Origin of the sequence: Aliterella atlantica CENA595, assembly GCF_000952155.1 — a bacterium.
GTDB classification, from domain to species: Bacteria; Cyanobacteriota; Cyanobacteriia; order Cyanobacteriales; family Chroococcidiopsidaceae; genus Aliterella; species Aliterella atlantica.
In genome coordinates this window covers 57,672-104,038 of record NZ_JYON01000020.1, presented here as the reverse complement: position 1 = coordinate 104,038, position 46,367 = coordinate 57,672, and the positions used below count along the sequence as shown (strand labels likewise).

18 protein-coding genes and 1 pseudogene (1 of these 19 only partly in view) are annotated in these 46,367 nt (G+C 40.2%); 3 read left to right on the top strand and 16 right to left on the bottom strand.

Features of this window, described 5'->3' with window-relative positions:
- Nucleotides 1-124: 124 nt before the first annotated feature.
- A pseudogene (locus tag UH38_RS17260) lies at nt 125-1,138 on the bottom strand (GTP-binding protein); the annotation flags it as partial.
- A gap of 162 nt (nt 1,139-1,300) precedes the next feature.
- Between UH38_RS17260 and UH38_RS25940 the strand changes: the two are divergent.
- Nucleotides 1,301-2,542, top strand: a complete 1,242-nt coding sequence (locus UH38_RS25940; RefSeq protein ID WP_082065417.1) for a GFA family protein — start codon at nt 1,301-1,303, stop codon at nt 2,540-2,542.
- 104 nt (nt 2,543-2,646) lie between these two features.
- Nucleotides 2,647-3,279 carry a GNAT family N-acetyltransferase gene (locus tag UH38_RS17250; protein ID WP_072044942.1) on the top strand — a complete coding sequence of 211 codons (633 nt, stop codon included), beginning with the start codon at nt 2,647-2,649 and terminating at the stop codon, nt 3,277-3,279.
- Between the two features lie 6 nt (nt 3,280-3,285).
- Here UH38_RS17250 and UH38_RS17245 read toward each other — a convergent pair whose 3' ends face one another.
- Entirely contained in the window at nt 3,286-3,927 is a 642-nt protein-coding gene (locus UH38_RS17245; protein WP_045055918.1) for a TetR/AcrR family transcriptional regulator, read from the bottom strand.
- Between the two features lie 104 nt (nt 3,928-4,031).
- Between UH38_RS17245 and UH38_RS17240 the strand changes: the two genes are divergently transcribed.
- Complete coding sequence (locus UH38_RS17240; RefSeq protein WP_045055917.1) at nt 4,032-5,021, top strand: Rieske 2Fe-2S domain-containing protein; 990 nt, start codon at nt 4,032-4,034, stop codon at nt 5,019-5,021.
- Between the two features lie 56 nt (nt 5,022-5,077).
- On the opposite strand, the gene UH38_RS17235 is transcribed toward UH38_RS17240, so the two are convergent.
- The 14 genes from UH38_RS17235 to UH38_RS17170 all read right to left on the bottom strand — a co-directional run.
- Nucleotides 5,078-5,845 (bottom strand): thioesterase II family protein, encoded by a 768-nt coding sequence (locus tag UH38_RS17235; protein ID WP_045055916.1) that lies wholly within the window; start codon nt 5,843-5,845, stop codon nt 5,078-5,080.
- 163 nt (nt 5,846-6,008) lie between these two features.
- A complete protein-coding gene (locus UH38_RS17230; RefSeq protein ID WP_045055926.1) occupies nt 6,009-6,224 on the bottom strand; it encodes an MbtH family protein in 216 nt (71 codons plus the stop codon).
- Nucleotides 6,225-6,322: 98 nt separating this feature from the next.
- Nucleotides 6,323-7,774, bottom strand: coding sequence for an aspartate aminotransferase family protein (locus UH38_RS17225; protein WP_144405709.1), 1,452 nt, complete (start codon nt 7,772-7,774; stop codon nt 6,323-6,325).
- Between the two features lie 82 nt (nt 7,775-7,856).
- Nucleotides 7,857-12,221, bottom strand: coding sequence for a non-ribosomal peptide synthetase family protein (locus UH38_RS17220; RefSeq protein ID WP_045055915.1), 4,365 nt, complete (start codon nt 12,219-12,221; stop codon nt 7,857-7,859).
- A 13-nt stretch (nt 12,222-12,234) separates the two neighbouring features.
- Nucleotides 12,235-17,895 carry a non-ribosomal peptide synthetase gene (locus UH38_RS17215; protein ID WP_045055914.1) on the bottom strand — a complete coding sequence of 1,887 codons (5,661 nt, stop codon included), beginning with the start codon at nt 17,893-17,895 and terminating at the stop codon, nt 12,235-12,237.
- The gene (locus UH38_RS17210) at nt 17,895-21,140 is read right to left on the bottom strand and encodes a non-ribosomal peptide synthetase (protein WP_045055913.1); all 3,246 of its coding nucleotides are present in this window, start codon (nt 21,138-21,140) and stop codon (nt 17,895-17,897) included. Before UH38_RS17210 ends, UH38_RS17215 begins: the two co-directional genes overlap by 1 nt.
- Before the next feature lie 27 nt (nt 21,141-21,167).
- Nucleotides 21,168-22,208: a TauD/TfdA family dioxygenase gene (locus tag UH38_RS17205; RefSeq protein WP_045055912.1), complete on the bottom strand. Its 1,041-nt coding sequence runs from the start codon at nt 22,206-22,208 to the stop codon at nt 21,168-21,170.
- Nucleotides 22,209-22,240: 32 nt separating this feature from the next.
- A complete protein-coding gene (locus tag UH38_RS27705; RefSeq protein ID WP_052672433.1) occupies nt 22,241-34,861 on the bottom strand; it encodes a non-ribosomal peptide synthetase in 12,621 nt (4,206 codons plus the stop codon).
- Nucleotides 34,862-34,899: 38 nt separating this feature from the next.
- Nucleotides 34,900-35,967 (bottom strand): HAD-IIIC family phosphatase, encoded by a 1,068-nt coding sequence (locus UH38_RS17195; protein WP_045055911.1) that lies wholly within the window; start codon nt 35,965-35,967, stop codon nt 34,900-34,902.
- Nucleotides 35,968-36,020: 53 nt separating this feature from the next.
- A complete protein-coding gene (locus UH38_RS17190) occupies nt 36,021-37,202 on the bottom strand; it encodes an acyl-CoA dehydrogenase family protein (RefSeq protein ID WP_045055910.1) in 1,182 nt (393 codons plus the stop codon).
- Nucleotides 37,203-37,222: 20 nt separating this feature from the next.
- Complete coding sequence (locus tag UH38_RS17185) at nt 37,223-37,471, bottom strand: acyl carrier protein (RefSeq protein WP_045055923.1); 249 nt, start codon at nt 37,469-37,471, stop codon at nt 37,223-37,225.
- A gap of 7 nt (nt 37,472-37,478) precedes the next feature.
- A complete protein-coding gene (locus UH38_RS17180; RefSeq protein WP_045055909.1) occupies nt 37,479-38,333 on the bottom strand; it encodes a 3-hydroxyacyl-CoA dehydrogenase family protein in 855 nt (284 codons plus the stop codon).
- Nucleotides 38,334-38,366: 33 nt separating this feature from the next.
- Nucleotides 38,367-42,602, bottom strand: coding sequence for a type I polyketide synthase (locus tag UH38_RS17175; RefSeq protein ID WP_082065421.1), 4,236 nt, complete (start codon nt 42,600-42,602; stop codon nt 38,367-38,369).
- Between the two features lie 7 nt (nt 42,603-42,609).
- Nucleotides 42,610-46,367, bottom strand: partial view of a type I polyketide synthase gene (locus UH38_RS17170; protein WP_045055908.1) — the 3' portion only. The gene runs 868 nt beyond the window's last position; the window shows 3,758 of its 4,626 coding nt (coding positions 869-4,626); the start codon falls outside the window, past its right edge; the stop codon is at nt 42,610-42,612.

Genomic DNA, 46,367 nt, shown 5'->3' with positions numbered 1-46,367 from the left:
TATTATCCGCAATATCGCTATTAATCTTGCTCGTCAGGGTGGTTATAATTCTTTGACCAAGGCGGAACGCTTTCTTGCCCATGACATTGACAAACTATTTTTACTTATAGAATGAATTATCCCTGATGCGATCGCCTGGTTTTAATGTCCCTGAATATATGCGCGTATAAGTCAATTGTCCGAACTTCTCATCAGAAAGCTTAAAAGCTAGTGCTACTAAAGGATCTGTAGGATTGGCATAGACATTGACTTGCTCTTGAGTTGTCACATCAAAAGCTTTGACTATTTCGCGATCGCAAGGAGAAGGAAGGTAAGCTGCTACTGCATCCAATAAAGGCTGAATACCCTTATTTTTGAAGGCTGAACCGAGCAATACAGGCGTAAGTTCTAAGCTTAAGGTAGCTTGGCGAATCGTTGCCCAAATAAGCTCTTTAGGCACTTCTACGCCTGCAATTAGCATTTCTGTCATCTGGGTAGAAAACAGCGACAGGCGATCGAGCATTTTTTCTCGTGCTTCTAATGCTATTGCTTGCAGATATGTAGGAATTGAGCGAATTACTCGTTCTTCCCCTTTTTCACCTGCAAAGTAGTTAGCATTCATCTCAACTAGATCGACGATTCCCTCAAACTTATCTTCACTACCAATAGGATATTGAAGCAGTAGAGGGTTCAAGTTCAACTTATCCTGCAAAGCTTGTACGACAGCGAACGGATTTGCACCCAAACGATCCATTTTATTGATGAAAGCCAGACGCGGTACGCGGTAGCGTTTCATTTGCTTGTCTACTGTAATAGACTGCGACTGAACGCCAGCAACGGCACAAAGTACCATCACTGCACCATCTAGTACCCTTAAAGCACGTTCTACTTCAATCGTAAAATCTACGTGTCCAGGAGTATCAATTAGATTAATCTGCGTGTTATTCCAAATGCAGGTTGTGGCTGCGGATGTAATGGTGATACCTTTTTCGCGTTCTAAGGGCATAAAGTCCATTGTCGCGCCGTCGCCTCCGCCACGAACTTCTTCAATTTTGTGAATCCTCCCCGTGTAGTACAAAATCCGCTCGCTCAATGTTGTTTTGCCAGAATCAATGTGCGCGGATATGCCAATATTACGGATGCTACTTCGGGGAATCATAAAACTATGCCTTGGTACAATGCCAAGGACGACAAATATTTAGACAACAGCTTCATACTACATTTTGTAGCATAAATAGTCAAGAGCGATCGCATTTAGCAACATAGCAACTGCTATTTAGATAGCTAAAATTAAACGCAAAAGGTTAATGGAGAATCAATTATGACGGCTCCTTATACTGGAGGATGCCAATGCAAGCAGATTCGCTACGAAATTCGGGCTGAACCATTGACGCTTTATGTTTGCCACTGCCTTGAGTGTCAGAAGCAATCTTCCAGTGCTTTTGGGATGTCAATGCCTGTTTCTCGCGATGCAGTGGTAATTCTGCAAGGACAGCCTAAACAATGGCAGCGCAGTTCTGAAAGTGGACGAGGAGTCAGTTGTTGGTTTTGCGGTGAGTGTGGAACCAGGTTATTTCATAATCCTGCTCGTAATTCCAATATTACAAACATAAAGCCAGGAACTCTAGATGATACCAGTTGGCTAAAACCCGTAGGAAACTTGTGGACTCGAAGCGCTCAAAAGTGGGTAATTCTTAACGAGCAACTACTTAACTACGAGGCGCAGCCAAGCGACTTTACTCAACTATTTGAGCAATTTCAATCTGAACAAAACTGTATGATGTGGAATCCAGAAGACTATGCCAAGAACTCAGATGCTCAATTGAAATGGGCGCGGGAATTACGAGCAAAACTCGATTTGCAAGGCAATGAATCTGTCTTGGATGTTGGTTGTGGAGATGGAAAAATTACGGCTGATTTTGCAGTAGCTTTGCCAAGGGGCAAAGTGGTAGGTGTAGATAGTTCTACGCAAATGATAGATTACGCTACTCGTACTTATGCAGACACTAAATATCCCAATCTTTCCTTTGCTTGCATCGATGCACGTTCCCTTGAATTTGATGACGAATTTAATCTTGTTTTCTCAAATGCTACACTCCACTGGGTTGATAACCATCAAGCATTTCTGCAAGGGGTAAGTCGAGCTTTACGCAGTGGAGGAAGGTTAATTGTTGGTTGTGGTGGGAAAGGATGTGCTGTTGATGTGCTGCAAGTTTTTTCTGAACTTGTAGCTAGCAAACCTTGGAGCGATCGCTTTGATAATTTTTACAATCCCTATTATTTCTATAGCGATGAAGAATATGCAGTGTGGTTAGAGGAATCAGGATTCAAAGTAGAGCAGTTGGCGTTAGTGCCAAAAGATATGACGCATCATGGTAAAGAAGGTTTAGCAGGGTGGATACGCACAACTTGGATGCCTTTTACCCATCGCGTACCTGAGAATGAACGAGAGTATTTTATTAGTAGCTTTGTAGATACATATTTGGAGCAAATTCCACTTGATAAAGATGGATTGGCGCACGTTCGTATGGTGAGATTAGAAGTTAATGCGCTTAAACCGTAAGGCAGATGATTTTCTATGCAAGTCTAACTTTTAGCTAGATTGTCTTTGATGTGTTGTTAAATTAGGGTGCATTGCAAGGCAACACACCCTACGAAATTATAGATATGAGTGACACTACTTGGAATTTGGAAGTCGTAACCCAACGGTTGATTCTGCGCCCGCAGCAGCCAAGTGACTATGAAGCTTGGTATGCTGGGTTTGCAGGTCGCTTACCTTCGCAACATAAATATGATGAGGGACAAGTCGATCTAAGCGAGTGCGACTTTCAATGGTTTTGCAACTTATGCCAGCATCATCAAAAACGAGCCTTGCAGGATAAAGACTACATTTTTGGCGTGTTTCTACGCGAGACTAATCGCCATTTAGGTAATGTTGACTTATCAACAATTCGTCGCGAGGAAAATCAGTGGGCGAATTTAGGTTACGGTATTCACAACCAATATCAAAGACAGGGATTCGGAACAGAAGCAGTTCGCGCCGCTATAATCGCTGGGTTTGAACATCTCAATTACCATCGGATTGAAGCAGCAATTAATTTAGACAACGATCGCTCGATTGCTCTAGCTAAACGTGTAGGCATGAAGAAAGAGTGTATGCGCTCTGGTTTTTTCTATGAAAACGAGCAATGGGTAGATCATTTAATTTATGTAGCTTTACCCGCTGATTTTGAATTAGCAGAAAAACCACCAGTTGATGTTATTGAATCACTATCGCAGCGGATTGCCAGTAGAGAATAAATCTAATTATAACTTGCGTACCCCTGCCAAAATAAAGGCGATCGCTTCTTGGGTATGTTCGGCGATTGCTTCTGGATTTAGGCGATCGGTATCCGGAGTTAGGTGTTTCCAGTTTTCATGTACGGTGAAGTAAAATAAACAAACGCTTAAAATATGCGTCAAAGTTAAAAAAGGTTTGAGCGGACGAAAACAACCTTCTGCAACACCCCGTTCTAAAACTCTCAGTAGGTGTTCGTGTAGTCCTAAAACGTTGCATTCTTGGAAATACGCACCTTGATTTTGACTTGCTTCTTGAAACCACAACATTTGACGCTGAGGATTTTTAGCTTCTGTGGCGATCGCTATTTCAATAATTTGTCTTAATGCTTCTTCTGGTGGCAAGTCTGCATTTAATTGTTTAAGGGTTGCTTGCACTTCATCTACTGGGCGCTGCAAGACTGCTCTATACAAGTTTTCCTTACTCTCGAAATAGTAGTGAATAGTTGCAGTGGTAACTTGAGCGTAATTTGCGATCGCACCGATCCGCGCCCCATGCAAACCATTTCTTGCAAACTCTTGCTCGGCGGCATTTAAAATCTGCTGTTGCGTTGCTTCGGCATCTCTTACTGTCCGAACTGGCTTCGTTTTGCGTTTAGGCGATCGCACCATTATATACCCTATATTCTTCGCCCTCTTATCCTATCAGGAGAACTATTAACTTGACTGGTAGCTAAGGAATTGATAAACTTATTAATTAATTAGTAAGCAAAAAGATGAAACAGTTACAAGGCTCACCTTGGCTTTTGGCGCATCGTTCCATGCTCAAGCCAAACAAGCCAAGGAAAATTTCCCTTTTAGGTAAAGATTACGTACTCTGGCAAGACAATCGCGGCAGTATCAACGCCTTGCCTAATGATTGTCCGCACATGGGAGCAATGCTATCAGCAGGTTGGTGTGTAAGGAAACCAGATGGTAGTAGTGCGATCGCGTGTCCCTTTCATGCTTTAGAGTTTGATGGCAATGGCTGCACCGTATTACCAGGTTCTAATAAGCAAACTAGATCGTTGCTCCAACCTTTGGAATTAGTAGTGCAAGGCGACTTGATTTGGTCTTATGGCGGGTGCGAACCCAAGCTTCCCATTCCAGAAATTATGAACGAGATTGCAGCAGAATATGAGTTTATTGGCGTAACAGGCGATCGCAGCATTGCTACTGATATTTTAAGCCTGCTCCTCAATATGCACGACTATAATCATCAAAATGGGACGCATCGAGAGTTATTTGAGATTGAAGAAGTGCAAGTAAAACAATTTATCGATGAAGGGTTGCATTCTCATGCCTATTTATCCCAGCTAAGAAAGCAACCAACTTGGCGAGATATCCTCAGAAATCCCGCACAGATAGCGATGCCAAAAGTGTTGGAAGCTCATTTAGAGAACTTTTTTCCTTTCATGGGTTTGATGCATGGAGACAATAAGCTACTGTGTTTGAAGGAATGTCATTTTTACCTACCAGAAACGATTGGGCGATCGCACGTGTTTGTATTGATGTATATGAAAGCCTATAGTGCGATCGCTCATCTACTCAAAGGTAACTTGCTCAAGCTCATTGATGTTGTCGTAGAGCAGGATGCAAAGATATTAACTCAGATTTACCCTAACTCGCCACAACGCATTAAGTTAAATAATGAGGTAGGAATGGATTGGGTGCGGCGCAATTTTGAGAGTTTTCCAGTAGTTGCCCTGCCGAATTTATCTCGGTAGTTGACATACTCTTTAGACTTGTTCGCTACGCAGTTACCGAGTCTGGGACAGAAAATTTATGCTGGCAATCCGTACGGTAAATATTTAACTAACTTTTCTAGTAAAATGTCTTGAGCAGAATGCAGAAAAAAGTGATCGCCAGAAAACATATGTAAATTAAAATCAGTTTTCGTCTGTTCTTGCCATGCTTGCAATTGGTTACAATCAACTTCTGAATCTTGCAATCCACCAAAAACAGTAATGGGGCAATCTAACGGTGGCTCAAGAGTATAAATATAAGTTTCTAAAACAGCAAAGTCTGCCCGTAAAATTGGTACAAATAGTTGCATCAATTCCACATTTTCTAAAACTTCTTTCGGTGTACCATTAAGATGGCGCAGTTCTTCGATAAAAGCTGGTTCAGGAAGATTGTGAATTGGTGATTTTGAATTTGGAATTTGTGGGGCGTGACGACCAGAAATAAATAGTTGCGCTGGAGCGATCGCATACTTTTTGCGTAGTAGCCGCGCTAGCTCAAAGCTTATCAAACCACCCATACTATGACCAAAGAAGGCGAATGGTTTATCTAAATAAGGATAGATATTGGAGGCGATCGCCTCCACAAGTGGCTCTAGTTTATTGAATGGTGGTAGTTTCATTTGCTTTCCTCGTCCAGGAAGTTCTATAGCACAAACTTCTACAGACGGAGATAGAAATTTAGACCAAGTGCGGTAAATAAAAGAACTACCACCTGCATAAGGGAAGCAAAATAGACGCAGATCAAATTGAGGATTGGGGTTAGGACAAACTATCCAAGGGGTGTAACTTAATATATTTGGGTTCATCAGCTTAAAATTGCTTTACCTTTTCCTAAATAAGACTATTGTAGAGAAGTTTAACTCCTCTACAAATTAACTACAAGTTGATAATTCACGCTCATTCGGAGCAGATAGCAACAATATCTAATTTAGAAAACATTCAAGAAATACAGGTAGCTAAGTAAAAATTTTAGGTAATTGTTGACATTTTCTGACGTAGGCTTAACGGTTTCATATCTGTCCAAACTTCCTTAATATATTCAAGACATTCTGATTTAAGTCCTGATTTACCTACATCTTTCCAGCCCAGAGGATTTTCTTTTTCTATTGACCAAATTGAATATTGCTCTTCGTGATTAACGACAACTTTGTAAATAGTGGTGTCTTCTTGCTCGTCTTGATACATTGTTATCTCCTTGAAATTAAGTAAGTGCTGAGAAATCAAATTTGCACTGATTACAGTTTGAGGTATTAATGTGACAACGAAGCTAACTCCAAATCTCATTAAGGTAAAAATTCCCCCTCTCGAAGTTTTGATACACTATTTTTAACCGCCTGAATAATATAATTAATATCTTCATCTGTATGGGCTGTAGATAAAAATCCTCCATTCCCCCTCAGCATAACTCCACTGTCGAGCAGATGATAGTAAAGTAAATCGTAAACTAAAGAAATTTCAGAATTTTCTTTATCTTCTTCGCTATTACTTTCTGAATAAACCGGACCAAAAAGCGAACCAAAATTTGTAATTTGTATAGGTAATCCTTCCTGCTCGAAGTAGGTATTCAGGGTTTTTACAAACTTAGTTGTACGTTGATTTAACTCATTTTGTAGAGTATAACCTTGAGCTTTTAAATATTCCAAAACTGCTTTAGCACCAGCTAACGCTAGAGGATGTTTGCAGTAAGTTCCGGCAAAATAAGTAGTTTTTTGGTGAGGAGACGATAAATCTCCATAATGCCAAACTCCACCATCGATCGCATCCATGAAATTGGCTTTACCTGCAATGATGCCGATTGCTATTCCACCTCCGACTATTTTGCCGTAAGCAGCTATGTCTGCTTCAATATCAAACCAAGCTTGCGCGCCACCTGGATGAATGCGAAAACCTGTTACCATTTCATCGAAAATTAGTGCTATTCCCGATTCTTTAGTTAATTTCCTAAGCTGTTGCAGAAAGGCTTGGGGTTGTAAATCTAAATTTTCTTTTTGAACTGGTTCAACTAAAACAGCAGCTAATTCTTGAGCTTGATTAGCGATCGCATCAAGTGATTCTTGTTCGCCATATTTTAAAACCAAGATATCCGCAACAAAATTTGGTGGTATTCCTGCTCCAATAGGTACAGATTGTAAATTATTATCTACAATTTCCGCTTTGCCTAGCGTACCGTCAAAATGCCCATGATAAGAGTTAGAAAATATAACAATCTTATTACGTCCTGTAACTGTTCTTGCCATCCGAATTGCGGTCATGATGGCTTCTGTACCTGTGTTACTAAAAGCAACTCGCTCCATTTTGGTGAGTTCGCAAATCAATTGAGCAACCTCACCAATAATTTCCGGTTGCGAACCTAATTGAATACCTTTCTCTATTTGTGCTGTTAATGCTTCCTTAATAAAAGGTGGATTATGACCAAATAGATTAATCCCAAATCCCATGACTAAATCTATATACTCATTACCATCCACATCCCATATTTTGCAGCCAGCAGAACGTTTGGTAACAATAGGATAATAAATTTCTTTTAAAGGCAAATGGAAATTGGCAAAGGTTTTATTGTCAGCCAAATACGAACGATTAGCTTGAGCTAGTTGTTTTGATGTTTTTGTCTTTTGATTGTAGCGGATAATGAAGTTTTCTAAGTATTTTCGTTGACGTGTAGTTAGCTCGACATTGGCTAATATTTTACTAATCTTTTGCGTATCAATTAGAGATTCTTTCTGGGTAATGAACATATATTTATTGCTGATGTTGGAATGACGATTAGTTTTATTAGATACAGATGAGATAAGTGCAGAGGTTTGCAGTGTTTTATGTTTAGCTATGTTTTGGAGGATGTTTTAAGCAGCCGTTACGAATTAGATAGGAAAGGTAAGTGGTCAACAGTTGTCGATTTAGTGGCGGACAAATAATTGTAGTTTCTGCTAATCCAGTGAGGGTATTTTGCAGATCTATTTGCTTATTTGGGGAATCTTCAATGTTATTATTTTGAGATTCTGTATTAGCCATTGCTGCAACTAGAGGAGACAAGGGATTTTCAGGCGATCGCTCAACTTCTTTTAGTAGTTTTGAACGCCATTGTGTATAGTCAATTGCTTCAAGCGAGTAGCCAAAAGAGACGATTGAGGTAATGACCTCTTCCCAAGGTAAAGGTTGAGGGTTGATTATGTGAAAAACTTTGCCTAATGAGGTTGGTTGTTGCGATAAATAAATTATTGCTTGACTGGCATAATCTACAGGCGTTAGGTTAACCATCGTATCCTCTTTGGGGACACTACCTAGTTGGATGCAACCGCGAATCATTCTGAAGGTATGGTCATCGATATTACAAACACCTGTTGTACTATCTCCAGAAATCCTCCCTGGTCGATATATCGATATGGGAATTCCGCGATCGCCTGCAATTTGAACTAATTTTTCTGCTACCCATTTACTTTGTGTATAGCCACTACTGATGTTTTGGCTGCGATCTATCGGTGTATCTTCTCCAATAGTTTCTACAGCAGAATCAGCCGCACCAACAACGCCAATGGTAGAAATAAAGTGTACTGGCTTAGTTTTAGTTTGTGCGGCTAGCCTTAAAATTTCTTGAGTTCCTAAGACATTAGCGGCTTTGAGATAGGAATAAGGGTATGTGAAATTAACTAATGCACCGTTATGATAGATGACATCTATTTGCTCTGCGATCGCTGCAAATTTATCTGCTGAAAGTCCTAAAAGTGGTTGAGATAAATCTCCTATTAAAGGAATAATTCTTTGATTGAAACTATCATGCCATAATAAATAAAATTTTAAATGATTTTGCAGTCTTTCTCTAGCAATTTCATTTGTTTTCGCTCGAATCAAACAATAAATATCTGCTGTAGTCTTTTGCAGGAGTTCGTAAAGCAAAAAAGCTCCCAAAAAACCAGTTGTACCTGTTAACAAAATCGTATTAACTGAAATTTTCTCTACATATTTATTCTCAGGAATTATTGCTGGATCTAAAACAGCCTCGGTATCAAGATTGATATCTGAAATAGCTATTTGTGTGTTGTCTATTTGTGCAGCTAAATCGGCGATAGTAGGTGCATTAAATAAAACCTTTAAGGGAAGTCCTACATTGAGAGCTTTTCGGATTTTAGCTAGTAGTTGAGTAATAAGTAAAGAATGCCCTCCTAATTCAAAGAAGTTATCATAAATTCCTACTTGTTCTAAACCTAATATCTCTGACCAAATTTCTGCTAGTTGTCTTTCTAAATCTGTACGTGGTGCTACATACAGTTGTTCTAGTTCGGGGCGATTTTGTTCGGGAGTTGGGAGCGCTTGATAGTTGATTTTACCGTTAGCTGTTAATGGTAAAGCTTTGAGCAATACGAAAGTAGAAGGGATGGCGTATTCTGGTAGTTTATCTAAACAAAAGCTGCGAAGAACGCTGGAAATTGCCTGATGATTTTGATTGAGAGAGCGGAACTGAGGATTAGCAACTATATATGCTACTAAACGTTTGTTACTAAGTGTTTGTTCTGTGGCTGTAACCACCACCTCTTGCACGCCTGAATGTTGTTTTATTATTGCTTCAATTTCCTCTAATTCGATGCGAAAACCTCTGATTTTTACTTGGCGATCGCTTCGTCCTAGAAATTCTAAGTTTCGATCATTTAAATAGCGTACTTGGTCGCCTGTTTTGTATAAACGCTCTTGAGAATCAGAGCCAAAAGAATGTTGAATAAATCTTGCTTCTGTAAGTTCTGGTTGATTTAAATAACCTCTAGCTAACCCCGCGCCACCAATGTACAATTCACCCGCTAAACCTATGGGTACAGGTTGTAATTGTTCGTCTAAAACATAAACTTGAGTATTAGCTAAAGGTTTTCCCAAGGGGACAGTAGATGATATTTGTTGTGTTTGTTTAGTAATTGGATAAGTTAACGCGCCTACAGTTGTTTCTGTAGGACCGTAATGATTAAAAATCTGACACTCAGGTGATAATTGTTGAATTTGATTAATTAATTGCCAACTACTAGCTTCACCACCCAAAATTAAGCTTCGACGGGGTAGGATTAAAGAGGTTGGAGATGCAGCCAAAAGAGCAGTTAGATGAGAGGGAACTATTTTGAGATAGTCTATCGGATGGCGTTGAAAATAATCAGCGAGTGCTTGCGGATCGGATGCTGTTTCTTGAGAAATGATATGCAGACATCCACCTGTAGCTAACGCCGGAAAGATGACGGTATTACCTAAATCTGCTGCAAAGGTGGAAACCGTAGCAAAGCTAGCACCTTCGGCTAAGTCTAATCTATCGATGATTGCGTAAGTATAGTTAACAAGTTGGCGATGTTCTATAGCAACTGCTTTGGGTTTACCTGTAGAACCAGAAGTATAGATAGCATATACTAAATTTTCTGGCTGCACAGTTGTAGTAAAATCTGGTCGATTGCTTTGGTTAATTAGTTCCCAGTCTGTATCTAGACAAATTACTTGGATGTTGTCGGTGGGAATACTAACTAGCGATCGCTGTGTTAAGAGGATGGATACACCAGCATCTTGTAAACGGTAAGTTAAGGCTGTGGCTGGTAGTGCTGGATCTAGTGGTAGGTATGCACCTCCAGCTTTAAGAATACCCAGTATGGCAACTATAGTGTCGAGGTGACGTTCTGTATATAAACCTACGAGTACATCTGGTGCGACTCCTAACCCTCTTAAGTAAGATGCTAGGCGATCGACTCGTGAATTCAACTGTGCATAAGTTAATTGTTGTTCTCCCCAAACAACCGCTATCTGATTAGGTGTTTTATTGACTTGTTCCTCAAATAGCTGATGAAAGCATTTATCTTGAGGATAGTTAGTCTGAGTGCGATTAAATTCTACTAATAACTTATGACGTTCTTCACTATCAATAACTTTCAACAGTCCTACAGGAACTTCTGGGTTAATAACAACACTTGATACTAAAGTTTGAAATTGTCTAGCTAAACGTTGAATAGTTTCGGCTGCAAATAAATGATGAGCGTAATAAAATTCGGCAGTTAGAGAATCTTGCTTTTGGATGCAATTTAGCTTAAGTTTAAATCTTTCCCAGCAGACAAATTTTTGATAAATAGAAAAACTTACATCACCAGCATTATATTTTTCAGGTATCTGTTCAAATTCAAAACAAATCGGTAGGTTTGACCAGTCGTTGTGACTATTTTTGATATCTACTTCTGAAAAATATTCCTGATACTGTTCTCCTTGGCGATGCTGCTTGCTAATATTGGATAAAACTTCGGCAAATTTAAACTCTTGAGTAATAGGACAACTAAAAGGTAAGAATTTAGCTAATAACCCTAGAGTTTCATATAACTCCTCGTACTTTCGACCATCGTATAAATTATGGATAACAACTTCTGATTGTTTTGTTAATCGTAAAATTAATATATACCAACAAGCCAAGAAAAAATTATGATAAGTAGTGTCATTCTGCGTAACAAATTTAGTTATACTTTGGCTTAAATCTGTGGGTAATGTAAGAGAGTAAGTATCAGGCTGGAGATCTATCTGATTATGATTAATTAATTCAAAAGGAAGTTTTGGATATGCTGTGCTTTTAAATTCTTTTTCTTGCCAATAGTTTTTGCCAATTTCGGCATCTTCCTCTGTCAAAAGCTCGTTTTGCCATTCCGAAAATTGCAAGTATTGTACGGGATCGTCAGAAAAATCCTGACCTTGTAAGCACAAATCGTAACTGAGACTAATTTCTTTAACCAGATTTTGCAGTGTCCAACTATCTGCACGCAATGATGGCAAACTGATAATTAATATCTGTCGATTTTCATTTATGGATAACAACGAAAACCGCACGCAAGCTGCTTTTTCTGAGTTGGAAACTAAGCATCTTTCTGTTTGAAGTAACTCGGCAATTTTGAGTGTTTGTTCTTGGCGAGCGCAATTTCGCAAATTAATACAGCACCACGATACAGTGCTTGTTTCATCTATTACCTGAAGAGGAAATTTTATTCCTGGTCTACGATGAAAATTTGTGCGGAGAATTTCATGGCGGTTAACAACTTTGTACGTAGCCGCTTGCAAAACTTCTATATCAACTATTCCTTCTAACAAAATAGCAACTTGAGACACAAAAATATTGCTATCTTGTTGTAACAACCACAGGCGCTTTTGCTGGGGAGAAAGTTGAAAACCTTCTATGACTTCATTTTTCATGGTTAACTCCTAATTAAACATTTTCAGAATTCATCATTTCTCCCATCGCCACCACAATTTTTCGCGGTCCTACGTAAGGAAAGCGACCATGAGCAGTTAGCATATTATCTAACATCAGTACATCTCCTTGCTGCCAAGGAAAGCTGATGGTAGCTTGTTGATAAACTCGATTAATTTCTGCGATCGCTTCATCTTCAATTGCAGAACCATCACCGTAATAAACATTACGGGGCAGATTTTCTTCGCCCAACATTGACAATAAAGATTCTCTAACTGTGGGGTCTAAACATGAATTGTGATGTAGCTGAATTTGATTAAAAAATACTTTTTCTCCAGTGTAGGGATGATTAACTATGGCTGATCTAATTTTGCGAGTTCGTAAGTTATTATTTGCTAGCCATTCAAACTCAATTCCTGCGCGATCGCAATAATTTTCTACTACTGTTTTATCGCTAGTATGAAAAAAGTCTTGCCAACTTACATCTAACCCTTCAATATAATTGCGGACATACATTAATTGCTTTTTCTCTAAAGTTTCTCGAACTTGTGGATCGAGGATTTGATAAAGTTTTCGGCAGTCTACGATTGGTGTTTCTCCACCTTGTTGTGCTGGTTGCAAACAAAAAAACCATATTTTCATTGGACAGCAGTGCAAATGAGAACTTTCGTTGTGAAATAAAATTGCTTGGTCTGCTGGATAAGGTGTAGAACCATAAACTTTACTTCCTATTTCTTCTCGTGGCAAGTCGCCATAATCACCAAATAATTCGGGACAAATAGCTTGAGCTAATTTTTCAAATTTTGCCGCAGAATCAATAGCACAATCGCGAAAAAGAATTGCACCGTGATGATGCAACTTACTATTGAGAAGTTGGCTATTATTTTTAGCCCAATCAATAAGATCGAGATCGTTGATATTTGGCTTAATTACTAAAGGCAATGTTTGCTCAGGTTGCAGATACTCAACCTTAATTAATTCTCCTTCTGGTAATTTAACTGATTTGGGTTTAATTCCGATAAACTTTTTTAGTTTACTTGCTTCTTGCTTAGTTTCTACCATGTTTTTCTGTTCCTTTTCAGCGTTAGTAAACATATCCAAATTGTTGATGCGAATATCAGGATGGGCAACAATACTATGCAGAATTGCTTGAAAATGTTCTGCCATACGGGCGATTGTCGCCGCATCAAAAAGGTCAGCTTTATAACAGAAAGTAGCGGCAATTTCTCGATCTATTTCTGTGACGAACAAAGCTAAATCAAATTTAGCTGTTTCATGGTTGGTTTCTAATGGCAGCAGTGTTAAACCTGGAAGTTCTAAATTGGCTGTGGGAACGTTATCCATGACAAATAACACCTGAAATAAAGGTGTATGGCTTAAACGTCGTGGTTGTAGTTCTTCCACTAATTTTTCAAAAGGTAAGTCTTGGTGAGCATAAGCTCCCAAAGTTACTTCTCTTACTCGCTGCAAAAGTTCTCGAAAACTGGGGTAGCCACCAAGGTTAGTGCGTAACACTAGCAGGTTGACAAAAAAGCCAATTAGTCCCTCTATTTCGGCTCGATTGCGGTTGGCGACATCAATACCAATAACAATGTCATCTTGTCCGCTATAGCGGTATAGCAATGTTTGCAAGCTAGCCAACATTGTCATAAACAGCGTGACATTAGCCTCACGACTGAGTTTTTGCAGTGCTGTAGACAGTTCTGTAGATAGTGTGAAGGTGTGAATACCACCACAGTTTGGGTTAGCGGAATGGGAGTAGGGTAAGTTTAGCACTGGTAGAGAACCACCAAGTTGCTGCTTCCAGTAGCTTAATTGGGTTTCGAGCATTTCTCCTTGCAACCATTGCCGTTGCCAAACTGCAAAATCTGCGTACTGAACAGGCAATTCTGGTAAAGGTGAGGGTTTGTCTGTTAAATAGGCTTGATAAAGAATTGTCAATTCTCGAATCAGTACGCCCATCGACCAAGCATCCGAGATAATATGGTGCATTGCGAATAGCACTATATGTTCTGTGGTGTTGAGTTTTACCAGAGATATCCGCACTAAAGGAGCTTGTGTTAAATCAAAAGGTTGCCCTGCTGCTTGAGTAATTAGCTGTTGTACTTCTGTTTCTTGTGCTGTTGCTGGGAGGTTTTGCAGGTCTATCAGTGGTAAAGTTAATTGCAAGTTGGGAATAATTACCTGCACTGGTTGTCCATCTACAGCAACAAATTGAGTGCGTAAGCTTTCATGCCGTCTAATAATTTCGTTAATGCTTTGTTCAAGAACTGTAATATTGAGCGAACCTTTGAGGCGAACGGCGTTGAAGATATTGTATGCCGAATTACCAGGCTGTAATTGGTCGATAAACCACAGTCTATTTTGAGCAAAGGATAAGGGTATTTCTACTTGGCGCGAACAGGGAATAATAGGGTAATTTTGCCATTGTCCCTGCATAACCATTGTCTGAATCACAGAAGCTAGTTCAGCAATAGTGGGAGCCGCAAACAAACAGCGCAACGGCAATTCTAAATATAAAATCTGCCGAATTCGGGAAATTAGTTGAGTTGCGAGTAATGAATGTCCGCCTAATTCAAAGAAGTTATCGTGAATGCTTAATCCATCGCTCCCAAGTACCTCAGCCCAAATATTAACTAGCATTTGTTCTATAGGTGTAGAAGCAGGAACAAAATGCGACTGGATTAACTGCGTGCGATCGGGTGTTGGCAACGCTCGACGGTCTACCTTACCATTTGGTGTTAATGGTAGTTTATCCAACATTACAAAAGCTGTTGGCAGCATATAGCTGGGCAGCTTTGATGCTAAAAAGCGGCGCAGTTCGGTAACTTCTAGTGTGTGCTTTGGTTGGGGAATTAAGTAGGCTACTAGATGTTGAGTACCTTTATCCTCCCGCAGCAAAACTATACTTGTCTCAACTTGGGGATGTTGAGTAAGTAGAGCTTCAATTTCTTGAAGTTCGATGCGGAAACCACGCAGTTTAACTTGATTGTCAATCCGTCCTAGAAATTCAATAGTACCGTCTGGCAAGTAACGAGTTAAATCTCCTGTTTTATACAAACGATTAAACTGGGAATTATTGAAGGGATTGGGGATAAATTTTTCTGCTGTTAGTTCTGGGCGATTTAAGTAACCACGAGCTAGCCCAGCACCACCAATATATAATTCACCTGGAACACCTACAGGAAGTAAGTTGTGATGTCGATCTAGGATATAAAATTGAGTGTTGGCGATCGCACGACCAATAGAAACAATCTCTGTTGTTTGTTCTTCAACCTTCTGCACTGCTGACCAAATGGTGGTTTCTGTCGGTCCGTATAGGTTCCAAACTTCCTGGCTGCGTTCTAGTAATTGATTAGCAAGGGAGAGATTTAGGGCTTCTCCTCCACAAAGAATTTTTAAGTGTTTAAGATTGTCGCTCCACCCAGCCGCCAGCAGCATCCGCCAAGTAGCTGGTGTTGCTTGCATGACATTGGCTTGACTAGAAATTAATTGTTGCAACAATTGGCTACCATCTGTTGCAACCTCACGGCTTGCTAAGATTGAACGCGCACCAACAATCAGTGGTAAATAAATTTCTAGTGCTGCTATATCAAAAGATAAGGTAGTTACTGATAAGAAAATATCTTCTGGAGTTAGCCCCAGTTTTTGTTGCATTGTCCTTAAGAAATTAACCAGCGCATTGCGTGTAATTTGCACTCCTTTTGGTTGACCTGTGGAGCCAGAAGTGTATATTACATAGGCTAGGTTCTCATTATTGGCGATCTTAATAAGGTTATTAATACTTTGTTGGCTAATTTTTTCCCAGTCTGCAATTAAGTCAACTACTTGAGCTTGATGTTTTGGCAACGCTGCTGCTACATTTTGTTGAGTCAGCAATACCGACACCTGAGCATCTTCTAACATGAAAGCTAGACGCTCTTGTGGATACGCTGGGTCAAGAGGTACATAAGCTCCCCCACTTTTGAGAACGGCTAATAAGGCGATCGCCATTTCCAAGGAACGCTCTACGCAAATCCCTACCTTAACCTCTGGCTTTACTCCTAGCTTTTGCAGATAATTGGCTAGTTGATTGGCTTTGGCGTTGAGTTCTCTATAAGTTAATTGCTGGTTTTCAAAGACAACTGCGACAGCATCCGGCGTGCGTTCTACCTGCTGCTCGAATAGTTCGCAGACGCATTCGCTGGGATAGACAACTTCTGTGTTATTCCATGCTAATAACTGCTGCTGTTCTGGTGATGTTAATAGTGGCAAATGCGACACACTTTGCTCAGGTTCGGTCGCTATTGCAGCTAACAACACTTGAAAATGTCTCAACATCCGCTCAATTGTACTGGCATTGAATAAGTCAGTGCTGTACTCTATTGTTCCAGCCAACCCTTGTGCTGTTTCTGCCATTACGAGGGTTAAGTCAAAAATTGCTGTCTGTCTCTGTTCTGACAGTAAACTCAAAGTTAATCCTGGTAATTTTAACTCTTGTGCGGGCGCATTCTGGAAGGTAAACATGACATCAAACAAGGGGTTGCGATTGAGATGACGCTCCGGTTGAAGTTCTTCTACTAGCTGCTCAAAAGGTAAATCTTGGTGCGCGTAAGCCCCTAATGTTACTTCTCTAACTCGCCTTAGCAATTGACGAAAACTAGGATCGCCAGCCAAATTAGTCCGCAGCACTAAGGTATTGACAAAAAAGCCTATTAGTGGTTCTATCTCAGCTTGATGGCGATTGGCGATCGCAGTTCCCACAACAATGTCATCTTGCTGACTGTAGCGGTGTAATAGAACTTTGAAGGCTGTCAGCAAAACCATAAACACGGTGGCTCCTTCTTGTTGAGCGATCGCTTTAAGGCTTGTACTTAGAGACAAAGGCAGCAAAAAGGATTTTGTCGCACCTTTATAGGTGAGAATCGGCGGATGGGGATAATCGGTAGGTAAATCGATTAAGGGCGCATTTTCTAGCTGCTTTTGCCAGTAAGATAGTTGAGTTTGGAGTGCTGCTGTTGCTTGTTGCCTTTGCCAAACGGCAAAGTCTGCATACTGGATGGGAAGTTCTGGTAAGGGTGAAGGTTGGCGATCGACAAAGGCTGTATATAGTGTTGTTATTTCTTGGACTAAAACTCCTGTTGACCAACCATCAGAAATAATGTGGTGCGTAGTAAATAAAATTACGTGTTCTTCTGCGCTCAGACGCAGGATGGTGACGCGCAGTAATGGTCCTTGCTCCAAGTTAAAAGGCTGTTGGTCTTCTTGTTTGGCTAGGTTTTGGACTTCCTGTGCTTGACTTTCTGGAGACAAAGTTTGCAAATCTACTATTGGTATTGTCAAGTCAACGGCTGGATTGATGACTTGGACTGGTTCTGTGCCAACTATGGCAAAAGTTGTCCGTAAAATTTCATGTCTGCGAACGATCTCCTTCAGGCTTTGTTCTAATATGGCAACGTTAAACTGACCTGTTAAGCGTAAAGCCGTAGGCTGATTGTAGAAAGAATTGTTTGGCTCTAACTGAGCGAGAAACCAAAGTCTAGCTTGGGCAAATGACAACGGAAAAAATTGAGAATCTCGGCTTTGGCATTGAATTTGAGAGGATTTAGTTTTCTCTTGTTTCTGATTCAACTTTTGCACGAGCCACTCGCGTTTTTCAGGAGACAATTGGGCAATGCGTTTGTTTAGATCGTTCATTACTCTATTTCTCCCTGCGCTAGAACTGCTTGGCTTTCTTCCTCTGATAGTTCGTCTAACTCTGCTAACGCCTCGGCTAAGGTTGCCTCATCTGTTTGTTCTGCCAAGTTCTGGGCGACGATTACCGCTAAGTCGGCAACTGTGGGAGAATCAAAAAATTGGCGTAAAGGCAACTCTACGTGTAAAGATTGGCGCAGGCGAGAAATTACCTGAGTTGCTATTAAGGAATGTCCTCCCAACTCGAAGAAATTGTCATAAATTCCTACCTGCTTGACAGCGAGAACTTCTGCCCATATTTGGGCGATCGCCTCTTCTGTTTGGTTGCGGGGAGCAACAAAGGTGGCTGCTAATTCTGGGGGTACTTGTTCTGGTGCTGGTAGTTTTTCTCGATCTATTTTTCCATTAGCTGTTAATGGTAAAGTCTTCAACATCACAAAGGCTGAAAGAACCATGTATTCAGGCAGTTTTTCTTTGAGGAATGCACGCAAGTCTGATGATTGGGGATGCAGAATGGCTGATGGCTCGAAAACAATATAAGCCACTAAACGCTTGTCACCTGGTACATCTTCTCGGCTACATACGATCGCCTGTTGTACCGTAGGATGTTGCTGGAGGGCAAGTCTTATTTCTTCTAGTTCAATGCGAAAGCCGCGAATTTTTACCTGCTCGTCAATTCTGCCTAAAAATTCTATATTTCCGTCTCTTAAATAACGAGCCAAATCACCTGTTTTATACAAACGATGAGATGAGGAAGCTTTCCCGTGTTCTCTGTTAAATGGATTGGCAATAAATTTTTCAACAGTGAGTTCGGGTAGGTTTAAGTAACCCCGCGCTAAACTATCGCCGCCAATATAAAGTTCCCCTGGTACGCCAATCGGTACTGGTTGCAGATGAGAGTCTAGCAAGTAAATTTGCGTGTTGGCGATCGCTTTTCCCATTGGTACAGTTGCACAATCAGTTCGATTCTGTATGGGGTACGTCAGCACTCCGACTGTAGTTTCTGTGGGACCGTAATGATTAAAAATTTGACAATTGGGTGCTAATTGCTGAATTTGCTCGATTAACTGCCAACTACAAGCTTCACCACCTAAAATTAAGCGTTGCTGAGGTAATATCTTTTGAGATCCAGATGTAAGTAAAGCTGCAAGATGAGCGGGAACTATCTTTAAACAATCAATGGTGTGGCGCTCGAAATACTCTCCTAGTGCTTCGGAGTTAGTAGCCCGTTCCTGGGAAATTATATGCAGACATCCACCGTTACACAAAGCGGGAAAAATCGTTGTATTGCCCAAGTCAGCAGCAAAGGTAGCAACATGAGCAAAGCTACGACAGGTAGAAAAATCTATTTTTGCGCCAATTCCGTTCAGGTAGTTGCACAGTTGGCGATGTTCAACTGCAACTCCTTTTGGTTTACCTGTAGAACCGGAGGTAAACAAGACATAAATTAAATTTTCTGGCTTAACTTCAGTTTGAAGATTTTCGTGACTTTGTTGAGCAATAGTTTCAAAGTCTGTATCTAAACATATTACCTCTGGTGGGTGTTGGGGAAGCTCTTTTAGTAGCTGCTGTTGAGTTACCAACACTCGAACTTGAGCGTCTGCTAACATCTGCGCTAAACGCTGGTGGGGATAGTTTGGATCTAAGGGTATATATGCACCGCCAGCTTTTAAGATTCCCAGCAACCCAATAATCATTTCTAGGGAACGTTCGGTATAAAGCCCTACTAGAACTTCCCTTCCAACTCCTAGCGAACGTAGATAATGGGCTAATTGATTTGCACGTGCATTTAACTGTGCATAAGTTAATTGCTGCTGCTCAAAGACAAGGGCGATTGCATCCGGCGTGCGGTTTACTTGTTCCTCAAATAGTTGGTGAATGCACCTATCTGGAGGATGAGATATACTTGTCTGATTGAATTCTACAAGTAGTTGTTGTAGCTGGCGATCGCTGAGAATATTTAGCTGACTGATGGCTGTTTCTGGATTGGCGATCGCATCTGCTAATACTGTCTGAAACTGCTCGGCTAATGTTTCGATGTCTTCAAGCCTATATAATTGGTCGTCAAAATGAAGCTCAGTAATTAATGCGTTATCTTGATGCAGGCAAGTTAATTTAATCTTAAATTTATCAATACAAGAGTAATACTTAGATAAAGAAAACGATAAACCTGCAACAGAATAATTCTCCCGTAAGTCTGTAAATTCAAAAGCAACTGGACAAAAATCTGCCGATTTTACAGTTTCTTCCCAAGTAAAGTATTCTTGCCATTCCCAAGCGTTATTTACCGAATTGTGTAGCTGTTGTAATAGTTCGCTAAACTTTGTTTCGGGTTGGAGATGGCAGGCGATCGGTAAATATTTTGATAATATTCCTACTGCTTGATCTAGTTCTGCGTATTTTCTACCATTACCAACAACCCCAACACATAGATCGGATTGTCTAGTAATTTTACTCAGCAGTATCAACCAACAACTTAGCAAAATATTAGCACTGTTGACCTGATATTTTGAAGATAATAGCTCTAGTTTTTCAACTGTATTGCTATCAATAATTGAATATACATATTGAGGCTGAAAGCTATCTTTTGTAGTTTGTTCTTCAAACCAAAGATTGAAGTCATTAATAGCAGCAATATCTTGCTTGCGCCAATATTCTTTACCTAATTCTGACTCTGCTGATTCTAAAATTTGGTTTTGCCATTCTGCAATATCCGCATATTGTAGCGGATCATCATCTAGTTTATGACCTTGCAAGCAAGCTGAGTAATAAATACTAATTTTATCTGCCAAGTGTTTAAGAGTATAAACATCAGCAATTAATGCAGAGAGATTCAAAATTAAAGTATATTTATCTGAACCTAAACAAAGAATATAAGCTTGGATTGGCGGTTGATTTGCTAAATTAAAGGATATTTCTTTTAATCGCTCGAATAATTCAATAATTTGCGATTCTTGCTCCTGTTCGCTCAAATCTTGCAAATTTAATTCAGTAATTCCAATTTCATAATTATCGGCGATCGCCTGTACGGGTATTTCCATTTCTGGTAGGCGACAAAAAGTAGTACGAAAAATCTCGTGCCGATTGACTAAATTTTGCAAGGCTGTTTTCAAAACATCGATATTTAGTTTCCCTACTATAGAAACCGCACCTTGAACTCGCAATGAGACATTTTGCCCCTTTTCTAATAACCATATCCGCTTTTGCTGCGGAGATAACCTAAAGCCTTCAATCTGTGTTGCTTGCATATTAACTACACCCTAATTTTTTCACAATTAATATTCTGGAGACTTATATTCTTCAGCCATTCCAACTACAACTTTACGGGAACCTTGAAATGGCATTCTGCCATGAGCAGATAACATATTATCTAATAACAATACATCTCCCTCTTGCCAAGGAAAGGTAATTGCTTCTTGCTGATAAATTTCTCGAATCTCTTCTAATATAGAATCTTCAATAGTTGAACCATCGCCATAATAAGCATTGCGTGGCAAATCTTCTGCTGAAAAATTAGCTAACAACTGGGCGCGAATAGTTGAATCTAAACTTGATATATGAAATAAGTGCGCTTGATTAAACCAAACTATTTCTGATGTTTGAGGATGTTTGGCAACAGCTTGACAAACTTGCTGAGTTCTCAGGCTAAAACCAGATTTTTTAGTATCTCTCCACTCTAATTGAATTCCTGCCTGATGACAATATGTTTCTACATCATGTTTACTATTAGTATTAAATACATCTTGCCATGATAAATCTAATCCTACTCCATAGTTTCGCACATACATTATCTGCTTTTGCAGAAATCTTTCTTTGATTTTTGTATTTATTCGAGAAAAAACTTTGCGACTATCAGCAATGGGTGTTTCTCCACCTTGTTCTGCTTTCTTAATGCAAAAAAAGGCAATTTTTAAAGGATAAGTACGGGAGTAAGACATTTCATTATGTAGAGGAATGAAATGAGTTGCAGGATATTCTGTGGAAGTATAAATATTGCCACTAACACGATTACGAGGTGTGGAACGGTAAGAATATTCTATTAATTTCCCTGAGAGAGCCTGAATAAATTGCTGAAATTGGGAGGCATCCTTGACATTAAATCCTCGAAAGAGAATGCCTCCATATTGTATGAGTTTGCTTTGAATCCAGGAGCGATTATTTTCAGTCCAAATTGCTAGATTTAAGTTATCTAAATTCGGTTGAACAACTAGAGGTAGAGAGTCTGGCTGTAAATAAGATGTCTGAATTAGTTTTTCTGACGATATATTTACAGATTTACGAGTAGAGATTAATTGTTTGATATTTGGCTTTGTCATTTAAGGATGTTTCCTAATATTTATTTTCTAATTTATATATCTCGAATAGCTTTGCGTTTAGTCATTTTTAATTTTTGTCGCTCGGTTGCTTGTAGTTGTGATTTTTGAAGTTGCTGTTGTTGTTTATCAACTTCTGCCACCATTTCTAGTAAATCCTGAATCTGAAGATGAGGATTTTTAGTAATTTCTGACAAAAGCAATTGTAAATGTTGGGTAATGCGGGCGATCGCTCCAGCGTTAACACGCTCGAAATTAGTTTCGCTCATCCACAGAACTTGCATTGATAATTCCGCCCCAGGTGCAATCCTCAAAGTCAGTGGATAATGGTTTCTACTCCAAGAACGCACATTCTCGATCTCCAAACCAATGTTTTCTGAGGCAGCATCAACAGGATAATTTTGAAATACCACAATGCTATTAAATAAAGGTAATCCTCTAGGTATCTGACTCCATTCTTGAATTTTGACTAATGGGCTGTACTCGTACTGACGGGCTTCCACTTGACTGTGCTGAATTTGTGTTAGCCAAGGTAAGAGTAAGTCTGCTTTTGATAGTTTTACTCGGACTGGAATGGTATTAATAAACAGCCCAATTATTGATTCTGCGTCTGGGAGGCTAGGTGGACGACCAGAAACAGTCGCCCCAAACACGATATCTGGCTCGCCGCTATAGTAACTCAGTAGTAATGCCCAAACACCTTGGATTAAAGTGTTAAGTGTCAGTTTATATTGACGAGTGAAGGATGCTAAGGCATTAGTAGTTGCTTGGGATAGCTGAATGTCCCGTTCGTAAAAATTATTTTCTGCTGACGGCAACTTTTGAGAACTTTGCTGTAGAGGTAAGGGTGTGGGTGCAAAAACACCCGCAAGTGTCTGTTGCCAGTAAGCTTGTGCCGAGCGCAAATTTTGTTGCTGCAACCAAGCAATATAATCTCGGTAAGGATAACTCGCTGGTAGTTGCATCTGTCGATCGCTACACAATGCTTTATAAAAGCTAAAGACTTCTTTCAACAGCAAAGGTACAGACCATCCATCTAATAATATGTGGTGACAACTCCAAATCAAGTGATATGTATCTGAACTTAGTTGAATCAAAGTCAAGCGCATTAACGGTGCTTCATCTAAGTCAAAGCCTCGATCTAAATCTGCTTGGAGAAATTCTTCCAGATGAGATTGTTGTTCGCTGGTAGCTATATCTTGCCAATCTTGATGCTGCAAACAGAAGTTGACTTGCGGTAGGACAATTTGCACAGGAGTATCTATTTCCCAAACAAAAGCAGTACGCAAAATTGGGTGACGCTCTATCACCTGATTCCAGGCTTGCTCAAATGCCCAAACGTTGAGATCGCCCTGCAAAGTGCAGCTTGTTTGGTACAAGTAAGCTGATGATTTGGCATCGTAAAGCAGGTGAAACAGCATTCCATATTGCACGGGAGAGAGAGGATAAATATCTTCTATTTGCGGTTTGCTGCTGACTAATCTATTTAATGTTTGCCAATCTAGTTTTGCCAGGGGAAAATCAGCAGGAGTGTAGGCTATAGCCTTAAGAGACTGACTGCGCGGGTTCGGGAGGCTTCCTCCCAAACTAAGCAGCGCAGTCTCTTCGTGACAGTGAGCAATTAGATTTCGCAATACTTGAACAAAATTTTCAGCTAGGTTTTCAATTGTCTTAGTTCGATGGATATTTTGGCTGTATTTCCAAGTCACCTGCAACTGACTTGCAACTACAATTGCGTCAACTTCTAGCAAATAGTGCCGATTTTCTTGGAGGCTGTCAGCACCGCTAGATTCTGTTGCTGGTTTAAATAACGACGACTCAGACAACACTTGGTCTATCTGACCTAAGTAGTTGAAAATCACTTGGGCTTGGGGAAGTTGTTGTAGTTGAGCGATCGTTGAGCGATCGCTACTCAAATAACGTAGTAAACCATAACCTATACCGCGATTGGGAATTTGGCGAAGTTGTTCCTTTACCATCTGTAAGGTTTCGCCGATGTCGCTAGTCTCTTCGACACTTAACACAATCGGAAATACAGTAGTAAACCAACCAATTGTCCGCGAGATGTCTATGTCTGGGAATATTTCTTCCCTACCATGTCCCTCCAAGTCTAATAAAAACTTGGTTTGTCCAGTCCATTGAGCAAATACCTGTGCAAGCGCTAAGAGCAACACATCGTTGATTTGAGTCCGGTAAACTGCTGGTACATCTTGCAACAAGGCGCGGGTTTCTTCAGCACTCAAGGTAACTGTCACGCTTGCAGTAGAACTAATGTTATCTCCTACTGGATAATCTACAGGTAACAAGGGAAAGGACTGACGCAGTAGTTGCACCCAATAATCCATTTCTGCTTGTACTGCTGGTGATTGAGCATATTGTTGCAATTGGTAAGCCCACTGTTGGAAAGAAGTGGTTTTTGGCGATAATTTGATTGTTTCACCCCGACTTAACTGCGCGTAAGCTGTCTGCAAATCTTCTAGTAATACTCGCCAAGAGACTCCATCAACAACCAAGTGATGAATAACCATAAAGAGGCGGCTGTGCCGATCTGCGCCAAGATTAAATAAAGCTACTTGGAGTAATTTTCCAGAAGATAGGTTGAGGCTGGCTTGAAGTTCATTGCAAGTCGCAGTTACGGCGGTACTTTGGCTTTCTGGAGGTAATGTAGATAAATCTATGACTGTAAGAGGTACTAATTGTTCAAAGTCTGTAATTGTTGCTTGCCAACCTGATGATTCTGGGACAAATTGCGATCGCAATAGGTCGTGGTGTTGTAGCAAAGCATGGATGACTTGCTCCAGAAGAACTGGATCGATTGTTTGTTGTACCTCTAATAAAACAGATTGATTGTAGCGATCCACGTTGGCAAAATTTTCCTCGAAGAACCAGCGTTGGATGGGTGTTAAGGGGAATGAGCCAGTAACTAAACCTTGTTCGGCTAATATTGGTGTGTTGGTATTAGTAATTGCTAGTTGAGCGATAGTTTGATACTGGAATACTTGTTTGGGTGTGAAGTGCAGTCCTGCGCGAGCGGCTTTGGATATTACTTGCAGGCTGAGGATAGAGTCTCCACCCAATTCAAAAAAGTTATCGTTGATGCCAACGTTTTCTACGCTTAGGACTTCTGACCAAATCGCCACTAACTTCTCTTCTATCAGCGTGCGAGGAGCAATAAATTTATCTTCACTACTTCGAGAAAATTCAGGTATTGGTAAAGCGCGGTAGTCTACCTTGCAATTGGAAGTCATGGGGATACTTTCCAGCACCATGAACACCGCTGGAATCATGTAGTTCGGTAGTTTTTGCTTGAGAAAATCGCGTAATTCATCAATTGTTGGTGGTGCTGCTTGAGGTACAAAATAAGCTACAAGTCGCTTTTGACTGGGGGTGTCTTCATGGGCGATCGCTACAGCTTGGGATACTTGTGGGTGTTGTCGCAATACTGCCTCAATTTCGCTCAACTCGATGCGGAAGCCACGAATTTTCACCTGATTGTCAATTCTACCCAAGTATTCCAGATTGCCATCGGTGCGGAATTTGACTAAATCTCCAGTTTTGTAAAGGCGAGTACAACTTACCTCGGCAATTGGATTATCAATAAATTTCTCTGCCGTCAGTTCAGGACGTTGCCAATATCCTCTAGCTAATCCTGCTCCACCGATATGCAGTTCTCCTGGAACTCCTATAGGTAAAGGTTGCAGATATGTATCTAAAACATACACCTGAGCATTGCTGATAGGTCGTCCAATGCTCGCAGAGGTAGCTGCTGGGGTTAAGCATTCTAAGGTGGTGACAACTGTTGCTTCTGTCGGTCCGTAACTGTTAAATAATTGCAGTGCTGGAGCAAGATGAGCGACGCTACTGTGCCAATGCTGCACTTTTTCTAGTTGAACTTCTTCACCACCAATAATTACAGTTCTCAAACATTCAGGAATACGCGAATCTTGGGGGTTAAGTTCTGCAACTAACTGATGCCAATAGGCGGTAGGTAAATCCAAAACAGTTAACTGCCATTTTTGACAGCACAGCCAAAAATCTGCGCTGGACAGCATTTCTTCAGTGCGTAAGACTAGGGTTGCACCGACGCACAGACAAGGAAAGATCTCTTCAATAGATGTATCAAAGCAGATTGAGGCAAATTGCAGCACCCTATCGCTGGCATTAATTCCATATTCACCAATGGCAGTAATGACAAAATTCATCACTGAGCGATGTGCGATCGCAACTCCCTTGGGTTTACCCGTAGAACCGGAGGTATAAATAATGTAAGCTAGATCGTCTTGATGAACGTTGCTAGTTGGGTTAGCTGTGCTGTGGGTGGCTATTACTGCCCAATTTGTATCTAAACAAATTGTTTTTCCAGCGTAACCAGGCAGTTTATCGAGAAATCGCTCTTGCGTTAGCACAAAGCCTAGTTTGGTATCTGCAAAAATATCGGCGATTCGCTCTTGAGGATAAGCAGGATCTAAGGGTACATAAGCTCCACCAGCTTTGATAACTCCCCACAATCCGACAATCATCTCAATAGAGCGATCGCAAATAATCCCAACTAGCACATTTTTGCTGACTCCTTGCGATCGCAAATAATCAGCAAGTTGATTAGCTTTGGCGTTGAGTTCTTTATAAGTTAATTGCCGATCTGCATAGACGAGCGCTACTGCGTTGGGTGTGCGTTCTACTTGCTGCTCGAATAGTTCGTCAATACATTGATTGTCAGGATATACAACTTCTGTGTTATTCCACTGACGTAATAATTGATGCTGTTCTGATGCGGTTAATAGTGGTAGCTGAGATAAACGTTGCTGTGGATTTGCCACAATTGCTTCTAGCAGTGTTTGTAAATGCCCAGCCATCCGCTCGATTGTGCTTGATTGGAATAAATCAGTATTGTATTCTAAACTTCCTATTAACCCTGACTCTGTTTCCGTCATGTCTAGGCTTAAATCAAATTGAGCAGTAGCACCATCGCTTGCCAATAAACTTAAAGTCAAATTCGGCAACTCTAAAGCTGACATCGGGGCATTTTGCAGCACAAACATGATTTGAAATAGCGGCGTATGGCTCAAATCTCGCTCTGGTTGCAGTTCCTCTACCAACAACTCAAACGGTAAATCCTGATGGGCATAAGCACCTAAAGCAACTTCTCGTACCCGTGTTAGTAGTTCAGCAAAACTGGGATCTCCAGCTAAGTTAGTTCGCAGTACAAGGGTATTGACAAAAACGCCTATTAAGCCTTCGATTTCTGCTCTGTTGCGATTAGCGATCGGCGAACCAACGGCTAAATCTTCGCTACCAGTGTAACGGTATAGTAAAGTCTGGAAAGCTGCCAGCAATGTCATAAACAAGGTGGTTCCCTGTTGCTGGCTGAGTTTATTTAGAGCAAGTGAGAGTTGAATAGACAGGCTAAATGAGTATGTTGCACCCCGAAAAGTTTGCATCGCTGGTCGGGGGTAGTCAGTGGGTAACTCCAATACTTTGGGCGCGTCTTTTAGCTGTTTTTGCCAGTAAGACATTTGAGTTTCTAGCACTTCTCCTTGCAACCATTGGCGTTGCCAAGCTGCAAAGTCAACATACTGTATTGGTAGTGGGGGTAATGCTAAAGCTTGTCCATTACAGAAAATTTGATAAAGGCTTGCTAACTCTTGTACTAATACACCTGTTGACCAACCATCAGAGACGATGTGGTGCATTGTCAAAAGTATAATGTGTTCTTGTTTGCCCAGTCGTAATAGTTTCACCCTCAGTAGCAAGTCTTCCTTAAGGTCAAATGGTTTTTGGGCTGCTTGTAAAGCTTGTTGGTTGACTTCGGTTTCGAGTTGATTTGCGCTTAGGTTGCTAATATCTAATATTGGTAATACTAAGGGGTCTACTTGATTAATAACAGCTATAGCTTGCCCTTCTATGGTGTGAAAATTAGTCCGCAAAGCTTCATGCCGATTAATAATTTCGTTGAAACTTTGTTGTAAAGCCTCTATATTTAGTTGTCCCTGCAAGCGAACCGCAACAGGAATATTGTAAGATGCGCTGTTTGGCTCTAATTGAGCGAGAAACCACAATCTTTGTTGGGCGAAAGATAAGGGCAAATGTTGCAAGCGTGAAACTGGCTCAATCTTTGTTTGTTCAACTCCTGAGTCTAGCTTCATGGCTGCGACAATATCTTTAGCTAACTCAGCAATTGTTGGTTTTTCAAATAAACAACGTAAAGGCAGTTCTACTGCAAATACTTGGCGAATTTGGGAAATAACGCGAGTTGCAATTAGTGAATGTCCACCTAATTCAAAGAAGTTGTTATAAATACCTACATTGTCAATATCGAGAACTTCTGCCCAAATACCCGCTAATAATTTCTCTATTGGTGTGGACGCAGAAACAATCTCAGAGGAAGGTAATGTAGATTCGGGAGCAGGTAAAGCTTTGCGGTCAACTTTGCCGTTGGGTGTCAGTGGTAGTGTTTCTAGTTGCACAAAAGTTGCGGGAATCATGTATTTGGGCAACTTGGATGCTACAAACTGGTGCAGTTGAGCAATTGTTAGGGCTTGCTCGACTTGAGGAACCACATAAGCAACTATGCGGGGAGAATTTGCCGAATCTTCGCTGACTATAACTACAGTTTCTCGCACTTGTGGATGTTGGCTAATTGCTGCCTCAATTTCACCCAGTTCAATGCGGAAACCGCGAATTTTCACTTGATGGTCAATCCGACCTAAATATTCGATATCTCCATTGGGTAAATAGCGGGCTAAATCCCCCGATCTATACAGGCGGGCGCTGGGTTTTCCACTAAATAAATCGGGAATAAACCTTTGCTGTGTTAGTTCCGGTCGGTTTAAATAACCCCTCACCACACCAGCACCACCAATATACATTTCTCCTGGTACGCCAATAGGTACTAGCTGTTGATAACTATCTAGTAAGTAAACTTGCAAGTCAGGAATTGGACGACCAATTACACTTGGCGATGTCAACTGCAAGTCTGCCATTGTCAGGGGACGATATGTAACATGGACTGTTGTTTCTGTAATCCCGTACATATTCACTAACTGGGGCGATCGCTCTCCATGACGCTCAAACCAGGGTCTTAAACTCTCAATCTGCAACGCTTCACCACCAAAAATCACCGTTCGCAGGCTGAGGTTGTGAATACTATGTTTATTTTCCAAAGATTCTTCTATCTGCATCAGTTGACGGAAAGCAGAAGGTGTCTGATTGAGTACCGTGACTTGTTGCGTTATTAGTAATTGATAAAAGTCTTCTGGCGAACGACTCACCCAATAGGGTACTACTACTAACCGCCCACCATAAAGCAAAGCTCCCCAGATTTCCCACACAGAAAAATCAAAGGCGATGGAATGGAATAACGTCCAAACATCCTGTGGATTGAAGTTATACCAGCGATCTGTAGCAGCAAACAAGCGCACAACATTACTGTGATTGACCAATACACCCTTCGGTTGACCTGTGGAGCCGGATGTATAGATGATATATGCAAGATTATCGGTTGTTGATTCGTTAAGGGGATTTTGCGAGCTTTGGTCAACTATGCTTTGGTCGTGAGTATCTACACATACAATATCAATTCCAGTTGATGATGGTAAATTCTCTAGTAGGTGCTGCTGGGCGAGCAATACTGAAACTTGTGCATCTGCTAAGATGAAAGCCAAGCGATCGCGGGGATAGGTGGGGTCAAGGGGGACATAAGCACCGCCAGCTTTAAGGATGGCTAATAAACCAATGACCATTTCTAGGGAACGCTCTGTGCAAATGCCTACCTTAACTTCTGGCTTGACTCCTAGCGATCGCAAATAATGAGCTAGTTGATTGGCTTTGGCGTTGAGTTGTTTGTAGGTTAATTGCCGATCTTCATAGACAACTGCTATAGCGTTGGGTGTGCGTTCTACCTGCTGCTGAAATAGTTCGTGGAGACATTGATGGGTAGGATATGCAACTGCTGTGGTATTCCAATCTTGGTATAATTGCTGCTCTGATGCGGTTAATAGCGGTAACTGAGATAAACGCTGTTGAGGATTTGCGACAATTGCTTCTAGTAGCGATCGCAAGTGACCTGCCATCCGCTCGATTGTACTGGGCTGGAATAAATCAGTATTGTATTCTAAACTTGCTACTAACCCTGACTCTGTTTCCATCATGTCTAGGGTTAAATCAAATTTGGCAGTACCGCTATCAATAGGCAAATAGCTGAGAGTCAAACCAGGCAACTCTAAATCTGACATCGGTGCATTTTGCAGCACAAACATGGTTTGAAATAGTGGTGTATGGCTCAAGTTGCGCTCTGGTTGCAGTTCCTCTACCAACAACTCAAAAGGTAAATCTTGATGCGCGTAAGCACCTAAAGCAACTTCCCTTACCCGTGTTAGCAGTTCCGCAAAACTGGGATTTCCGGCTAAGTTAGTCCGCAGTACGAGGGTATTGACAAAAAAGCCGATTAACCCTTCTATTTCGGTGCGATCGCGGCTACCAATGGGCGAACCAACGGCTAAATCTTCGCTGCCAGTGTAACGGTATAGTAAAGTTTGGAAAGCTGCCAGCAATGTCATAAACAAGGTGGTTCCCTGTTGCTGGCTCAACTGATTTAAGCCTATAGATAGGTGTTGGGGTAACTCAAAAGTGTAGGTAGCACCGCTAAAGCTTTGAACGGGAGGACGGGGGAAATCTGTGGGTAACTCTAGTAATTTTGGTACACCCTCTAACTGCTTTCGCCAATAAGATATCTGCGATTCTAGCCTTTCTCCTTGCAACCATTGCCTTTGCCATGCTGCAAAATCTACATATTGAATCGGTAATTCAGCTAGTGGTGAGGGTTGTTGTTCGCAAAAAGCTCGATACAAAGTTGCAAATTCACGCACCAAAATATCTGTTGACCAAGCATCAGAAGCGATGTGGTGCATTGTTAAAAGTAATACATATTCTCGTTCGCTCAGGTGCAGTAATTTGACGCGCAGTAAAAAACCATCAGTTAAATCAAAGGGCTTTTCTGCTTCTTCTTTTGCTTGTTTTTGAACTTGCAATTCCTGCTGATTTGCAGGCAAATTACTAATATCTAATATCGGCAATTGTACTGCTGCTGGTGGTAAGATGACCGCCACAGGTTGTCCCGCTACTGAGTGGAAATTAGTTCGTAAAGCTTCGTGACGGCGCAAAATCTCATCGAAACTTTGTTGTAATGCTTCGATATTTAGTTGTCCCTGCAAACGCACAGCACCAGGCATATTGTAGGAAGAACTGTGCATTTCTAACTGAGCTAAAAACCAGCACCGCTGTTGAGCAAACGATAAGGATAAATGTGGCGATGGGCAAAGCCCCGTCTCCGACGATCGCTCAATTCGTTCAATCTTGCTTGTGTCACTGTTTAAGTTAGCTTTGGTAGCCTTTTCAATATCTTTAGCTAAATCGGCTATTGTTGGTTTTTCAAAGATGCGACGTAAAGGCAGTTCTATTTGAAAGGCTTGTCGTATTTGGGAAACTAGACGAGTTGCTAGTAAGGAGTGTCCGCCGACATTAAAGAAGTTATGATGAATGCCTATATTTTCGATGCCTAATATCTCTATCCAGATATTTACTAGCATTTCTTCAATTGCTGTTGAAGGAGCTACAAAATCTGATTGGGACGAGAACTGCGTTCCTGCGGGTGCTGGTAAAGCCCGCCGATCTAATTTGCCATTAGGCGTTATTGGCAATGCTTCTAGGGCGACAAAAGCAGCAGGTATCATGTATTCAGGAAGCTTTTGCTCTAGAAATTCACGTAACTCTAGGGCTAATTGACTCTGCTGGGGATTTTGAACAAAATATGCAACCAAGCGGCGATCGCCAGGAACATCTTCTCTAGCAATAACTACAGCTGCACTCACATCTTGGTGCTGTTTGATTGCTGCTTCAATTTCTCCGAGTTCAATGCGGAAGCCGCGCAGCTTGATTTGATAATCAAGTCTTCCTAAAAAGGCAATATTTCCATCTGCTAAATATTTAGCTTTGTCGCCAGTTTTATATAATATTTTTTCCCCATTCCAAAGGATAAATTTCTCTTTTGTTAAATCTGGTCGATTGAGATAACCTTGGGCTAATCCCTCACCACCGATATAAAGTTCTCCTGGAATACCAATAGGAACTGGTTGGAGATAAGAGTCTAATATATAAATTTCTGTGTTCGCAAACGGACGACCTATTGGGACTAGCTCATGCTCCGATAAGTCAACTTCTGTAAATTCAAAATACGTACTATCAATAGTCGCTTCTGTTACGCCGTATGAATTAATCAATCGCGTTTGTTCGCCGCAAAAACGCTGAAATTGTCGATATTCTTTGATATATAAGGTATCTGAACCAACTACTAACAAGCGCATGAAGTGAAGATTTTGCTGAGTTTTTTCTAGATATTGAACTAAGTTCTTCAACACAACGGGAACGAAATCGGCACTATCAACTTTTTCAGCAAGCATGAGTTGATATAATTTTTCTGCTTCCAATAACCATTCACGCGGACACAAGACTAATTTAGCCCCACTACAAAGAGCGCGAATTAAATCTCCAGAAAAGACATCAAATGCAAAACTTGCCATTTGCAAATGACTCGACAAAGTATCAAGCTGATGGGCTTTTTTCCAAGCGTAAAATTTATTTACCAAACTGCGATGAGCGATCGCTACTCCTTTAGATTTGCCTGTAGAACCAGATGTATAAATGACATAAGCTAAACTATCAGGACTACTATTAGTAACTGGATTAAGCTGGCTTTGTTGCGATATAATTTCCCAGTCGCTATCTAAACAAACGACAGATACATTGTCAATTGGTAAGCTTGACATTAGTTTTTGTTGAGTCAGCAACACTGAAACTTGGGCATCGCTCAACATGAAACCCAGGCGTTCTTGTGGATAAGTGGGATCTAAAGGTACATAAGCTCCACCAGCTTTGAGAACGCCTAACAATGCGACAATCATCTCAATAGAGCGATCGATACAAATACCAACTAATACGTTTTTATTTACTCCTAAAGAATGTAAGTAATGTGCTAGTTGATTGGCTTTATTATTTAATTGCTGATATGTTAGTTGCTGTTGTTGAAATACTACTGCTACCGCATTTGGTGTTTTGTTGACGCAGCTTTCAAATAACTGATGAATACACTTATCTAGGGGATAATCAATTTTGTGATTGTTACCCTTAAGGAGCAAATCCTTTTCTGCGGCTTTTGCAAGGAGTAAAGAGGCAATTTGCTGGTTTGGATTGGCAACAATTGCTACTAGCAAGGTTTGCAAGTGTTCTGCTATGCGGCTAATAGTATCTGCATTAAATAAATCGCTGCTATATTCAAACGTACTTATCAGTTCTTCTTCTCGTTCTACTATATCTAGGCTTAAATCAAACTGAGTCGTGTTACTTTCTACTTCTGATATGCTCAAATTTAGTTCCCCCATTTCCAAACTTGGCATAAAGTTGTTATTAAGAGAAAACCAAATTTGAAAAAGCGGGTTATGGCTGAGGTTGCGTTCTGGCTGGATTTCTTCTACTAACTGCTCAAAAGGTAAATCTTGGTGAGTATAAGCGTCTAATGTCGTCTCTTTAACTCGTGTCAATAACTCTAGAAAACTAGGATTGCCACTAACATCAGTTCGCAGCACTAAAGTATTGACAAAAAATCCAATTAACTTTTCAATTTGAGGAAGATTGCGATTAGCGATCGCAGTCCCAATAATGATGTCATTTTCTTGACTGTAACGATAAAGCAGGGTTTTAAAAGTAGTCAGCAAGGTCATAAATAAAGTAGCACCTGATTGCTGACTGAGGGTTTTTAATGCAGTGGTTAAAGATTTAGGAATGGTAAAAGAATAAGTTTTCCCTTTATAAGATTGAACCGCAGGGCGAGGATAATCTGTTGGTAGTTGTAATACTGGTAAAGAGCCTCCTAATTGTCGTTTCCAGTATTTTTTTTTGGCAGTGAGTTCCTCTTTCTGCAAATACTCTTGCTGCCAAATAGCGAAGTCGCCATACTGAATTGGTAGTTCAGGTAAGGGTGAGTTTTTGCCTGCACAAAAAGCTTCATACAGTGTTGCTAATTCATGTATTAATACACCTATTGACCAACCATCAGAAACAATATGGTGCATTGTAAATAATAATATATGCTCATCGGCATTTAGCCGTAATAACTTGGCTCTTAATAATAGATCGTTGTTGAGGTCAAAGGGCTGTTGCGCTTCTTGTGATGCTAGTTTATCTACTTCTATTTTTTGTTGGCTTACAGGTACTTGGCTAATATCAAATAATGGCAATAATAATGTCTTTGATGGACTAACAAACGCTACAGTACCTTCTATAGTTTTAAAGTTACATCGTAAAACTTCATGACGGTTGATAATTTCTTGCAAACTATCTTGCAAAGCCTTAACATTCAATTTTCCTTGTAGGCGAACTACAGCAGGCATATTATAAAATGGGTTATTTGGCTCTAACTGCGCCAGAAACCATAACCGTTGTTGAGCAAAAGATAAAGGAACAGGATTATACTCGGAACGACGGGTAATAAGTTTTTGCTGTTTGTCAGATTTAAATTCACCGCGCAAGCGTTTTTCTAAAAGTGCTTGTTTTGCAGGTGATAGTTGAGAACGTCTAGTAGAAATTTCATTTCTTTTACTGCTCATAATAATATCTTGATATTTTTGCTTCCTACTATCAAAAATTAACTAGCCTGAAACTTGATGTATGCAGGAACAGCCTGAATTCGAGTTAAATCATTTTCCAGAATTGCTAAGCCATTACCAGAGGCAATTTCTTTAAATCCTGCAAATTTATAAGATATATACATCATGCGATTGCGATCGTTGGGTACAAATTCTGCTAAAAGACGGACATTATTGCTTTTAGCTAAACTCATTACATAATTCAATATGACTGTTCCTACGCCTCTAGACATGACACGACAAGACATCAATAAAAGCTTTATTTTCCAAACATCCGTTTGGCATTCAATTAGCACTAAACCGATTTTTCCGTAACTTCCATACTTATCTTCTAAACTAGCAACTAGCAATTTATGGTTGTCGGAAGTGCGAAAGTTATTGAGTTCATCATAAGAATATGTATAACCAGTTGTATTTAATTGGTTAGTGCGTAAAGTTAATTCTTCTGCACGTTGCAAATCTTCTTCTTGAGTCAATGATATAGTGAAATTCATGTCTAGAGTAGCCAAGAATTCTTCTGCTGTACCGACAAAATCTTTTTCAGCAGTTTGCCGCTCAACGTCGCTAAGATACATTAACCTTCTCTGCTGAGAATCTTCTGTCAAAAAACGGGGATTCATGACAGACATATCTAGAATATTTCCGATTTCATCAGCATTTATGCAAAGAATTTCTGGTAGAGAAAACTTGACTTCTTCAAGTTCAAATAACTGGTCGTCTACAAATGCGATCGCATCTAAACCAATATTTAATAATTTAGCAATCTCTTGTAAAGAAGATGCTTTAGAATTCCAGTTTATCTGTGGATATAAAAAGTAATCTTTTAATCCATATTCTGCTAATTTAGCTATTGCTATTACGCAATCGTTTTTACTAGCAATAGATTGTAAGATGCCACGATTATCTAAAGTATGAATAATATTTTGTATCTCATCTCGCAGAGTAACTTGCTCATCTTCTAATAAAATTCCCTGCCACAAAGTATTATCTAAATCCCAAACGAGGCATTTAATAACTTTTTTATCTTCTTTTTGGCTATTGATGTGTTTTTCTTGAGTGTTAACCATAATCAATCTCAATACAGTTAATTTAATGCTTGATAATAAATAATTGCTATATACTAAACTTTCTCTATTGATTTACTTTGCCAATTAGTAGAAACATTGGATACAAAATAGTCTTGATATCCTGATTCAGCAATCGTAACTTCTTGAATTTGAGTGCTACCTTCAATAATTTCCATAATTTTGGAATCTCGTAAGTAGCGTTCTACAGGATACTCACTACTACAACCATTTCCGCCGTGAATTTGGACAGCATCGTTGGCTATTTTATTCGCTGTTGTAGATGCAAAATATTTGGCAATAGAAGTTTCGATAATCGAGTTTGGATGGTTAATATCTTTGAGATAACCAGCTTGATAGCATAACAGTCGTGCTGCTTTGATATTAACTATCATCTGAGTAATTTTTTGGCGGATTAATTGATGTTCTTTGAGGTACACATCAAATTGTTTGCGATCGCTAGTGTACTTAATGCAAGCTTCCAAACAAGCTTGAGCAATACCTACACAGCCACAAGCGACACTATATCTACCATAATCGAGTGCAGAAGCAGCAATATAAGAAAATCCAAAACCTAATTTACCAACTAAATTTTCCGCAGAAACTTCGCAATTATCAAACTGTAATTCTGCTACCATCGAAGCTCTAGTTCCTAAAAGACCAGACATTGGTTTTACCAAAAGTCCTGGATTATTCTTCTTTAATAGAAAAGCAGTTGGTTTACCTTCGCATTTAGTAAAAACTAAAAATACGTCTGCTATTTGTCCATAGGTAATCCATTTTTTTTGTCCATTTAAAATATAAGTATTACCCGTAAAATTTGCTGTTGTTTCTACACTTTTTGCATCGCTACCTACATTCGGTTCGCTCAATGCAAAAGCAGCTATAATTTCCCCTGATGCTAGTAGGGGAAGCCAGTATTCTTTTTGCGGTTTATTTCCCCATTTACGCAAAGCTTGGGAAACCATGTTATGAACTGTTAGCAAACTCCGCAGCGAAGAACATCCTCGACTAATTTCTTCGTTGAGAATACCGTAACTAATCGCGTCCATTCCTTTACCGCCATATTCTTGCGGTAATCCAGCACCCAAGAAACCACGTTGAGCAATTTTTTGAATTAGACTAAGGGGAGTATATTCTTCCTTATCCCAAATACCCGCATGAGGGGATATTTCCCCATCTACAAAAGCTCTAATTTCAGCTTGGTAATTTTTCTGTTGCGAAGTTAGTTCCATCATATTGCTATTTGTGCTATAGATTACTGCACAGACAAAGCAGTTTTACGCTCAATTAAATTGGTGATGGAATTGATGGTACGAAAATTATCAAATTCCAAGTCTTCGTTTTCAATAGCGATTTGAAATTCTTGCTCTATAAATAAAACAAGTTGCATAGCAAACAGGGAATTGACGAAGCCTAGAGAAAAAATATCTTCGTCAGGTTGCAAGTTGCGATCGCCAAAAAATTTGGAAAGAAATACTTTAACTTGAGATTGAATATTGTTCATTACGATTTTATTGATAGACATAAAAACCTTTACCGTTTTTCCTACCATGTAATCCCGCATCTACCATTTTTTTGAGTAGAGGGCATGGTCTATACTTAGTATCGTTAAAGTTTTCGTACAAAACTTCGATAGAATACAAAATTGTGTCTAAACCTATCAAATCTGCTGTTTCTAAAGGTCCCATTTTGTGACCAAAACAGCCTTTAAAGATTTTATCTATATCTTCTGCTGTTGCAACTCGATCTTGCAATAAGAAAACAGCTTCATTAATAGTTAACATCAACACTCGGTTAGAAACAAAACCAGGTGAATCATTAACAAGTACGCATTCTTTACCCATCTGAGACAGCATATTTTTTGCTATTTCAATTGTTGTTTCTGAAGTATGGTAGCCGCGAATCATCTCTACCATTGGTTTTATGGGTACAGGATTCATAAAGTGGATTCCCACTACTTTATCGGCACGTTTAGTAGCCGAAGCAATGCGGGTAATAGGAATTGCTGAAGTATTAGCGGCAAATACACAATCTGCCGAACAGATAGCATCAATTAACGAATATACTTGTTTTTTATTATCCCACCTTTCGGTGACATTTTCTATAACGAAATCAGCATTTTCTAAAAGTTTATAGTTTTGAGAAAATTCTATTTTATTGAGAGTTTCTTCTAGGTTGGTTGGCTTATCTTTTTTATATATCAAAGACTGAAAGCGAATATTGTTCTTAATTTCCTGCTTGGCTTTATCGAGAATTTCTTCTTTAATATCCACCAAAATTACATTATGGTCTGTCTGAGCAAGATTTTGGGCAACTCCTATCCCCATAACACCTGCACCAATAACACCAACAGTTTGAATTTTCATAATTGACATTCCGAATAAATTAACGTTAAATTGCTAGCTTGATAGTTGCATATCAGAAATATTAGTTGACTCTAAATCAGATATTTCTTCTAACTCTGCTATCAGAATTTCTTCAATTACTAAAGCAAATTCGGCGATAGTAGGAGCTTCAAACAGAAAACGTACTGGTAAGTCAATTTGAAAAATTGTCCTAAGTTGAGAAATTAATACTGTTCCTGTCAGTGAATCTCCGCCTAATGCAAAGAAGCTGTCATGAATACCTATTTGTTCGATACCTAGAAACTCTTGATAAACTTCAACCAGTTTTTGCTCTAAATCGTTAGTAGGAGGAGCATAAGCATTTTTTAATTTTGGTCGGGAATGATTAGTAGCTAAATTAGCTTTAGGAGCAGTATTTTTTTGAGTAAACGCTGCTGAAGCAGTTGCCTGAGCTAAAATTATATGGTCTGTAAAAGGGGCAAATTCTGAGAACGCTGTCACCTGCTCAAAACCATGAGATGTGAGTTCTTGCTCCCATTTTTCTTTAGATAAAAAGGGATTGCACATATTGCGATCGCCTTGTAAATCTTCGATCGGATTCATCAGCAAAGCGTCAATAAACTCAAACTCCATCCTGGGTTGAGTTGTTTCCCAAATTAGTAGTAAACCTCCAGGCGCAAGTAAAGAACGCAGCCTTTCGAGAGTTTCTCCAATATTTTTAGGAACGTGCAGCACTTGAAAAGCTACGATGATATCAAAGCTGTAACTTGCATATCCCTGTTCTTGCGGCGATCGCTCAATATCTAACAACTCATATTCAACAAATGGATAATCGCTAAACTTCTTCTTGGCTGTGTTGAGGAAGAAACTACTTACATCTGTAAAAGTATATTTTGTTCTCTGTAGTGGCAAAATGGGTAATAATTCTGCTGTACCTGTACCAGTTCCCGCGCCAATTTCCAGAATTCTTAAATTAACATCAGATGGTAATACTTTTAACACTTTTTCTAAGCATACCCGCATGATGGAGTTGTAGTACAAATCTTCAGGTAATTGTTGAACTGAAAATTCACCTGCTTTTAATAAGGTAGAAACATGAAACTCTAATGGTTCTTTTTCTCCAGTTAGCAACGCTACCATATTTTCACCATAGAGTTGCAGTAACTCTATTTGTTGTGGTGTATCTCGCCATCTGGCTTGAACTTCGACCAACAGTTGGTTAACAAAGTCACCAGAAATTGGTAATAAATTGGCAAATAATCCTTGTTCGTGACTTAATTTACCTTGCTCTACTAATATTTCTAGCCACCGACTTAATAACTCTTTGTAGGGAGGAATGATTCGACATTCCGCTAACAACTCCTCTAAGGAATATTTGCAATCGGGATGGCTAAAAGCTCCTAGTTGTGACACCGCAAGATGAATATAAGCAATACACAGGCGATCGCACCATGCTCTTTTCTCTTGAAAAATTTGCTCGTCAAAGTTTGCAGCGCCGATATTAGCTTGGCGTTGACCTACTTCTACCAAAGATTGCCAAAGTCCTGATGTAGACTTAGGTTGAGTAGTGATTTCTGCTGATAATTTTTGTGCCTCAATCCAATATCTTTGTCGCTCAAAGGGATAGGTAGGTAAAGCAAGACGATATCGACGCTCGTGGTTATGAAATCCCGACCAGTCAATCTTGACTCCCTCTAGCCATAGCTGCCCTAATGTATTCAATATAAAAGCAATATCTGACTGTTGCTCGTAGGCATAGCGAAGAGAAGATAAAACAACTAAGTCATCTCCAGCAATACGATCCAAACATTGCCTTGCCAAGCTGCTTAACGCTTGTCCTGCACCTACCTCCAATAAAATAGGACTGTGCTGTTTCCACAACTGCTCTAATCCATCAGCAAAGCGTACTGGCTGACACATATGCTGCGTCCAATAGCTGGGGTTTGTAGCTTGCTCGGCTGTAATCCAAGTTCCCGTAACGTTGGAGAGATAAGGAATTTGCGGTGGTTGGAGATTGATAGTTTGTACCAATTGAGTAAAAGAGTCAGCGATCGCTTCCATCATGAAAGAATGAAAAGCATGGGATGTCTGCAATTGGCGACAGGCTAAACCCCGCTCGCTTAAATCTCGTGACAATTCCTCTACAGCTTGGGTAGTTCCCGCCAGCACGCATTGAAATGCGCCATTAACTGCTGACAAGGAAAGATTTTCATGCAAATAAGGTTGTACTTGTTGCTCTGTTAAGGGAACTGCTAGCATTGCTCCCCCTGGCAACTTTTGAATCATTTGCGCTCTAGCTGCTACCAAAGCGATCGCATCTTCTAGAGATAATACTCCTGCTAAGGTTGCTGCTACATATTCGCCAATACTGTAACCTATCATCGCTACAGGACGAACGCCCCACGACAGCCATAATTGAGCTAAAGCATACTCAACAGCAAATAAGGCTGGCTGAGTCAGATAAGTTTGGTTGAGTTTCTCGGTAACGCGATCGTCGGGTGTTTGAGAATCGCGCCCCAGCATTTGGCGTAAGTTGATAGCTGGCTTTTCCTGAGTTTCTGCTGGCTGATTAGGAGGATAAATAACTTGTTTGAGGTCAACACCCAAAAGAGGTTGAAACAGGGCAAAACAAAGGTCGAGATGTTCGCGAAAAGTCGGTACTTGATAAAGTTCCCCAGCCATATTAATGTACTGAGTTCCTAACCCAGTAAACATAAAAGCTATGGGGCTTTGATTTGTATTTTGCGTGTTAGTCAAAATCTGAGGACTCTGGAGAGCAATAATGGCATCAGGAATATCTTGACAAACAACCGCGCGTCGATGATTAAACCCATGACGACCAACTTGTAATGTATAAGCTACATCTGCAAGGTTAAGTTCAAGATGCTGTTGCAGATGGTTGACTAAATTTGCTGTTGCAGTCTCCAAAGCAGATTCAGTTTTAGCAGAAATTACCAGTAATTGAGACTTCCTTCCCTGCTCCCCCTGCACCAACAAGGGGGCTTCTTCTAAAACAACATGAGCATTAGTCCCACCAAGACCAAAAGAACTCACTCCAGCGCGACGGGGCGTGCCATTTGTTTCCCATTCACAATGTTGAGTATTTACGTAAAAAGGGCTATTGGCAAAGTCCATTTCTGGATTAGGTGCTTCAAAATGCAAGCTAGGTGGTATTTGTTTATGCTGGAGGGCAAGAACAGTTTTAATTAAGCCTGTGACACCAGATGCTACATTCAGATGACTAACATTAGTCTTAACTGAACCGATGGCGCAGAAATTCCGTTTATTTTTGCTGGTGCTAAAAGCCTTGTTCAACGCCCTAAATTCTATCGGATCGCCTAATGCTGTACCTGTTCCGTGAGCCTCGATGTAAGTAAATGTTTCCGCCTCAAATCCAGCAATGGCTTGAGCTTCGGCAATTACTTCTGCTTGACCATTCACACTAGGAGCAGTGAAACTCACTTTATCAGCACCGTCATTATTGATAGCTGAACCTTTAATAACCGCATAAATGCGATCGCCATCAGCCACAGCATCCTCTAATCTTTTCAGGACAACTATGCCTACTCCATTTCCCGAAGGACAGCCTTTTGCTTTGGCATCAAAAGCACGACAGTGACCATCAGGAGAAGTAATCCCACCTTCTTGATAAAAATAACCTGTTTGATGGGGAATTTCGATAGTTACTCCACCAGCTAGTGCTTTATCGCACTGGTAACTTAACAATCCTCGGCAAGCTAAGTGAACTGCAACTAATGATGTAGAACAAGCCGTATTAACGCTAACACTAGGACCTTGCAAATTTAACTTGTAAGATACCCGCGTAGGTAGATAGTCTTTTTCATTACCAATTGCCATTGATAATGAATCCAATGTCCTCAAGTCAGGATGTGAAAGCAGGTTATGAATTAAATAGCTACTGATGCTACTTCCAGCATAAATACCAGTTAATTCTTTGTCGTTTTTGGGGTCGTAACCAGCATTTTCTAAGGCTTCCCAAGCACATTCTAAAAAAAGACGGTGTTGTGGATCTGTAATGGCTGCTTCTTTGGGCGTAAAGCCAAAAAAGGCAGCGTCCAGCATCTCAATATCATCTACTACAGCCCTAGCTTTAACATAATAGGGATTTTCTAACACAGCAGGATCTACGCCAGCATCGATCAACTCGTCGTTACTGAAAAATGAAATAGATTCCACACCATTGCACAGATTATGCCAAAACCGATCGACATTCTTAGCGCCAGGAAAGCGACCAGCCATCCCGATTACAGCAATGCCTTTCAAATCCATATCTTGACTAACCACGCGCCTTTCTCCTTTGTTTCATCATTTTCTCTTCTTCAATAGCCTTTTCTTGCCTCTGCACGCGAGATTGAGCTTGCCGCACAATACTTTTGTCAACTTCTGCTGGGCTTAAATATTGAGCGAGAGCGTTGATTGTTGGGTATTCAAATAAATCAGTTGTGAATAAATCTCTTTGCAGTCTTTTTTGCAGTTGTCTGTGTAATTTTACGATCGAGAGTGAATCGCCGCCGAGTTCAAAGAAGTTATCATAAATCCCTACTTCTTCAATCCCCAGTAAGTTTTGCCAGACTTCGGCAATTATTTTTTCAGTTTCATTTCTAGGCGCAACATAAGCATTAGTCAATTGAGGACGTGGATATGTGGCTGATGCAGTTGTCTTACCTAAAGAATCCAGCATAGCCTGTGGGTTAAAATCGCGATCGCGTTCAATTAAAGCTGTCAAATCTTGAGTTGAAACTGCAATTTGCGGGACTGTACTATTAAGAACGCGCTCTAATACTTCTACCCCTTCTGCAGGTGAAACTGCATCCATTAAAAAAGTTTCTTCTTGAGCAAGATCGTATTTTTGGGTTATTCGTTTCACTGCCTCTATTGACATCCCCACATCTAGCCAATCATTCCAGTTAATAGATACTGTAAATGTGCCTTCTATGTGAGTTTTGTAATAAGCAAAAGTATCAAGAAACTCATTAGCAGCACAATAGCCAACCTCACTAAATTTACTTCTATAAATAACAGAACTAAGCGATGAGCAAAAAATGAAAAAATCTAGTTGAATATCTTTTAACAGGCTGTTTATGACTAGCGTACCCTTGACTTTTGGAGCCATAATTTCTGCTGTCATTTCTCGCGTTCTCCGAGAAATAACACCAGCATAATCGGCAACACCTGCACAGTGAATAATACCATTAATATGCTGAAATTTTTCTTTAACTGTTGTAAAAACTTTTTGCATTTGTTCTAGATTAGATACATCAGCACTAATGGCTAAAACTTCTGCACCGAAATTTTCTATTTCTTGTAATTTGCGAATTTTTTGGCTGATATTGTCTTCTTCATTATGAGTAGCTAGCCATTGTTCCCATTCTGATTTTGCAGGGAAAGCTGAACGCCCAATGAGAACTAATTTAGCTTGGATACTCTTTGCTAGATGTGATGCTAGAGTAAGTCCAACACCCCCCATTCCGCCTGTAATTAGATAGACTCCTCCTTGTTTTAATTTGGACGTTTCTTTGTGCTTTTCTAAACGGACAGGCTCAAAGGTTTGTACCCAACGATTAACACCACGATAGGCAACAACAATATCAGAAGATTGTGTTTTTAATTCATTTATTAAACTATCTACAAGTTTTTCGTACCAACTTACATCTGTAGGAATGACAATATCAATGCTGCGGCAGCTAATATGAGCATATTCTTGCGGAATTATCTTGACAGCGCCTAATAAAGTTGCCTTCTCTGGATATAAGCAATCTTTGCCAATGACTGATTGCATATTGTTAGAAACAACTGTAATTTGCAACTGGCTTGTAATGTGTTGTCTGCCAACTGCTTGAGCTAAAAACAGTAGGCTATAAAAACCTTTATCTTGCAGTTGCTCTACGCTTTCTATTTTTGAAGTATTATCAAAAGCAGTTACATTCCATAAATGAGCGATCGCTGTTGGGATTGTGTTTTGTGCTATCAATTCATTCAGCAACAAGTCATAATCATCACGTTGTTGGGGATTTAGGCTATATGCGCGATCGTCAAACTTAGTAAACTTGGCTCCCTCTTGGACTGTAATTACATCTTGTCCCTCAAGCTGAAGCCGTTTGGCTATTTCTATACCTAAACCAATTTTATCGATAAATATCAAAGTACAATACTTGCGATCGCTTGATTGTGTCTGGTTGATAATTCCAGAGGGTAAAGACTGTTTCCACAAAGGTGCGTAAAACCAATCTGCTATATCCGGCTTTTTGGCTAGTGGCTCAGATTTAGTACGTTCTCGTTCAATCCAGTAACGCTGACGTTCAAAAGGATAGGTCGGTAGCGGGAGACGATGACGGGACTGATGGCGATAAAATCCTGACCAATCTACCTGTACTCCATACAACCAGAGTTTGCCTAGTGAGTTCAGTAAAAATGCTACATCTGACTGCTTTTCTCTAGGATGAGGTAACGAAGACAATACTAGGGCATGAGAATGTTTTTTTGCTAAAGTACCTAAGCTGCGTCCTGGTCCTACTTCCAGCAAGTAATATTGCTCTTGCAGTAATGTAGAGATACCTGCACTAAACTGCACTGTTTTTCTTAAATGTGTTGCCCAGTAGTGAGGATTAGTAGCTTGTTCTGCTGCAATCCATGTTCCTGTAACGTTAGAAATAAAGGGGATTTGAGGAGTATTTAGTTTAACTTTTTGAACTTCTTTGATAAATGGCTCTAAAATCGGTTCCATCATCCCAGAATGAAAGGCGTGGGATGTATGCAAACGGCGACACTCTACACCTAATACTGTGAGTTTTTCTTGAATTGCGTCTATAGCATCGTAGGTTCCAGAAACGACACAGGAGTCAGGAGCATTACTAGCAGCTAAAGATAAATTGTCATTTAGCAGACTTTCAACTTCCGTTGCTGACTGAGAAATGGAAAGCATCGCACCAGTTGGCAGTTTTTGCATCAACTTTCCACGTTTAGCAACTAAAGCTAAAGCATCTTCCAGGGAAAATACACCAGCAAGACAAGCTGCGACATATTCACCAATGCTGTGACCAATTGTGGCACTAGGAGAAATCCCCCAAGACATCCATAACTTAGCTAAAGCATATTCAACTACAAACAATGCAGGTTGAGCGATCGCAGTTTGTTGCAGTTTTTCGGCGGCGGTTTTTGATGCAGATTCCTGGGGATAAAGTAGCGATCGCAAATCCAAACCAAGATGAGGTTGCAGCAATTGACAGCATAAATCGATCTGTTCTTGAAAAATCGCCTCTTTTTGGTAAAGTTCTTTACCCATATCTACATACTGAGCGCCCTGTCCAGAAAACATAAAGGCGATCGCTCGCTGACTTGGCTCTTGATATCTAGTCAAAACTCGTTGCCGAACCGGATCTTGCCATGCATTTAAGGCATCTTCAGAATCTTGACATACCAGCATTCGCCGATGCTTAAACTCTCTGCGCCCAACTTGCAAGGTATAAGCGACATCTGCAAGATTCAATTTTGGGTGCTGTTGGAGGCGGTTGAGTAAGTTTGTAGTTGCAGTCTCTAAAGCTGTTTCCGTCTTGGCTGATAGTAGTAACAATTTATATTGTCTACCTTCACTGCCCTCCTCCAAACAGGGTGCTTCTTCCAAAATGACATGAGCATTAGTTCCACCCATACCTAAAGAACTGACACCAGCACGACGCGGGGTAAATCCCTGTTGCCATTGGCTCAGTTTTGTATTGACGTAAAAAGGACTATTAGCAAAATCAATTTTGGGATTGGGTTGGGCAAAATTCAGACTGGGTGGTATTTGCTGGTGTTTGAGGGCGAGAACAGTTTTGATTAATCCAGCAACTCCAGCAGCAGCGTCGAGATGACCGATATTTGTTTTCACCGCACCGATCGCACAAAAACCTTTTTTCTCAGTGTGGGCGCGAAAAACCTGGGTGAGAGCAGCAATCTCTATAGGATCTCCCAAAGTTGTCCCTGTACCATGAGTTTCGATGTAACTAATAGTGTCGGGTTCTACCTCAGCCAGCATCATTGCTTCAGCGATCGCCT

Coding starts and splice junctions, on each gene's coding strand:
- UH38_RS25940 (WP_082065417.1), top strand. CDS start 1,301: ATGACGGCTCCTTATACTGGAGGATGCCAATGCAAGCAGATTCGCTAC.
- UH38_RS17250 (WP_072044942.1), top strand. CDS start 2,647: ATGAGTGACACTACTTGGAATTTGGAAGTCGTAACCCAACGGTTGATT.
- UH38_RS17245 (WP_045055918.1), bottom strand. CDS start 3,927: ATGGTGCGATCGCCTAAACGCAAAACGAAGCCAGTTCGGACAGTAAGA.
- UH38_RS17240 (WP_045055917.1), top strand. CDS start 4,032: ATGAAACAGTTACAAGGCTCACCTTGGCTTTTGGCGCATCGTTCCATG.
- UH38_RS17235 (WP_045055916.1), bottom strand. CDS start 5,845: ATGAACCCAAATATATTAAGTTACACCCCTTGGATAGTTTGTCCTAAC.
- UH38_RS17230 (WP_045055926.1), bottom strand. CDS start 6,224: ATGTATCAAGACGAGCAAGAAGACACCACTATTTACAAAGTTGTCGTT.
- UH38_RS17225 (WP_144405709.1), bottom strand. CDS start 7,774: ATGTTCATTACCCAGAAAGAATCTCTAATTGATACGCAAAAGATTAGT.
- UH38_RS17220 (WP_045055915.1), bottom strand. CDS start 12,221: ATGAAAAATGAAGTCATAGAAGGTTTTCAACTTTCTCCCCAGCAAAAG.
- UH38_RS17215 (WP_045055914.1), bottom strand. CDS start 17,895: ATGAACGATCTAAACAAACGCATTGCCCAATTGTCTCCTGAAAAACGC.
- UH38_RS17210 (WP_045055913.1), bottom strand. CDS start 21,140: ATGCAAGCAACACAGATTGAAGGCTTTAGGTTATCTCCGCAGCAAAAG.
- UH38_RS17205 (WP_045055912.1), bottom strand. CDS start 22,208: ATGACAAAGCCAAATATCAAACAATTAATCTCTACTCGTAAATCTGTA.
- UH38_RS27705 (WP_052672433.1), bottom strand. CDS start 34,861: ATGAGCAGTAAAAGAAATGAAATTTCTACTAGACGTTCTCAACTATCA.
- UH38_RS17195 (WP_045055911.1), bottom strand. CDS start 35,967: ATGGTTAACACTCAAGAAAAACACATCAATAGCCAAAAAGAAGATAAA.
- UH38_RS17190 (WP_045055910.1), bottom strand. CDS start 37,202: ATGATGGAACTAACTTCGCAACAGAAAAATTACCAAGCTGAAATTAGA.
- UH38_RS17185 (WP_045055923.1), bottom strand. CDS start 37,471: ATGAACAATATTCAATCTCAAGTTAAAGTATTTCTTTCCAAATTTTTT.
- UH38_RS17180 (WP_045055909.1), bottom strand. CDS start 38,333: ATGAAAATTCAAACTGTTGGTGTTATTGGTGCAGGTGTTATGGGGATA.
- UH38_RS17175 (WP_082065421.1), bottom strand. CDS start 42,602: ATGGATTTGAAAGGCATTGCTGTAATCGGGATGGCTGGTCGCTTTCCT.